Source organism: Actinosynnema sp. NPDC050801 (assembly GCF_040673975.1).
Taxonomy (GTDB): domain Bacteria; phylum Actinomycetota; class Actinomycetes; order Mycobacteriales; family Pseudonocardiaceae; genus Actinosynnema.
Window position 1 is genome coordinate 111762 of sequence record NZ_JBFAQZ010000001.1, and the last position, 57491, is coordinate 169252.

51 protein-coding genes (2 of these 51 cut by a window edge) are annotated in these 57491 nt (G+C 72.4%); 30 read left to right on the forward strand and 21 right to left on the reverse strand.

Annotated features, from left to right (window positions below):
• Together AB0K14_RS00560 and AB0K14_RS00565 are read left to right on the forward strand one after the other, a co-directional pair.
• Positions 1 to 351, forward strand: the end of a protein-coding gene (locus tag AB0K14_RS00560) for a helix-turn-helix transcriptional regulator (RefSeq protein ID WP_360448792.1). Its footprint begins 498 nt before the window's first position; 351 of the gene's 849 nt are visible here — the last part of the coding sequence; its start codon lies beyond the left edge, outside the window; it ends in the stop codon at positions 349 to 351.
• Positions 352 to 362: 11 nt separating this feature from the next.
• Positions 363 to 569 (forward strand): DUF397 domain-containing protein, encoded by a 207-nt coding sequence (locus AB0K14_RS00565; RefSeq protein ID WP_364336989.1) that lies wholly within the window; start codon positions 363 to 365, stop codon positions 567 to 569.
• Here AB0K14_RS00565 and AB0K14_RS00570 read toward each other — a convergent pair.
• From AB0K14_RS00570 to AB0K14_RS00585, 4 genes are all read right to left on the reverse strand, one after another.
• Positions 556 to 1230, reverse strand: a complete 675-nt coding sequence (locus AB0K14_RS00570) for a hypothetical protein (RefSeq protein WP_360448788.1) — start codon at positions 1228 to 1230, stop codon at positions 556 to 558. The genes AB0K14_RS00565 and AB0K14_RS00570 overlap by 14 nt on opposite strands.
• Before the next feature lie 117 nt (positions 1231 to 1347).
• Positions 1348 to 3165, reverse strand: a complete 1818-nt coding sequence (locus AB0K14_RS00575; RefSeq protein ID WP_360448786.1) for a dynamin family protein — start codon at positions 3163 to 3165, stop codon at positions 1348 to 1350.
• 13 nt (positions 3166 to 3178) lie between these two features.
• Complete coding sequence (gene grpE / locus AB0K14_RS00580; RefSeq protein WP_360448783.1) at positions 3179 to 3556, reverse strand: nucleotide exchange factor GrpE; 378 nt, start codon at positions 3554 to 3556, stop codon at positions 3179 to 3181.
• Positions 3553 to 5085, reverse strand: coding sequence for a dynamin family protein (locus AB0K14_RS00585; RefSeq protein WP_360448781.1), 1533 nt, complete (start codon positions 5083 to 5085; stop codon positions 3553 to 3555). The genes grpE and AB0K14_RS00585 overlap by 4 nt, the downstream gene beginning before the upstream one ends.
• Positions 5086 to 5171: 86 nt before the next feature.
• Between AB0K14_RS00585 and AB0K14_RS00590 the strand changes: the two genes are divergently transcribed.
• The 3 genes from AB0K14_RS00590 (at position 5172) to AB0K14_RS00600 (ending at position 7682) form a co-directional block, all read left to right on the forward strand.
• The gene (locus AB0K14_RS00590) at positions 5172 to 5711 is read left to right on the forward strand and encodes a hypothetical protein (protein WP_360448778.1); all 540 of its coding nucleotides are present in this window, start codon (positions 5172 to 5174) and stop codon (positions 5709 to 5711) included.
• 119 nt (positions 5712 to 5830) lie between these two features.
• Positions 5831 to 6994 carry a sensor histidine kinase gene (locus tag AB0K14_RS00595; protein WP_360449103.1) on the forward strand — a complete coding sequence of 388 codons (1164 nt, stop codon included), beginning with the start codon at positions 5831 to 5833 and terminating at the stop codon, positions 6992 to 6994.
• A 31-nt stretch (positions 6995 to 7025) separates the two neighbouring features.
• Positions 7026 to 7682: a response regulator transcription factor gene (locus AB0K14_RS00600; protein ID WP_053714464.1), complete on the forward strand. Its 657-nt coding sequence runs from the start codon at positions 7026 to 7028 to the stop codon at positions 7680 to 7682.
• A 61-nt stretch (positions 7683 to 7743) separates the two neighbouring features.
• Here the strand turns inward: AB0K14_RS00600 and AB0K14_RS00605 are convergent, their stop codons facing one another.
• Together AB0K14_RS00605 and AB0K14_RS00610 are read right to left on the reverse strand one after the other, a co-directional pair.
• A complete protein-coding gene (locus AB0K14_RS00605) occupies positions 7744 to 8655 on the reverse strand; it encodes an SDR family oxidoreductase (protein ID WP_360449100.1) in 912 nt (303 codons plus the stop codon).
• Positions 8652 to 9227 (reverse strand): TetR/AcrR family transcriptional regulator, encoded by a 576-nt coding sequence (locus AB0K14_RS00610; RefSeq protein ID WP_360448774.1) that lies wholly within the window; start codon positions 9225 to 9227, stop codon positions 8652 to 8654. Before AB0K14_RS00610 ends, AB0K14_RS00605 begins: the two co-directional genes overlap by 4 nt.
• 44 nt (positions 9228 to 9271) lie before the next feature.
• Between AB0K14_RS00610 and AB0K14_RS00615 the strand changes: the two genes are divergently transcribed.
• The 4 genes from AB0K14_RS00615 to AB0K14_RS00630 all read left to right on the forward strand — a co-directional run bounded on the left by AB0K14_RS00615 (position 9272) and on the right by AB0K14_RS00630 (position 13019).
• The gene (locus AB0K14_RS00615; protein ID WP_360448771.1) at positions 9272 to 10072 is read left to right on the forward strand and encodes an HAD family hydrolase; all 801 of its coding nucleotides are present in this window, start codon (positions 9272 to 9274) and stop codon (positions 10070 to 10072) included.
• Positions 10073 to 10278: 206 nt separating this feature from the next.
• The gene (locus AB0K14_RS00620; protein ID WP_360448768.1) at positions 10279 to 11199 is read left to right on the forward strand and encodes an ABC transporter ATP-binding protein; all 921 of its coding nucleotides are present in this window, start codon (positions 10279 to 10281) and stop codon (positions 11197 to 11199) included.
• Between the two features lie 6 nt (positions 11200 to 11205).
• On the forward strand, positions 11206 to 11967 hold the full coding sequence (locus AB0K14_RS00625) for a hypothetical protein (RefSeq protein ID WP_360448765.1): 762 nt from the start codon (positions 11206 to 11208) through the stop codon (positions 11965 to 11967).
• A 143-nt stretch (positions 11968 to 12110) separates the two neighbouring features.
• Positions 12111 to 13019, forward strand: a complete 909-nt coding sequence (locus AB0K14_RS00630; protein ID WP_360448763.1) for an ABC transporter ATP-binding protein — start codon at positions 12111 to 12113, stop codon at positions 13017 to 13019.
• 135 nt (positions 13020 to 13154) lie between these two features.
• Here AB0K14_RS00630 and AB0K14_RS00635 read toward each other — a convergent pair whose 3' ends face one another.
• The gene (locus AB0K14_RS00635; RefSeq protein ID WP_360448761.1) at positions 13155 to 14354 is read right to left on the reverse strand and encodes a S8 family serine peptidase; all 1200 of its coding nucleotides are present in this window, start codon (positions 14352 to 14354) and stop codon (positions 13155 to 13157) included.
• A 230-nt stretch (positions 14355 to 14584) separates the two neighbouring features.
• On the opposite strand from AB0K14_RS00635, the gene AB0K14_RS00640 reads away from it, so the two are divergent.
• The 4 genes from AB0K14_RS00640 (at position 14585) to AB0K14_RS00655 (ending at position 18636) form a co-directional block, all read left to right on the forward strand.
• Positions 14585 to 15181, forward strand: a complete 597-nt coding sequence (locus AB0K14_RS00640) for a hypothetical protein (RefSeq protein ID WP_360448759.1) — start codon at positions 14585 to 14587, stop codon at positions 15179 to 15181.
• 92 nt (positions 15182 to 15273) lie between these two features.
• A complete protein-coding gene (trmB, locus tag AB0K14_RS00645) occupies positions 15274 to 15915 on the forward strand; it encodes a tRNA (guanosine(46)-N7)-methyltransferase TrmB (protein WP_360449098.1) in 642 nt (213 codons plus the stop codon).
• A gap of 145 nt (positions 15916 to 16060) precedes the next feature.
• Entirely contained in the window at positions 16061 to 17191 is a 1131-nt protein-coding gene (locus AB0K14_RS00650; RefSeq protein WP_360448756.1) for a nitric oxide synthase oxygenase, read from the forward strand.
• Positions 17192 to 17475: 284 nt separating this feature from the next.
• Positions 17476 to 18636, forward strand: a complete 1161-nt coding sequence (locus tag AB0K14_RS00655; protein WP_360448754.1) for a histidine kinase — start codon at positions 17476 to 17478, stop codon at positions 18634 to 18636.
• A 37-nt stretch (positions 18637 to 18673) separates the two neighbouring features.
• Here AB0K14_RS00655 and AB0K14_RS00660 read toward each other — a convergent pair whose 3' ends face one another.
• Positions 18674 to 19675 (reverse strand): hypothetical protein, encoded by a 1002-nt coding sequence (locus AB0K14_RS00660; RefSeq protein ID WP_360448752.1) that lies wholly within the window; start codon positions 19673 to 19675, stop codon positions 18674 to 18676.
• Between the two features lie 189 nt (positions 19676 to 19864).
• Between AB0K14_RS00660 and AB0K14_RS00665 the strand changes: the two genes are divergently transcribed.
• Entirely contained in the window at positions 19865 to 21166 is a 1302-nt protein-coding gene (locus AB0K14_RS00665) for an amidohydrolase (RefSeq protein ID WP_360448748.1), read from the forward strand.
• Here AB0K14_RS00665 and AB0K14_RS00670 read toward each other — a convergent pair whose 3' ends face one another.
• Both AB0K14_RS00670 and AB0K14_RS00675 read right to left on the reverse strand, forming a co-directional pair.
• Positions 21167 to 21853, reverse strand: a complete 687-nt coding sequence (locus tag AB0K14_RS00670; protein WP_360448745.1) for an SDR family oxidoreductase — start codon at positions 21851 to 21853, stop codon at positions 21167 to 21169.
• Positions 21854 to 22193: 340 nt separating this feature from the next.
• Positions 22194 to 24275: a PhoX family phosphatase gene (locus tag AB0K14_RS00675; protein WP_360448743.1), complete on the reverse strand. Its 2082-nt coding sequence runs from the start codon at positions 24273 to 24275 to the stop codon at positions 22194 to 22196.
• A 199-nt stretch (positions 24276 to 24474) separates the two neighbouring features.
• Here AB0K14_RS00675 and AB0K14_RS00680 point away from each other — a divergent pair, with 199 nt between their 5' ends.
• Entirely contained in the window at positions 24475 to 25116 is a 642-nt protein-coding gene (locus AB0K14_RS00680; protein ID WP_360448740.1) for an HAD family phosphatase, read from the forward strand.
• Between the two features lie 10 nt (positions 25117 to 25126).
• Complete coding sequence (locus AB0K14_RS00685) at positions 25127 to 25855, forward strand: SDR family oxidoreductase (RefSeq protein ID WP_360448738.1); 729 nt, start codon at positions 25127 to 25129, stop codon at positions 25853 to 25855.
• A gap of 51 nt (positions 25856 to 25906) precedes the next feature.
• On the opposite strand, the gene AB0K14_RS00690 is transcribed toward AB0K14_RS00685, so the two are convergent.
• The gene (locus AB0K14_RS00690) at positions 25907 to 26998 is read right to left on the reverse strand and encodes an inositol-3-phosphate synthase (RefSeq protein ID WP_360448735.1); all 1092 of its coding nucleotides are present in this window, start codon (positions 26996 to 26998) and stop codon (positions 25907 to 25909) included.
• 41 nt (positions 26999 to 27039) lie between these two features.
• Positions 27040 to 27585, reverse strand: a complete 546-nt coding sequence (locus AB0K14_RS00695; RefSeq protein WP_360448733.1) for a PadR family transcriptional regulator — start codon at positions 27583 to 27585, stop codon at positions 27040 to 27042.
• 168 nt (positions 27586 to 27753) lie between these two features.
• On the opposite strand from AB0K14_RS00695, the gene AB0K14_RS00700 reads away from it, so the two are divergent.
• The 3 genes from AB0K14_RS00700 to AB0K14_RS00710 all read left to right on the forward strand — a co-directional run bounded on the left by AB0K14_RS00700 (position 27754) and on the right by AB0K14_RS00710 (position 32929).
• Positions 27754 to 28158, forward strand: coding sequence for a DUF5318 domain-containing protein (locus AB0K14_RS00700; protein WP_360448731.1), 405 nt, complete (start codon positions 27754 to 27756; stop codon positions 28156 to 28158).
• 94 nt (positions 28159 to 28252) lie between these two features.
• Complete coding sequence (locus AB0K14_RS00705; protein WP_360448729.1) at positions 28253 to 31165, forward strand: transglycosylase domain-containing protein; 2913 nt, start codon at positions 28253 to 28255, stop codon at positions 31163 to 31165.
• A 204-nt stretch (positions 31166 to 31369) separates the two neighbouring features.
• Positions 31370 to 32929 (forward strand): glycosyltransferase 87 family protein, encoded by a 1560-nt coding sequence (locus AB0K14_RS00710; RefSeq protein ID WP_360449095.1) that lies wholly within the window; start codon positions 31370 to 31372, stop codon positions 32927 to 32929.
• 21 nt (positions 32930 to 32950) lie between these two features.
• On the opposite strand, the gene AB0K14_RS00715 is transcribed toward AB0K14_RS00710, so the two are convergent.
• Genes AB0K14_RS00715 through AB0K14_RS00725 form a run of 3 tightly spaced genes read right to left on the reverse strand, consistent with a single transcriptional unit; the run spans position 32951 to position 36727 of the window.
• A complete protein-coding gene (locus AB0K14_RS00715) occupies positions 32951 to 34531 on the reverse strand; it encodes a hypothetical protein (RefSeq protein WP_360448726.1) in 1581 nt (526 codons plus the stop codon).
• Positions 34532 to 34550: 19 nt separating this feature from the next.
• Complete coding sequence (locus AB0K14_RS00720) at positions 34551 to 35960, reverse strand: hypothetical protein (RefSeq protein WP_360448723.1); 1410 nt, start codon at positions 35958 to 35960, stop codon at positions 34551 to 34553.
• Positions 35957 to 36727 (reverse strand): deoxyribonuclease IV, encoded by a 771-nt coding sequence (locus tag AB0K14_RS00725; protein WP_360448720.1) that lies wholly within the window; start codon positions 36725 to 36727, stop codon positions 35957 to 35959. The genes AB0K14_RS00720 and AB0K14_RS00725 overlap by 4 nt, the downstream gene beginning before the upstream one ends.
• 155 nt (positions 36728 to 36882) lie before the next feature.
• On the opposite strand from AB0K14_RS00725, the gene AB0K14_RS00730 reads away from it, so the two are divergent.
• The 6 genes from AB0K14_RS00730 (at position 36883) to dnaB (ending at position 42477) form a co-directional block, all read left to right on the forward strand.
• On the forward strand, positions 36883 to 37893 hold the full coding sequence (locus AB0K14_RS00730; protein ID WP_360448718.1) for a hypothetical protein: 1011 nt from the start codon (positions 36883 to 36885) through the stop codon (positions 37891 to 37893).
• 191 nt (positions 37894 to 38084) lie between these two features.
• On the forward strand, positions 38085 to 38438 hold the full coding sequence (rpsF, locus tag AB0K14_RS00735) for a 30S ribosomal protein S6 (RefSeq protein ID WP_360449093.1): 354 nt from the start codon (positions 38085 to 38087) through the stop codon (positions 38436 to 38438).
• A gap of 13 nt (positions 38439 to 38451) precedes the next feature.
• Complete coding sequence (locus AB0K14_RS00740; protein ID WP_360448716.1) at positions 38452 to 38952, forward strand: single-stranded DNA-binding protein; 501 nt, start codon at positions 38452 to 38454, stop codon at positions 38950 to 38952.
• 51 nt (positions 38953 to 39003) lie between these two features.
• Positions 39004 to 39243, forward strand: coding sequence for a 30S ribosomal protein S18 (rpsR, locus tag AB0K14_RS00745; RefSeq protein ID WP_015805710.1), 240 nt, complete (start codon positions 39004 to 39006; stop codon positions 39241 to 39243).
• Positions 39244 to 39256: 13 nt separating this feature from the next.
• Entirely contained in the window at positions 39257 to 39715 is a 459-nt protein-coding gene (gene rplI / locus AB0K14_RS00750) for a 50S ribosomal protein L9 (RefSeq protein ID WP_360449090.1), read from the forward strand.
• A gap of 431 nt (positions 39716 to 40146) precedes the next feature.
• Positions 40147 to 42477: a replicative DNA helicase gene (gene dnaB / locus AB0K14_RS00755; RefSeq protein WP_360449088.1), complete on the forward strand. Its 2331-nt coding sequence runs from the start codon at positions 40147 to 40149 to the stop codon at positions 42475 to 42477.
• 34 nt (positions 42478 to 42511) lie between these two features.
• Here the strand turns inward: dnaB and AB0K14_RS00760 are convergent, their stop codons facing one another.
• On the reverse strand, positions 42512 to 43486 hold the full coding sequence (locus tag AB0K14_RS00760; protein WP_360448714.1) for a WYL domain-containing protein: 975 nt from the start codon (positions 43484 to 43486) through the stop codon (positions 42512 to 42514).
• A gap of 59 nt (positions 43487 to 43545) precedes the next feature.
• Positions 43546 to 44247 (reverse strand): TioE family transcriptional regulator, encoded by a 702-nt coding sequence (locus tag AB0K14_RS00765; RefSeq protein WP_360449085.1) that lies wholly within the window; start codon positions 44245 to 44247, stop codon positions 43546 to 43548.
• 112 nt (positions 44248 to 44359) lie between these two features.
• On the opposite strand from AB0K14_RS00765, the gene AB0K14_RS00770 reads away from it, so the two are divergent.
• The 4 genes from AB0K14_RS00770 (at position 44360) to AB0K14_RS00785 (ending at position 47997) form a co-directional block, all read left to right on the forward strand.
• Positions 44360 to 45553, forward strand: a complete 1194-nt coding sequence (locus AB0K14_RS00770; protein WP_360448712.1) for an erythromycin esterase family protein — start codon at positions 44360 to 44362, stop codon at positions 45551 to 45553.
• 68 nt (positions 45554 to 45621) lie between these two features.
• Entirely contained in the window at positions 45622 to 46179 is a 558-nt protein-coding gene (locus AB0K14_RS00775; RefSeq protein ID WP_360448709.1) for a TetR/AcrR family transcriptional regulator, read from the forward strand.
• 25 nt (positions 46180 to 46204) lie between these two features.
• On the forward strand, positions 46205 to 47089 hold the full coding sequence (locus tag AB0K14_RS00780; RefSeq protein ID WP_360448707.1) for an exonuclease domain-containing protein: 885 nt from the start codon (positions 46205 to 46207) through the stop codon (positions 47087 to 47089).
• 125 nt (positions 47090 to 47214) lie between these two features.
• Entirely contained in the window at positions 47215 to 47997 is a 783-nt protein-coding gene (locus tag AB0K14_RS00785; protein ID WP_360448705.1) for a GGDEF domain-containing protein, read from the forward strand.
• A gap of 70 nt (positions 47998 to 48067) precedes the next feature.
• Here the strand turns inward: AB0K14_RS00785 and AB0K14_RS00790 are convergent, their stop codons facing one another.
• From AB0K14_RS00790 to AB0K14_RS00800, 3 genes are all read right to left on the reverse strand, one after another.
• Positions 48068 to 51583, reverse strand: a complete 3516-nt coding sequence (locus tag AB0K14_RS00790) for a hypothetical protein (RefSeq protein ID WP_360448703.1) — start codon at positions 51581 to 51583, stop codon at positions 48068 to 48070.
• Between the two features lie 200 nt (positions 51584 to 51783).
• Positions 51784 to 52596, reverse strand: coding sequence for a hypothetical protein (locus AB0K14_RS00795; protein ID WP_360448701.1), 813 nt, complete (start codon positions 52594 to 52596; stop codon positions 51784 to 51786).
• Positions 52597 to 52764: 168 nt separating this feature from the next.
• The gene (locus tag AB0K14_RS00800; protein ID WP_360448698.1) at positions 52765 to 54954 is read right to left on the reverse strand and encodes a hypothetical protein; all 2190 of its coding nucleotides are present in this window, start codon (positions 54952 to 54954) and stop codon (positions 52765 to 52767) included.
• Positions 54955 to 55094: 140 nt separating this feature from the next.
• Here AB0K14_RS00800 and AB0K14_RS00805 point away from each other — a divergent pair, with 140 nt between their 5' ends.
• The gene (locus AB0K14_RS00805; protein ID WP_360448695.1) at positions 55095 to 56288 is read left to right on the forward strand and encodes an AI-2E family transporter; all 1194 of its coding nucleotides are present in this window, start codon (positions 55095 to 55097) and stop codon (positions 56286 to 56288) included.
• A gap of 57 nt (positions 56289 to 56345) precedes the next feature.
• Here the strand turns inward: AB0K14_RS00805 and AB0K14_RS00810 are convergent, their stop codons facing one another.
• Positions 56346 to 57491: the 3' portion of a diguanylate cyclase gene (locus AB0K14_RS00810; RefSeq protein WP_360448692.1), read on the reverse strand. 84 nt of this gene lie beyond the right edge of the window; 1146 of the gene's 1230 nt are visible here — the last part of the coding sequence; its start codon lies beyond the right edge, outside the window — the gene reads right to left on this strand; it ends in the stop codon at positions 56346 to 56348.

A 57491-nucleotide genomic window follows, 5' to 3' on the forward strand; every position in this document is an offset into this window, starting at 1 on the left:
CGGACGATCAAGCTGATCTTCACCGAGGACACCTTGCACCACGTGGTCGGTGGTCCGTCGGTGATGCGGGGACAGGTGCTCCACCTGCTCCAGATGATCGAGCAACATCCCCGGATCAGCGTCCGGGTGGTGCCGAACGCGGTGCCGGACAACCCGGCGCTGGGCGGCGGTTTGATGGTCCTGGACTTCGCGGAGAGCACGCCTGTCGCCTTCGCGTCAGTGCTGCACGGGCCTTACACCTACTACGATCAGCCGGCGGACACCGATCCGATGCGGCGGATCATCGGCCGTGTCGAGGAGTTGGCGCTCAGCGCCGACGACACCCGCGCCCTGCTGATCGGGATGTTGTGAGGAGTCACGTCGTGGAGCGCGACACCGGGTGGTTCAAGAGCAGTCGGAGCACAGCGGGCAGCAACGGGTGCGTCGAGGTGCGGTTCACCGGAACCGAGGTCGGCGTGCGGGACTCGAAGAACGCCGAAGGGCCGCGGTTGGTGTTCGCGGCCCGTGGGTGGCAGTCGTTCTTGGCTCAGGTCGGTTCAGGGGTCGGTCCAGGGGTCAGTTCGGGCTGATCCACTGGCCGGTGACGGAGTCGATGCGGACCACGCCCGACACGGTCACCTTCTCGTCGGACCAGGCCTCGTCGCTGTCCGGCGTGTACTTGCCGTCCTCGCCGATGCGCCCGTGCTCGACCTCGGTCCACTCGTCGTCACCGGTGTGCTTCGACACCGTGACCTCGCCGTCCTGGGTGATCTCGGTGGCCAGGTCGGCGGTGCCGTCGCCGTCGGCGTCGGTGAACAGCCAGGTGTCGCCGTCCTCGTCCTTCACCACCGCCGTGTCGGCGCGGCCGTCACCGTCGGTGTCCTCGGTGGCGGGCCCGACGTTCTGGTCGGCGCCGTCCTCCATGTCGACCACGATGGCCTTGCCGGCGTTGGTGTTCGTCCGCTGGTCGCGGTCGTCCGTCGGCTCCGCGGCGATCCACTCGCCGGAGTCCTCGTCGAACTCGGCCTGGCCGACGAGCTCGCCGTCCGCGTCGAACGTGCTCATCAGGTCGGCCTGGCCGTCGCCGTCGGTGTCGCTGAACGCGAGGTGCCCGCCGTCGTCGGTCTCCACGACCGCGCTCTCCTCGACACCGTCCTGGTCGAGGTCGTAGGTCGCCTCGGCGGTGTACTCCTCGTCGCCGACCGTGACCTTCAGCTCGCCGTCGGCCGCGCCTGTCTCGTCGATGTACACCCGTGTCCCACCCTCCTGCGTTCCGTACCGGTAAGACTCACGTTATGCCTGTTCGGTTCCCCCGGGGAAGCTCCGACACACCGGCGGGATCGCCGGTGCCGCGCCTCGACCGCGAGGTCAGACGCGGTCGCGGACGGCCCTGATGCGGGCCAGCAGCTCGTCCACCTTCGTCCGGCCCGCGGTGAGCTCGGCCAGCCGGCGGGTCACCGACTGCAGCGCCCTGGCGCGCTCGCCGGCCTCCATCCGCAGCGCCTTGTCGACCTCGCGCAGCTCCGACTCGATCGCGTCCACCCGCTTGCCCAGCGCGTCGTCCAACGCCAGCGACAGCTGCTGCTCGGCCTCGATCAACTGCTCGGCCACCAGCTGGTCCACGGTGGACCGGGCGTCCGCGATGGCGTCCGAGAGCCACTGCTTGAGGTGCTGCTTGTCGGCCGAGTGCTTGCGCGTGCGGGCCATCCACCAGCCGGCGCCCAACCCCAGCGCGATGGTCACCGGCAGCACGATCGGGTTCAGCGCGGCCACCCCGAGCCCGGCCAGCGGCAACGCGGCCAGCCGGCCCGCGCCCAACCCGCCGGACACGCCCATGAACACCAGGAGCTTGTCCTCGGCGGTCGGCGCGCGCTTCTCCGGTGGCCGCAGCACGACCGGCGGCGTCACGCCGCGCGCGAACTGACCGCGGATCACGGCCAGCTCCTCGGGCGAGAACAGGTCCGCCAACGCCGAGTCCGCGACCCGGGACAGCCGCACGGCCAGCCCGGCGCTGATCCGACCGGACACCACCTGCAACGCCGTGTCGACCTCCTGCGGCAACGTCGCCAGCCGGTCGCGATCAGCCGCGTCGATGGCCGTGCGGAACCACGTCTGCACGTCCCGCATCTGGCGACTGACCTCGTGCGCGCCCTCCACCCGCGCGCGCTGCACCTCGCCGCGCAGCCGCACCTGCCAGCTGCGCGTGGACGAACGGCGTTGCGAGTTCAGCTCGTCCCGCCGTTCGCGCAACGTCTCGGCTTCCTCCTCGCCCGACGACAGCGCGCGCTTGTCCGCCTCGTTGCGCGCGATCAACTCGTCCAGCACGGTCGCCAGCGCCCGCAGCCCGTTGGCCTCGCCGAGCATCGCCGCCCGGCCGACCACCAGCTCCTGCACCGCCTCCTGCAACGCGCCGATCCCGGACCGCTCGCGCAGCATCGCCGCCGCGTCCGGGTTCGGCGCCTTGGCCGCCAGCTCGAACATCCGCGACGACACCGGGTGGAACACCGCGCCGCGGAACCTCGGCGCGTGCTCGGCCAGCAGCGCCTGGTCGGCCTCCAGCACCTGCCGCCAGCCCCGGTACTGGTCGACCTTGGTCAGCGCGAACACCACGGTCTCGACGCGTTCGCCGACCGTGCGCAGGAAGTCCAGCTCACCTCGGGTGAACGGGGCCGAGGCGTCGACCACGAACAGCAGCGCGGTCGCGGTCGCGGCGGCCTCGGCGGCCAGCTCGCCGTGCACGGAGTCGAGGCCGCCCACGCCCGGCGTGTCCACCACGGACAGCCGTTCCAGCAGCGGGATCGGCGCCTCGACCTCGACGTACCGCGGCGGCAGCATCCCCTCGGGCAGCTCGTGCGCCGCCGACACCCAGTTCACGATCTCGGACCGGTCGAACGGCACCGGCGACATCGACCCGGCGTAGCAGGCGCGGGCCGACCACTCCGCGCCGTGCCGGAACACCAGGTAGGTCGCGGTCGCCACCTCGGCGTCCACCGGCGAGAGGCCCGGCGTCGCCAGCAGGGCGTTGACCAGCGAGCTCTTGCCCCGGTTCGTCTCGCCGACGACCACGACGGACGCGGCACCGGCCCGGCGGGTCTCCACGAACGACGCGGCCGACGGGTCCAGCGCCCGCACCAGGTTGGTCAGCTTCTCCCTGGTCTGGCGGACCGTCTGCGGCAGGGTGCTCATCCGACCCGGTCCCTCAGCGCGCGGTGTAGACGGTGACGATCGGCGCGCGCAGCGTCCGACCGCGGTCGGTGAAGCCGACCACCTCGGTCTCGGCGACCACGCCGTCCAGCGACACGTCCGGCGTCGGCACGGTACCGCCCGCTTCGTGCCGCGACGGGTCGAACCGCTCCCCGTCGGGCCGCAACGCGGTCACGCCGATGGCCGCCAAGCCCTCTTCGAGCCGCTCCACCACCCCCGCGCTGCGGGCGCGGTCCAGCGCGTACAGGCAGAGCTGCACGAGAGCGCGCCGCTCGGCCAACGCCTGGTCGAGCAGCTCGTCGGCGATGGTGGTCTCCAGCGTCGTCTCCACAGCGTGCTCGGACGCCGCACCGCCCTGTTCCGTTCCGCTCATCGCCGTCCCCGCAGTTGTTGCCAGATCAGGAAGTACGCCCGGTGCACCACGTGCGCCACCCGGCTCTGCGCCGGCGTGGCGCCGAACGAGGCGAAGGAGCGCCACCAGCCCGCCCGTTCCAGCGCGTAGGCCATCAGCTCCTGCGGCGGCCGGCCGCGCAGGCCGAGCTGCTCGGACACGTCCGGCGAGCTGCCGAACCGCAGCACCTCTTCCACCAGGTCGTTCGGCATGGCCACGGCGCCGGACGCGACCAGGGTCAACGCCTCCAGCAGCCGCAGCTGGTGGGCCTCGGGCTTGGCCAGCAGCACCTCGATGGCGTCGTGCACGCGTTGCCGCTCGTTCGGGTCGCCCGAGGCGGCGGCCAGCGAGGTCACCGACGCCAGCCCGGCGGCGGCCTTGATGCCGTCGGCCCGCGACCGGAACACCGCGTTGAGCTTGGCCCGCACGCCGTCGAGCCCCGAGGAGTCGAGCAGCCTGCGGCGCAGCGCGCCCGCGGTGATGCCCGGTTCGGCGTCCACGGCTTCGAGCGCCTTGCGGACGCCGTAGAGGTCCAGCTTCTCCAGCAGCCGGGTGCGGGTGCCGACCGGCACGTCGCACTCCCAGCTCACGAACAGGTCGGCGGAGATCAGCATGGTCTCGCGGGTCGCGTCGTCCAGCTCCGCCAGCTTGCGCAGCGCGTCCGCGTCGGCCGAGGTGAAGCCGCCGGTCTCGGTCGACTCGGCGACCAGGCCGATCACCGGCAGCACGTCCGCGACCCGGGGCTTGAGGGTGAGCGCCTGGCGTTCGGCGAGCAGCACGGCGGCCCGCCACGTGTCGCCGTCGGAGCCCTCCACGGTCTCGGCGGCGATCGTGTCGGCCTTGTTCAGCACCGCGATCGCGTTCACCGGGCCCGCCTCGCGGCTCGCGGTGGCGGCGGTGAACGCGGCCAGCGCCTGCTGGTCGTCCGCGCGCACGCCCTGCGTGACGACGTAGAGCACGGCCTCCGCGCCGGCCACCGCGTTGCGCGAGACCGGGTCCAGGCCGTCGGCGCCGGACACCGCGCCCAGCAACGCCTCGGTGCGCGCCACCGACGCCGCGTCGAGCGACCCCAGGCCGGGGGTGTCGATCACGGTCAGGTCGCGCAGGACCGCGTTGGTGAGGTACGCCTCGATGTGCGACACCCGGTCGATGTCCACGCCCAGGTCCGGCGGGATCGAGCCGTTCGCCTCGAACGGCAGCACCTGCTTGCGGCCGTCGGTGAACACCACCTCGATCCGGTCCACCGTGCCGTACTGGAAGCGGGTCACCAGCCGGGTGCACTCGCCCACGTCGGTCGGCGCGACGCGACGCCCGATCAACGCGTTGACCAGCGTCGACTTGCCGGACTTGATCCGGCCCGCGACGGCGACCTGCAACGGCGCGGACAGCCGCCGCAGCACCTCCCGCAACCCCGCCGCGGTCGACGGTGACACCTGCGGCTGGAGGCCGACGCAGAGGTTCGCGACCGCCGCCGAGAGCGGACCGGCGAGCTGCTGGGCCTGCGTCGTCACGCCGGAGATCGTGCCACGTGGGGGTGACGCGCGGTTTGCGAACACGGCGACCGGGGTATTTCGGCGACCGACGAGGGAGGTCCGCCATGGAACAGGGATATGCGGTGTTCCTGCTGCTCGGCGTGGTGCTGGTGCTGATCGACGGCCAACTGATCTACCGCAGCGGCAAGGGGTACATGAGCCGCGCGTACGGCGACCCGGAGGCGGCCAGGTCGATGACCCGCCTGGCCACGGTGCTGTTCCACCTCGTGGTCCTCGGGCTGCTCGCCATCGTGTCGATCGTCTCGGTGAACACCGGCGACCCGGTCAAGGACGTCGTGGTGAAGCTGGGCGTCATGCTCCTGGTCCTGGCGCTGGTGCACGCGGTGACCATGATGATCCTGGGCCGCATCCGCGACCGGCAGCTCCAGCAGCAGCTGGCCGACGAGATGTCCGAGGACCACCGCCAGTACGAGCAGCAGCGGTCCGTGCCGCCGCAGACGCGCGTCGAGCCGGTGGAGTCGGTCCAGCCCACCCAGCCGGCGCCGTCGGCACACCTGGCGCAGCCGGTCCCGCCGGTGCACGGCGCGCCCGCGCCGAGGGTCGAGGACAAGGTCGACCCGACGCAGATCAAGACCACTCGGTAGGCGGTCGCGACCGGGGCGGTTCCATCCGCCTTGAGGATTAGCGGGGGTCAACCCGTGGCGCGACGCGCGGCGCTTCGACCGATATCTAACCTGGTCACGTGCGGCGACTGAGCCTGTGGATGCGAGCGCACCCGGTCTTCGGGGATTCCCTGATGGCCGGGTTGCTGCTCGTGTTCGACCTGGGCGTGCTGAGCGCCAACAACTCGGCCGTGCCGGGCTCCACGCTGCTGTTCGTCGGCGCGATGATGATCGTGCCGGTGGTGTTCCGCCGGAAGTACCCGCTCGGCTCGTCCTACGTGATCCTGTTCGGCGGGGCGGTCCAGCTGGTCACCCACGGCGACCTGGAGACCGGGTTGCCGATCCGGCTGGCGGACTTCGCGCTGGCCATCGCGCTGTACACGATCATCGCGTACGTCGGCAGGCGGCAGGCCCTGCTGTACGCGATCTGGCTGGCCGTCGGCACGTTCGTGTGGGCGCTGTGGCCCATGGGCGCGGGCGTCGAGGCCGCGTTCATCGTGTTCGTGATCGCGGTGATCTTCGGGTTCAGCTGGGCGATGGGCGAGTTCGTCGGCGCCCGCCGCGCCTACAACCGGGAGCTGGAGCAGCGGCTCAAGCTGCTGGAGACCGAACGCGACCAGCAGGCGCGGATCGCGGTGGGTGAGGAGCGGTCGCGGATCGCGCGCGAGCTGCACGACGTGGTCGCGCACGCGGTGAGCGTCATGGTGGTGCAGGCCGACGGCGCGAGCTACGCGATCAAGACCAACCCGGACCTGGCCGAGGCCGCGGTGCGGACCATCGCCGACACCGGCAGGCAGGCGTTGACCGAGCTGCGGCGGCTGCTGGGCGTGCTGCGGTCGGAGGACCAGTCCGGCACCCAGTGGGTGCCCCAGCCCGACGCCGGTGACCTGCACGAGCTGGCCGAGAACTGCCGGGCCGCCGGGTTGCCGGTGCGGCTGGAGACGCTGGGTGACCTCGACGCGCTGCCCGCGGGCCTGGGCCTGGGCGTCTACCGGATCGTGCAGGAGGCGTTGACGAACACGCTGAAGCACGCGGGGTCGGGCGCCGCGGCGACCGTCCGCGTCACCCAAGCGGGCGACCACGTGGAGGTCGAGGTGACCGACGACGGTTTCGGCACGCCGCACGACCTGGTCGCGGTGTCCGGCGGGAACGGTCTGATCGGCATGCGTGAACGCGCCGGCGTGCTCGGTGGCGCGATCGAGGCGGGCCCCAACCCCGGCGGCGGGTGGCGGGTCCGAGCCGTGCTCCCGCTCGTCCCGTCATAGGGTTCCTGTCGTCTAGGGAAAAGGTGGCAGTGTGATCCGCGTACTACTCGTGGACGACCAGGAGCTCATGCGCATGGGCTTCCGGATGGTGCTCGGCGCGCAAGAGGACGTCGACGTGGTCGGTGAGGCGGCCAACGGGCTCGACGCCGTGCAGCTGGCCGAACGGCTGCGGCCCGACGTGGTGCTGATGGACGTGCGCATGCCCGTGCTCGACGGGGTCGAGGCGACCAAGCGGATCGCCGAGGCGGGCACCGCGAAGGTGCTCGTGATGACCACGTTCGACCTGGACGAGTACGCGTTGTCGGCGTTGCGCAACGGCGCGTCCGGGTTCCTGCTGAAGGACACCCCGCCGGGTGACCTGGTGTCCGCGTTGCGGGCGGTGGCCAGCGGTGACGCGGTGGTGTCGCCTTCGGTGACCAAGCGGCTGCTGAGCCGGTTCCTCGGCGAGGGCGGCGGCGAGCTGCGGGACGCGGCGGTGCTGGAGGCGTTGACCGAGCGGGAGCGCGAGGTGCTGGTGCTGATCGCCAAGGGGCTGTCGAACACCGAGATCGCGCGGAAGCTGTTCCTGTCCGAGGCGACGGTGAAGACGCACGTGGGGCGCATCCTGGCGAAGCTGGAACTGCGCGACCGCGTGCAGGCCGTGGTGCTGGCCTACGAGACGGGGCTCGTCCGACCCGGCGACGTCTGACCCGGCGACGTCTGACCCGGCGACGTTCTCGCCGGGCGGCGCCGGGCCGGACGCCCGCGGGTCAGCGGTACCGCGACGGGTCCGCCGTGGTCGGGTCGACGCCCGGCTTGACGACCTCCTCGTACCAGCGGCCCCAGTCCGGCCGCGAACCGTCCAGGTCGGCGAAGCCGTACTCCCGCATGAGGGTCCACGACGCGAGCGCCTTGCCGGTGAACCGGTGGCGGTCCGGGTCGGCGGCCAACGCCGCCACGGCGCGCCCCACGTAGTGCGGCGTCTCCGACATCGCGAAGTGCGGCTCCTTGGCGACCGCGTCGCGCCAGCTCCCCTCGGTCACGCCGAAGTGCTCCAGCATCTGCTCCGACCGCAGGAACCCCGGCGTCACCGAGACCGACGTGCCGCCGAACGCCTCCAGCTCCTTCGCCATCACCGTGCCGATCCGGCGGATCGCGACCTTCACCGAGTCGTAGGCCAGCGACTCGCTGTAGAAGTCGTCGCTGTCGCCGTCGGTGACCTCGACCAGCAGCCCGCCCGGCGTGCGGATCAGCAGCGGCAGCAGGCGGTGCAGGGTGACGAAGTGCGCCTCCATGCTGTTGCGCCACATCCGCAGCTGCCGGTCCAGGTCCTGCTCCCAGAACACCTTGAACTCGGTGTCCGCCTCACCGCCCCACACGTCGTCCACCAGGACGTCCAACCGGCCGTCCGCCTCGGACTCGATGCGGGCGCGGAACGCGTCCACGTCCGCCGGCACGGTGAAGTCGCACCGCACCGGGATACCGCGCCCGCCCGCGGCCGTGACGAGCTCCGCCGTCTCCTCGATCGTCTCGTCCCGGCCGATCGGCGACCTCTGCCCCCTGGTCGACCGGCCGCCGACGAACACCGTCGCGCCCGCCACGCCCAACTCGACCGCGATCGCCCGTCCCGCTCCGCGCGTCGCGCCCGTGACCGCCGCGACCTTGCCGTCCAACGCCTTCATCGTCTCCCTCTCCACGCGTCCAACACCGCGTCCACGTCCTGCGCCAGCCGGTCGGCCAGCTCCCCGCGAGGCCGGATGGACCAGTCCATCGACACGCCGTAGAGCAACCCGGTGAGCACCCGCGCCGCGCGTTCCGGTGACGGACCGCGTGGGAGGTCCACCTGTCGGGTGAGCTCCAACACGGTCTGCTCGGTCGTCGCGTACAGGTCGGCGAGCAACGCCCGCAGCTGCGGGTCGATCAGGTCGACGCCGAGTTGCGCCAGGTGGTTCTGCGCCTCGGCCGGGTCGACCACGCCCTCGAACCACGTCAGCAGCGCCGCCCGCAGCCCGTCCACGGGGTCCTCCGCCGCGGCCGCCGCCGCCCGCATCCGGCGCACGTTGTCATCGCTGGTCTGCCTGGTCAGGGCTTGGAGCAGGCCGCTCTTGGAGCCGAACCGCCCCGCCACCGTGCCCACCGAGACGCCCGCCCGCTCGGCCACGTCGGCGATGGTGAACCCCGGTCCGCGCCGGGCGATCACCTCCGCCGCCGCGGTCAGCAACCGCTCGTCCGTGATCGTCTTCGGTCGTGCCACCCCGTTATTGAACCACGGTTCATTAATGGTCGCCCAGTAGGGTGATGACAGTGACCTGGAGACCGAGCCTCATCGCCCTGGACATCGACGGCACGATCACCCCCGTCGGCCGTGAGGACGTGGCGCCCGCCGTGCGCGCGGCCATCAACCGGGCCGTCGACCACGGCGCCCGCGTCGTCCTGTCCACCGGCCGCAGCCTGGTCGGCACCCGGCCGATCGTCGACGACCTCGACCTGCGCGGCACCACGGCGATCTGCTCCAACGGCGCGGTCTGGTGGGACACCACCACCCGCGAGGTCGTCCGCAAGGTCGAGTTCGACCCGGCACCCTCGGTCGACCGGTTGCGCGCCGTGCTGCCCGACGCGGTGTTCGCGGTCGAGCTGACCGGGGTGGGGAACCTGTCGTTCGGCCGGTTCCCGGACGGTGACCTGTGGGGCGAGGTGCGGGAGGTGTCGTACCGGGAGCTGGTGGACACCCCGACGTCCCGGCTGGTCGTGCGCTGGGTCGGCCGCACGCCCGAGGAGCTGGCCCTGCGGATGCTGGACGTGGAGCTGCCCGACGTGACGGCGTCGTGCGACCACACCGAGCCGTGGCTGACGCTGACGCCTCCCGGCGTGACCAAGGGGGCGGCGCTGGAGGCGTTGCGGAGCGCGCTCGGGGTGTCCGAACAGGACACGCTGGCCATCGGTGACGGCTCCAACGACGTGGAGATGCTCCGGTGGGCCGCGCACGGCGTCGCCATGGGTCAGGCGCCGGTCGCCGTGCAGCAGGTCGCGGACGCGGTCACCGGGACGGTTCTGGACGACGGCGCGGCGGCCGTGCTGGACCGGTACTTCGCCGCTTAGCCCACCTCGGGTCATCCCATCCCTGAGAACGAGCCGGCAACGGCCTAGGGGACAACTCAGGGTGAACACGGATTACTACAACCGAGGTATCGGCAACGATAAGACTGAAGTCGCACCGACGAGTCAACTACAGACCGATGTGCGAGCCCCCTGGATCGGGCAAGGTTCACCGCAGTCCGGGGGATGTGTCGTCCAGGGGAGAAACCATGATCGAGGCTATCGGCCTCACCAAGCGCTACGGGAAGACGGTGGCGGTGGACAACCTGTCCTTCACCGTCGAGCCCGGTCGGGTCACCGGATTCCTCGGTCCCAACGGCGCGGGCAAGTCCACCACCATGCGCATGATCCTCGGCCTCGACCGGCCGACCGGCGGCAAGGTGCTGATCGACGGCAAGCCGTACGCGCAGCTGGACCGCCCGCTGCGGGTCGTCGGGGCGCTGCTCGACGCCAAGTGGGTGCACCCCAACCGCTCCGCGCGGGCGCACCTGCAGTGGCTGGCCAAGTCCAACGGCCTGCCCGACCGCCGGGTGGACGAGGTGCTGGACATGGTCGGCCTGACCAAGGTCGCCAAGCGCCGCGCCGGGGGCTTCTCCCTGGGCATGTCGCAGCGCCTCGGCATCGCGGGCGCCCTGCTGGGCGACCCGAAGGTGCTGCTGTTCGACGAGCCGGTCAACGGCCTGGACCCGGAGGGCATCCTCTGGATCCGCAAGTTCATGCAGAACCTGGCCGCCGAGGGGCGCACCGTGCTGGTGTCGAGCCACCTGCTGTCGGAGATGGCGGTGACCGCCCAGGACCTCGTGGTCATCGGGCGCGGCAAGCTCATCTCGCAGTCCAGCACCACCGAGTTCGTGGAGCGGTCGACCGAGAACACCGTCCGGGTGCGCAGCCCGCACGCGGACAAGCTCGGTGCGATGCTCATCGACAAGGGCTTCACGGTCCGCGAGGACTCCGACGGCTCGCTCACCGTGTCGGGCGCGACCAGCGACGAGATCGGGGACATCGCGGCGGGCAGCGGCGTGGTGCTGCACGAGCTGAGCCCCCAGCGCGGTTCGCTCGAACAGGCATTCATGCAGCTCACCGGCGATTCTGTGGAGTACCACGCCGAACTCGCCGAGACGGGGAAGTGACCACCGATGACTCTGCTCGCCGTTGAACGGATCAAGCTCTTCACCACCCGCTCGCCGTGGTGGTGCATGTTGCTGGCGCTCGGGTTGACCGTCGGCATCACCGCGATCATCGCGGCCAACTGGAGCGACTCGCCGATGCCCGTGCTGGGCGCGGTGTTCACCCACACGTTCGGGCTCTACGTGGTCATGGTGATGGCCGCGCTCGCGGTCACCACCGAGTACCGCTTCGGCACCATCAAGTCGACGTTCCAGGCCGTGCCGGACCGCATCTCGCCGATGATCGCCAAGGCGGTCGTGGTGGTGCTGCTGTCGGCCCTGGTCGGCCTCGCCTCGGCGTTCGGGTCGTGGGGCCTGAGCTGGGTGCTCGCGGACGACAACTCGCAGCTCGCGCTGACCACCGGCAACGACTGGCGGCACGTCGCCGGCGTCGGCCTCGTCTTCGCGGCGGGCGCGCTGCTCGCCCTGGGCGTCGGCGCGCTGGTGCGGCAGACCGCGGGCGCGGTGTCGATCATCCTGGTGTTCGCGCTGGTCGTGGAGAGCGTGGTCGGGTTCATCCCGAACATCGGCGACGACATCCAGAAGTGGATGCCGTTCACCGTGGCCAGCAAGTTCATCTTCGGCGACCCGGACCCGAGCTCGATCCCGGAGGGCGCCGGGCCGCCCGCGATCGGCGAGCTGAGCCCGTGGGGTTCGTTCGCGTACTTCGCCGGCATCGCGCTGGTCATCTACATCGTCTCGCTCGTCGTGGTGAAGCGGCGGGACGCGTAGCGCCGGACGTCCGCGGCGCCGGCGTCGGGGGTCGGCGCGCGGACAACGGCGGAAGAGGGGGAGCTCGGGTCACCTTGGGGGAGGTGGCCCGAGCTCTTCTGCCCTAGGTTTCGCCAGAAGCGTGTGATCGGACGGGAGATGTCATGATCGAAGCGACCGGCCTCACCAAGCACTACGGCAAGACCGTGGCCGTGGACGACCTTTCGTTCACCGTCCAGGCGGGCCGGGTCACCGGCTTCCTCGGTCCCAACGGCGCGGGCAAGTCCACCACCATGCGCATGATCCTCGGCCTCGACTCGCCCACCCGCGGCCGGGTCACCATCGACGGCCAGGACTACCGCTCCCTGCACCAGCCGCTGCGCGTCGTCGGCGCGCTGCTGGACGCCAAGTGGGTGCACCCCAACCGCTCCGCGCGGGCGCACCTGCAGTGGCTGGCCCGGTCCAACCGGATCCCGACCAAGCGGGTCGACGAGGTGCTGGACATGGTCGGCCTCACCCAGGTCGCCAAGCGCCGCGCGGGCGGCTTCTCGCTGGGCATGTCCCAGCGCCTCGGCATCGCGGGAGCGTTGCTGGGCGACCCCAAGGTGCTGATGTTCGACGAGCCGGTCAACGGCCTCGACCCGGAGGGCATCCTCTGGATCCGCCAGTTCATGCACCGGCTGGCCGAGGACGGGCGCACCGTGTTCGTGTCCAGCCACCTGCTCTCCGAGATGGCGCAGACCGCGCAGGACCTGATCGTGATCGGGCGCGGCAGGCTGATCTCGCAGACCAGCACCGCGCAGTTCATCAAGGACGCCACGGAGGACACCGTGCGCGTCCGCTCGCCGCAGCTGGAGAAGCTGCGCGAGCTGCTGGACGGCCGCGCCCGCATCGCCGACGCGGCGGCGGCCGACGGCGCGCTGGTCGTGCACGGGGTGGAACCCGCGTTCATCGGCGAGCTGGCCGCGTCGAACGGCATCACGTTGCACGAGTTGAGCCCTCAACTGGGATCGCTGGAGGAAGCCTTCATGCAACTCACGAAGGAATCCGTGGAATACCACGCGACCGACTGACCCGACTCCCTCGGACTCGACACCGGGCCCCGCCCGGAACTCAAGGCGACGGAACTCGGCCAACCTGAACTTGGGCGACCTGAACTCGGGCGACCGGAACCCGGCGAACGGACCGGGAAACGGATCGCCGAGAGGTCAGAACCGGTCGTTGCGCCAGAAGTCGTCGGACGGTGGCGGTATTTCGGTGACGACCGGCGCGGACGCCCGGCGGATTCGGCCGCGCCGGGCCAGCAGCAGGCTCACCGCGGTCACCACGATCCCGGCCGCGGTCAGACCGCCGAACGCGACCAGCAGCCGCGTACCGCCCTCCTCGTCGGTCGGCGGGGCGGGCAGGCTCTCGGCCGACGTGGGCGGCGGCGCGGCCGACGAGGTGCGCGGCGGCGGTGCGAGCGGGTTGCGCTCCACCCGCGGCACGTCGGCGGTCAGCGCGGCGACCGGATCGACCTGGCCGAACCCGGTCGCGTCGTCGCGGCCCGGCGCCGTGAGGTCGGTCGCGGTGGTGATCAGCCGGTTCACCACGTTGCCCGCGTCCAGCTCCGGGTAGCGGGCGCGCACCAGCGCCGCCGCGCCCGAGACCAGCGCGGTCGCCGCGCTCGTGCCGTCCACCTCGGCGTAGCCGGTGTCCACGACCTTCAGCGGCACGGCGGTGACGATGCGCTGCGCGGGCGCCGCGAGCACGGTCTCCGGGCCGGTGTTGGACTCCGGCCACGGCCCGTTGCCCTGGATCGTGCCGGAGACGGCGATGACGCCCTTGATGTTGGCGGGCGCGCCCACGTGCGCCTCGCCGTCGTTGCCGGTGCCGGCGACCACCACGGCGTCGTTGTCGAACGCGTGGTTGACCGCCCGCAGCAGGTCCGGGGTGAGCGTCGCCAGCGAGGTCAGGGACAGGTTGATGACGTCGGCGCCCTGGTCGACGGCCCAGGTCACGCCCTCGGCGACGGACGCGGTGGTGAACTTGTCGCCGTCCGCGCCGACCGAGATCGGCAGGATCATCGCGCCGGGCGCCACGCCGAGGGCGCCGCCGTCCACCGCCCGACCGGCGATCAACGTGGCCATCGCGGTGCCGTGGCCGTCGTTGTCCTCGGTGCCGTCCGTGCCGCTCGCCGAGCCGAAGCCCGTGCCGGGCAGCAACGCGCCCGCGAGGTCCGGTCGGGTGTCGTCCACGCCCGAGTCGACCACCGCGACGACCACGCCGTCACCGCGACTGGTGGCGTGCGCGGCCTGGACCCCCAACGCGCCGAGGTGCCACTGCTGATCCTCGATCGTCTGCGCGCGAGCGGTGCCCGGCACGACCATCGCGATCAAGATCGCGGCGACAACCGCTCTCCCCGTCACCGAATTCCCCCTGTGTTCGGAATCACAGATATTCCAAGTCAATCATGTTTCACACTTCTCGATTCGGGCAACCGGAGTAAGCCGTTCGTTAAGACGTCGTGAACTCCGGCACAGCCCCATGACAAGCGCAACTGAACCGGGTCAGATGGAAAGCGCGAATCGTGAGGTGGGCGCCTGCCCGCACGCGAATTCGGATACCCCCCGTCAAGGAACCCCCCGGAGGTGAACCCGTGACGGTGCTTGATCCGGACCTGAACGCCGATCACACGTCGACCCGGTCCAAGGAGCTGCCCGGAAGGGCCCTGCCCAGTCAACGCGACCACGCCCTCCGCGTCGAACCGATGTTGGCGTTGGAATGGTCGCACGCGATCGAAGCCGCGGGAGGGGTCGGTGTCGCCGACTCGCCCGCGCAGACCCGTCGAGCCTGGATCCACCGGGCCGACGAACAGCAAGTGCTCGCGCTCTTCCGCGCGGTGGGCCCCGACGCACCGGCACCCTGGTGGCTGCGGGCCCTGGACCGGGGCAAGATCGCCTCGCGCGCGGCGGCGTTCGCCCTGGAGGACGAGGTGACCCGGTTGCTGGGCAGCCGACCGGGTTGGGTGTTCGTCCCGTGGGCGACCGAGGGCGAGGTCGGCTACTGGGAGTTCGTGCCGTCGGAGAGCGGCGTGTACGGCCCCGCCGAGCCGACCACCGTGCAGTTCACCGACCGGCACCCCGGTTTCGTCGACCTGCTCCCCGCGCACCGGGGCCACGGTCAGCGCCAACCGATCGAGTACACCCCGGCAGAGCTGCGTCGTCAGATCGAGGACCTGGAGAACATCGCCTAGCGCACCACCTAGGCTGTACGCCCGTGACGTCCAGCCACCAGCGACCGCCGCACCACCGATCCGTCGTCAGCTACGTCCAACGCGGCGAACGGATGACCGTGGGGCAGCAGCGCGCATGGGACCGCCACTGGGAGCGCTTGGGCCACGAGGTCAAGGCGCTCCCGGCCGGTCCCGTGCGCTTCGACGAGTGGTTCGGGCGCGACGCGCCGGTGGTGCTGGAGATCGGCTCCGGGATGGGTGAGACCACCTCCCTGCTGGTCGCCGCCGCGCCCGACGTCAACTACGTGGCCGTCGAGGTCTACAAGCCCGGCCTGGCGCAGCTGCTGCTGCGCGCCGAGGCGCTCGACGTGACCAACCTGCGGGTCCTGCGCGGTGACGCGGTCGACCTGCTCACCGAGCACGTCGAACCCGGCTCGCTGGCCGAGGTGCGGATCTACTTCCCCGACCCGTGGCCCAAGAAGAAGCACCACAAGCGCCGGCTCGTGCAGCCGGAGTTCGTGCACCTCGTGGCGACGCGGCTGCGGCCCGGCGGCACGCTGCACCTGGCCACCGACTGGGAGGAGTACGCCGAGCAGATGCTCCAGGTGTGCTCGGCCGAGCCGCTGTTGCGCAACCGGCACGACGGGTGGGCGCCCCGGCCGGACTGGCGGCCGGTGACCAAGTTCGAGCAGCGGGCGGTCGAGGAGGAGCGGATCAGCCACGACCTGATGTTCGAGCGGATCGAACTCACCTGACCGTGTCATAAAGTCACGGGGCTGAGCGGACGACGCGGCGACTGCCTGTGGTTTCGTCACCGGATCGGGTGGGATTCGTCGATCACCCCATGTGCCCCGTCTGGCAGTGACGTGTGACACGGGTTCGCAACTACGGTTGCCGCCCGTGACCGCAATAGACAACGAACCGATAACGTTCGACGTGGACGCGGCGGAGGGTTTCCTCCGCATGTTCCACATCGCCCACCCCGAGGCAGGCCCCGTCGGACCGCGCCTGGCCCAGGTCCGCGACGAGATCGCCGAGACCGGCACCTACCGCCACACCACCCACGAGCTGGCCTACGGCGCGCGGATCGCGCTGCGCGACTCGGGCTGGTGCACCAGCGGCGTGCCGTGGCGCCGGCTCAAGGTGCGCGACCTGCGCGGGTTCCGCAACGCCGCCGCCGTGGCCGGCGAGTGCGTCGAGCACCTGCGGCTGGCCACCAACGGCGGCGAGATCCGCCCGCTGGTCACGGTGTTCGCGCCGGACGCACCGGACGCGCCCGGACCGTGCATCTGGAACGAGCAGCTGGTCCGGTACGCGGGCCACGGCGACGGCACGGGCGACCGCCGCTACCGGGAGTTCACCGACGCCGTGCAGGGCATGGGCTGGCGACCGCCCGCACCGCCCGGCCGCTTCGACCTGCTGCCGCTGGTGGTGGAGACCGCGCACGAGGGCGCGCGGCTGTTCACGGTGCCACCGGACGTGGTGCACGAGGTGGTCCTCGAACACCCCGAGCTGCCCTGGTTCGGCGGCCTCGGCCTGCGCTGGCACGCGGTGCCCGTGATCACCAACATGCGGCTGGTCATCGGCGGCATCACCTATCCCGCCGCGCCGTTCAACTCGTGGTTCGTCGGCTCCGAGATCGGCGCCAGGAGCCTGGCCGACGAGAACGCCTACGGCGCCGCCCGCCCCGTCGCCGAGGCCCTCGGCCTGGACACGTCCACCGAGCGCTCGCTGTGGCGCGACCGGGCCGTGGTGGAGCTCAACCGGGCCGTGCTGCACTCCTTCGACCTCGCCGCGGTGACCATCACCGACCACCACGCCGAATCGCTGCACCGGCTGTCGTGGCTGCGCTCGCGCCAACGCCACTCCGGCAACCGACCCGCGTTCCGCCTCGACCCGTCGGCCGCCCGCCGTGCCCGCGCGGGCGGCCCGGCCCGCTTTTCCCCCGCCCCCGCGGAAACGACCCAACCCCATTCACCCGGACGACTCGCCGAACTGCTCCGGCGGCGCGTCGAAGGCGCCCGGGACTGACCCGCGGCCGACTCCGATCAGCGCTGGGAATCGACCAGCACGCCGGACAACGCCATCAGGACCAGCACCAGCAGGCCCAACAAGGCACCCGCCCAAGTAGCGACCACTCCGAACATGGTGTTCCTCCGTTCCCCGACTCACCACTCAAGAGTCACCCCGCAATTCGTCATCCGACATCGGCCACTGGTGTGTTTCGGCACGCGTTCGGGTCAGCCTCCCGGTGGATGACCCACCCGACCGGGGTCGGACGCGCCCTCCACCCCGAGGACCTACGGTGAGATCCCGTGGAGAGCACTCACCTCGGGTGGCGGACCCTGCTGCGCCGCCAGTGGCCGCTGGCGTGCGCCCTGCTCTTCTTCCTCGGCGGCGAGGTGCTCGGCGAGGCGGGCTGGTGGCAGTTGCCCGGCACGGCGGTGGTGTGCGCGCTGGCCGTGCTCGCGCCCCGGCGCCCGTTCGACGCCGCGCTGACCGCCGCCACGGCGGTGGCCGCCTCGTCGGTCGTGCTGCGGGTGCTGGACGTCGCGCCGAAGGTGCCGGCCATCAGCGGTCTGGTGGTCTCCGAGACCGCGGCGGTGATGGCGATCACCGCGGTGGTCGTGCGGCAGGCGCCGCTCGTGCGCGCGGCGGTGGCGGTGGCCGTGCTCGTCGCGGTGGCCGCGGGCACCGGGGCGGTGCGGCCGGACTACTGGTCGCGGTACTGGCCGGACGGCTACCAGGGGCCCGGCACGTGGCAGCAGGTCGTCGGCGGCGCGGTGCTGCTCGCGCTGTCGGTCGGCACCGGGTTGTACTTCCGCGCCCGCGACCGGGAACGCGCGACCGCCGTGCGGGCCGAGGTCGCGGCGGCCCAGCACGCCGAGCGGATGGCGCTGGCGCGCGAGCTGCACGACGTGGTCGCGCACTACGTGACCGGGATGGTCGTGCACGCCCAGGCGGCGCAGGCCGTGCCGGCGGCCGCGGGTGAGGCGTTGCCGATCATCGTGCGCAGCGGCAACGAGGCGTTGACCGAGATGCGCCGCCTGGTGGGGACGCTGCGCGACACCGAGGCCGACGCGCCGACCGCGTCCAGCGACCTCGCCGACGACGTGCGCGGGGTGGTGGAGCGGTCCGGTCAGCCGGTGCGGCTGCGGGTCGACCTGCCGGCGCCCGTGCCGCCGTCGTTGGGCCGCTCGGTGCTGCGGTTGGTGCAGGAGTCGTTGACCAACGCCCGCAAGCACGCCGAGGGCGTGTCCTCGGTGGACGTCTCGGTGTCGGTGTCCGACGGCGTGGTGCACGTGCTGGTGACCGACGACGGGCGGGCGCAGAAGGCGGCGCCGGTCGGCGGGTCCGGTGGCTACGGGTTGGTGGGCATGCGCGAGCGGGTCGAGCTGCTGGGCGGCGAGTTCAGCGCGGGCCGGCGCGCCGACGGCGGCTGGGAGGTGCGCGCCGCCCTGCCCGTGACGCGGTGACGCGTCGCGCCGGCCCGCGGTGGGTGTCGCGCGCCGGTCAGCCGGCGGTGGGGTGCGTCGCGGGCAGCTCCGCGGGCAGCGGGTAGGTGAAGGTCGGCCCCGGGTCCTCCAGCGAGAGGTGGCGATCGGTCACCGGCCGGCGGCCGCGCGGGCCGCGGTCCTGGTCCGGGATGCTCGGCCGGTAGTCGCCGAGCCAGGTGGTGACGTCGCCGGTGAGCCGGGCGTTCTCCTCGTGCAGCCGGCGGACCTGGTGCTCCAGCTGGGCGATCCGCGCCTCCGCGTCGCGGTGCACCCGGACCATCGCCCACAACATCTCGTACGCGCTCGACTCCCGGTCCCGCGCCGGGCTCCCGCCGGGGAGGCCCTCGTCGGCGGGTGTCGCGGGCCGCGGCACCTCGACCGTCGTGCCGGACGGCGCGATCCCGTGCGCGGGCTCCGGCGCCAGCCGCGGCACGGTCTGCGGCGCGGCCTGCGGGGCGGTCTGAGGCACGGTCTGCGGCGCGGTCTGAGGCACGGTCTGCGGCACGGGCAGGCCGTGCTTGCGCGCCCACTCCGGGCCGCCGATCAACGCGGTGGTGACGTCCTCGACGGCCGGGTCCAGCCAGCTCGGACGCGGCGCGTCGGTCGCCTCCCCGGTGACCAGGCCGTGCAGGTGGCGTGCGGTCGCGAGCACCTCCGGCACGTGCCGCACCGGCACGGCGGCGTGGACCAGGTCGGCCAGCCGCTCCCACGGCGGCACGCTGTCGGCCTTCGCGTGCACCCCGATCCAGCACGCCACCTCGGCCCGGACCGCGCCCAACGACCGGCCCTGGGCCCAGTGCCCGGGCGTGCGCGCCGCCCGCCTGAGCACCCGCCGGTACGCGGTGCCCATCCGGCCGTGCTCATCCACCAGGTGCACCAACAGGAACAACGCGAGCCAACGACGTTCCCGCGACAGGCCCGGGTCGGAGAAATCAGCCTCCGACCGCAGGACGTCCACCGCGGGCTGGCCCTTGCCGCGCCGCTCGCCGCACCGACCACTTCCACCGCCACGAGCCACTGCCACTCCTTCGCCGGATCAGGGGGACGACCACCTCTTCCAACTTTTCGGAGATTACGTCCACCTGGCGGGTGAACACCGCCCGAGAAGGTCAAACCCACTGTTCGGGTTACGACCCGACGCGTGCGCCGCCACGTTGTGTGTCGCTCGATCGGGTGCGGCAGGATCGGGTGCGGCAGGATCGGGGGCATGTCGCTGCGCCTGCACGCCCCCGTCGTCCTGCCCTGCGATCCCGCCTGCACCGTCCTGCGCGACGCCGTGGTCGACGTCGTCGACGGGCGCGTGGCGCACGTCGGCGCGGCGGCCGACGCGCCGGAGTTCACCGGCGAGGTCCGCCGGCTGAGCGGGATCCTGCTGCCCGGCCTGGTGAACACCCACGCGCACAGCCCCATGGTGCTGCTGCGCGGGATGGGCGGCGACCTGCCGCTGCTGCGCTGGCTGCGCGAGGCGATGTGGCCCGCCGAGGCGAAGATGAAGCCCGAGGACATCCGGGTCGGCATGCTGCTCGGCGCGGTGGAGATGCTCCGCAACGGCGTGACGACCAGCGCGGAGATGTACTTCCACGGCGAGCAGCTCGCGGACGCGGTGCTGGCGGCCGGGTCCCGGGTGCTGTTCGGTGCCGCGATCATGGACCTGCCCGGGATGCCGTGGCGGCCGATGACCGACGAGATCACCCGGTGGATCGACGCCGACGGGCTGCGGTTCGGGCCGGACGAGCGGATCGAGCTGAGCTACGGGCCCCACTCGGCGTACATCCTGACGCCGCAGGCCTTGGGCGAGATCGCCGGCGAGGCGCGTGACCGCGGTGCGTTGGTGCAGGTGCACGTGGCGGAGTCGGAGGAGGAGGACCTGGAGCAGCGGGCGTCGCACGGTTCCGTGCCGCGGCTGCTGGAGCAGGCCGGCGTGCTGGGCGGGCGGGTGCTGTCCGCGCACTCGGTGCACCTGTCGCCGGAGGACGTGGCCATCTACGCCAAGCACGGGGTCGGGATCGCGCACTGCCCCGGTTCGAACACCAAGCTGGCGTCCGGCATCGCGCCGCTGCGGTCCTACCTGGACGCGGGGGTCGCGGTCGGGTTGGGCACCGACGGGCCGGCGTCCAACGACGACCTGGACCTGTTCGAGGAGGCCAGGCTGGCCGCCCTGCTCGCCCGGGTGACCTCGCGGGACGCGACGGCGATGCGTGCGGCGGACGCGTTGCTGCTGGCCACGCGCGGTGGGGCGGCGGCGCTGGGTCGGGACGACCTGGGCGCGCTGGAGCCGGGTCGGTGGGGCGACGTCGTGCACGTGGACGTGGACGACCCGGCGTTCGCCACCGGGCTGGACGCGCCGGACGAGCAGGTGCTGGCGAACCTGGTGTGGGCGTCGGGCACGCGGCGGGTCAAGGACGTGTGGGTGGCGGGCAAGCAGGTGGTGGCCGACGGCGAGACCACGAACGTCGACCGGCGCGCGGCGCAGGCCGGCGTGCGCGAGGTGGCCGCCCGGCTGCGGTAGTCAGCCGGTGCGCGGCCGGGGTCGGACGACGATCTCGGTGAAGTGGGCGTCGTCGCCAGCGTGCACGGCGGTGGCGACGGCGCGGGCGACGGAGTCCGGGTGCAGGTACAGGTGCGGCTGGTAGTCGCCGTTCTCCTGGTCCCGGACGCCGCGCTGCATGTCGGTGTCGACGCGTCCCGGGTGGACGGACGTGACGCGGAGGTCCTCCTCCTCGGCGCGCAGGGCGTCACCGAAGGCGCGGAGGGCGAACTTGCTCGCCGCGTAGACGCCCCAGTCGGGGTTGACCCGCAGGCCCGCGCCGGAGTTGATCAGCACCACGTGGCCGCGTGCGGCGCGCAGGAGGGGCAGCGCCAGCCGGGTGAGCTCGGCGACGGCGACGACGTTGAGGTCGAGGGTGCGGCGCCAGACGTCCGCGGTCGCCTCGGCGAGCGGGCCGAGTTCGGCGATGCCCGCGCTGTGCACCAGGACGTCCAGGCGGGTGAGGCGGGCGACGGCGGCGGTCAGGGAGTCGGTGTCGGTCAGCTCCACCGGCCAGGGGCGGGCGGACTCCAACGACCCGGCCAGGTCGGCCAACGCGCCCTCGTCCCGACCGCCGAGCACCAGGTCGTGCGTGGGGGCGAGGGCACGGGCGACCGCCGCGCCGATACCGCGCGACGCCCCCGTGATCAGGGCAACGGGTCGACTCATGCCCAAACCCTAAACCGCGCGAGTCGAACCCCCAGCGCCCGCGAGTCGAACGCCCAGGACCCCCGAGTTCAACGCCCAGGTCGGCGATCGTCGGTCCTGAACGTTGAACTCGGGGTACGCGAAGGTTCGACACGCGGGACGCGAGCGTTCGACATGCGGGACGCGAGCGTTCGACTCGCGGGACGCGAGGGTTCGACACGCGGGACGCGAAGGTTCGACACGCGGGACGCGAAGGTTCGACACGCGGGACGCGAAGGTTCGACACGCGGGACGCGAAGGTTCGACACGCGAGGGGTGGGTGGGGGGCTCGGCGCTCGGCGCGAGCCCCCCGACCTCGGGGTCAGCCGCAGATGCGGCCCTTGTCCTTCTTCCACACCGCGACCACGGACGGGCGGGGCTGGGAGGCGCCGCCGTCCGGCCAGTGCGACAGCGGGTTGGTGGCCGACGCGCCGTCGATCTCGCCGGGGTGCTGCACGGCCACGAGCACGAAGTCGTCCTCGATCACCGGGCCGCACGTCTCGGCGCCCTTCGGCACGGTGAGGAACTGCTTCACCCGGCCCCGGTACGGACCCTCGACCGGCACCGCGAACAGGCCGTCGTTGGACTTCAGGGCGTTGCCGTCGGTGGAGATCCACAGGTTGCCCCGCGCGTCGAACGCGACGTTGTCCGGGCACGAGATCGGCGAGACCTGGGTCTTGTCGTAGCCGCCGAAGTACGTGTCGGGCGAGGTCGGGTCGCCGCACACCAGCAGCAGCTTCCAGGAGAACGACGTGGCGGTGTTGTCGCCGCGGCGCTCCTCCAGCTCCAGCACGTGCCCGTGCCGGTTGTTCAGCCGCGGGTTCGGCTCGGTCACGCCTTCCTTGCCCGCCTTGCCGCGGTCGGTGTTGTTGGTCAGCGCCGCGTACACCCGGCGGTTGCGCGGGTTCGGCTCGACGTCCTCGGGGCGGTCCATCCTGGTCGCGCCGACCGCGTCCGCGGCGAGCCGGGTGAAGACGTAGACCTCCTCGGCGGTGAAGCCCGGCACGAACGACCGGTCGCCGGCCGCCAGCCGGATCCACTCGCCCGAGCCGTCGAACTCGCCGTCGGCGGGCAGCTTGCCGGTGCCGTCGATCTCGGCGGCCGGGCTGTCGCCGGTGAAGCGGGCGACGTAGAGCGTGCCCTTGTCGAGCAGCTTCTTGTTGTGCTCACGGGCGTGCTTGCTGCTGCCCGGCTTGAACTTCTCGTCGGACACGAACTTGTACATGTAGTCGAAGCGCTCGTCGTCACCCATGTACGCGACCACGCGGCCGTCGCGGGCGATGATCACGTTCGCGCCCTCGTGCTTGAAGCGGCCCAGCGCGGTGTGCTTGACCGGGGTCGAGTCCGGGTCGAGCGGGTCGATCTCGACGACCCAGCCGAACCGGTTGACCTCGTTGGGCTCCTGGGCCACGTCGAACCGCTTGTCGAACCGCTCCCACTTGCGGGTGGACGCCGCGCCGGACAGGCCGTAGCGGGCGAGCCGCGCCTTGACCACCGGGTCGGTGACCGAGCCCGCGTTGGCGAAGTACTGGTTGAAGTTCTCCTCGCCGGACAGGATCGTGCCCCACGGCGTGACGCCGCCGGCGCAGTTGTTGAGCGTGCCCAGCACCTTCGTGCCGGTCGGGTCGGCCGAGGTCTTGAGGTGCGCCGAACCCGCCGCCGGACCGGTGACCTTGAACTCGGTGGTCGCGGTGATGCGCCGGTTGTAGCGCCGGTCCACCTTGGGCACGAGCTTGCCGCTGCGCCGGTCCCGCTCGACCAGCACGACCGACGCGCCGTGCGCGGCCCAGGCGATCTCGGTCTGCTCACGCGTGGGGTTGGCCGCGTCCCAGTTCTTGAACAGGAACTCCTCGGAGGTGTACTCGTGGTTGGCCACGAGCACCCACTGGTCGTGCCTGCCGACCGGCACCAGGCCGACGAAGTCGCAGTTGTAGCCGAACTGCTTCGCCTGCGCCGCCGGGTTCTGGCGGTCGAAGTCGAAGGCGGGCGCGCCGGGCACCACCGGGTCGCCCCAGCGCAGCACGACGCCCTGCTCGTAGCCCTCGGGCGTGACGACGCGGTCCTCGGTGTTGGGCGCGACGGCGGCGAAGTTCAGGCCGTCCTTGCGCCGCCCGCCGCCCAGGTCGAGGTCGATCTCGACATCGGGCTTCGCGGCGGCGCTGCCGGCACCGACCAGCCCGACACCCGCGCCCGCGACGGCCAGGACGGCGCCCGCCTTCAGCAGGCCACGCCGACGCACGACCTCGCCGACGACGTCACCGAAGTAGGCGTTGCCGGACGTGTTGGGCGCCTCGTGCGCGCACGCGTCGCCGCAGCGGTACTTGCAGGTGATCGCCGAACGCCCGAGGGGGTGGTTGGGCAGCAGGGGCAGCAGGCGCCGCCCCCGATCGGTGGATGAGGACACGCGGACCTCCGATATCGCTCAGTGGGAACCGGGCGACCGTAAGAGGGCAACTCCTCCGACAGCGGACTTCGAGGTGAACGCGAGGCGAACACCTCGATCGTCATTCGCGCGAAACCCCCTGGTCGCACCGCGTGTGGTCGCGCGGTCGCGGACGGCGACCGAACGGGCGCCGGCGCCGATCCGCACTACGGTCACGGGTGTGGATTCGGTGGTGTTCGACCTCGACGGCGTGCTGGTGGACTCCGAGCGGATGTGGGACGAGGTGCGGCAGGCCTTCGCGGCCCGGCACGGCGGCACGTGGCAGCCGGCCGCGACCCGGGCGATGCAGGGCATGAGCACGCCCGAGTGGGCGGCCTACCTGGTGGCCGAGGTGGGCGTGCGCCTGACCCCGGCGCAGGCCGCGGCCGGCGTGATCGGCGAGATGGCCGAGCGCTACGCCGAAGGCCCGCCCGTGCTGCCGGGCGCGGTGGACGTCGTGCGCGAGGTGGCGTCCCGCTACCCGGTGGCCATCGCCAGCTCGTCCCCGCCGGTGCTGATCAAGTCGTTCCTCGCCGCGACCGACCTGACCGACGTGGTCCGGGTGGCCGTCTCCAGCGAGCAGGCGGGAGCGGGCAAGCCCGCGCCGGACGTGTACCTGCTGGCCACCTCGAAGCTGGGCGCCGACCCCACCCGCAGCGCGGCGGTCGAGGACTCGACCAACGGCCTGCGCGCCGCCCTGGCCGCGGGCATGACCGTCTACGCCGTGCCGAACCCCCACTTCCCCCCGGACCCGGCGGTGTTGGCGCACGTCACGGTGCTGCGCGAGCTCTCGGACCTGCCCGCGGCGCTGCCCACGCCCTAGCGTTGGGCCCATGGAGCGACGAGTTGCGGTGGTCACCGGTGCGGCGCAGGGGATCGGGGCGCGGGTGGCCGAGGTGTTGCGGGAGGACGGCTACGAGGTCGTCGGGTTCGACCTCGCGGAGACCGACGGCGGGGTGGTCGGTGACGTCTCGTCGCCCGACGACGTGGCCAGGCTCGCCGAACGGGTCGGGGAGCGGGTCGACGTGCTGGTCAACAACGCCGGGATCGCGGGGATCGTGCCGTTCGAGGACACGTCACCGGAGTTGTGGCAGCGGATGCTGGCGGTCAACCTGACCGGGCCGTTCCTGCTCACGCAGGCGTTGGGCCGGTCGATGCTGGCGCGCGGCCGAGGTTCGGTGGTCAACATCGCGTCCGTGGCCGGGTTGCGCGGTGTCGCGGACCGGGCCGCCTACAACACCACCAAGCACGGGCTGATCGGGATGACGCGCACGCTCGCCGTGGAGTGGGGCGGGCGCGGGGTCCGGGTCAACGCGGTGTGCCCCGGCTGGGTGAAGACCGAGATGGACGTCGAGTCGCAGGCGGGCGGGCACTACGACGACGGCGACATCACCGACCACGTGCCGATGGGCCGGTTCGCGACGCCCGACGACATCGCCCAGGCCGTCGCCTTCCTGGCCGACCCGGCCCGCAGCGGGTTCGTCAACGGCGTCGCGCTGCCGGTGGACGGCGGGTGGACCGCCGACGGGTCGTGGCAGTCGCTGCGGCTCTCCAAGCGCTGAGCACACCCCCGCACCCGGCGCGAGCACGAGCCGGGTGCGGGGGTGCGGGTGTCAGCGCTCGACGTCGCCGCGGATGAACGCCTCGACCGCCTCGTGCGCCTCGGAGTCCGAGTACTGCACGGGCGGCGACTTCATGAAGTACGACGAAGCGGACAGGATCGGGCCGCCGATCCCCCGGTCCAGCGCGATCTTCGCCGCACGCACCGCGTCGATGATGATCCCCGCCGAGTTCGGCGAGTCCCACACCTCCAGCTTGTACTCCAGGTTCAGCGGCACGTCGCCGAACGCCCGGCCCTCCAGCCGCACGTACGCCCACTTGCGGTCGTCCAACCACGCCACGTAGTCGGACGGGCCGATGTGGACGTTGCGCTTGCCGAGGTCGCGGTCGACCTGCGAGGTCACCGCCTGCGTCTTGGAGACCTTCTTGGACTCCAGCCGCTCCAGCTCCTTCATGTTCAGGAAGTCCATGTTCCCGCCCACGTTGAGCTGCATGGTGCGGTCGAGCTGCACGCCGCGGTCCTCGAACAGCTTGGCCAGCACGCGGTGCGTGATGGTGGCGCCGACCTGCGACTTGATGTCGTCGCCGACGATCGGCACGCCCGCCGCGCGGAACTTCTCCGCCCACTCCGGGTCGGAGGCGATGAACACGGGCAGGGCGTTGACGAACGCCACACCGGCGTCGATGGCGGCCTGCGCGTAGAAGCGGTCCGCCTCCTCCGAGCCGACCGGCAGGTACGACACCAGCACGTCCGCCTCGGCGTCGCGCAGCGCCCGCACCACGTCCACCGGCTGCTCGTCGGACTCCTCGATGGTCTCCCGGTAGAACTTGCCGAGGCCGTCGAACGTGTGCCCGCGCTGCACGGTGACGCCGAGCGGCGGCACGTCGGCGATCTTGATCGTGTTGTTCTCGCTCGCCCCGATGGCCTCGGACAGGTCCGCGCCGACCTTCTTGGCGTCCACGTCGAACGCGGCGACGAACTCGATGTCGCGCACGTGGTAGTCACCGAACCGGACGTGCATCAGACCGGGCACGCGGGTGCTCGGGTCGGCATCGCGGTAGTAGTGGACGCCCTGCACCAGCGACGCCGCGCAGTTGCCGACCCCGACAATGGCCACTCGAACGGTGCGGCGGTTGTCGCCCATGCCGAGTCCTCCTTATTTCTTCCGTGCTCGTATTCGGGGGGTTATTGGTCCCGCTCGCGCTGTTCGGCCTGCTCATGGGCGATCAGCTCGTTCAACCACCGCACTTCGCGCTCGGTGCTCTCCAGCCCGAGCCGGTGCAGCTCCCGGGTGTACCGGTCGATCCGCTCGCTGGTGGCCGATAACGAGGTGCGCAGCCCTTCGCGGCGCTCCTCGACGCGCCGCCTGCGGCCTTCCAGGATGCGCATCCTGATCTCGGCCGGCGTCCGGGAGAAGAACGCCAGGTGGACGCCGAACGAGTCGTCGTCCCAGGTTTGGGGACCGGCGTTGACCAGCAGTTCGGCGAACCTCTCCTTGCCCTCGGCGGTGAGCTTGTAGACCTTGCGCGCCCGGCGACCCCAGCGGGCCGAGTCTTCCTCGGGCACTTCCTCGACGATGAGGCCGCCGCGTTGCAGCTTGCGCAACGTGGGGTACAGCGTCCCGAAGGAGAACGCGCGGAACGCCCCCAGCAACTCGTGCAAGCGCTTGCGCAGCTCGTAGCCGTGCATGGGCGCTTCGTGCAGCAGGCCGAGGACCGCGAACTCCAGCACGTAGCACCTCCTCGCTCAGGTGAGCGCCGATGGGTGCACTCAGTATATCGGTGCGATACATCTGCGCACGCCTATGCCGTGTCGCGTGGCACACAACGACCCCTGCCTTCGGCCCACTGCCCTGAACGGCCCATCGGTGGGCTTGGGGCGGCACGTACTCTGGTCGTCGTGTCGACCCAACGCCAGGTCGTGGACTACGCCTTGCAGCGCCGTGCGCTGCTGGCGGAGGTCTACGCGGGCCGAGTGGGCACGATGGAGGTCTGCGACGCGAGCCCGTACCTGCTGCGGGCCGCGAAGTTCCACGGCCGGCCGAGCGAGGTGACCTGCCCGGTCTGCCGCAAGGAACCGCTGACCCTCGTGTCCTGGGTCTACGGCGACGAGCTCAAGCACGCGGCCGGATCCGCGCGCACCGGCGACGAGCTGGCCCGCATGGCGACCCTCTTCGAGGAGTTCACCGTGTACGTGGTCGAGGTTTGCCGCACATGTAGTTGGAACCACCTGGTGCAGTCATACGTCCTGGGAACGCGTGGCCTGAACTCTCGCAAGCCGCGCAGGAGGACCGCGGCGGAGTGAACCTGCTCCGGCCACGGGCGCCGCTCCGGCGAGGAGCAGCGGCGTACGACCACCGAACCGCGTGCAAGGGCACGCCGGTCTGGGAGGCCATTTCGTGAACGACCAGCATGACGACAGGCATCGTGGCGCGGAGCCGCAGTGGCCGACCGGGGAGGACCCGGACGGCGGCGGGCACGCACCACGTCACGGCGCCGGGGATCAGCCGGAGCGTCCGAACACCCCACCAGGTGGTTTCGCGCGCTCTCCCGGCGACGGCCCCCGGCACGGCACCCCACCGGGCGGGTTCTCCCGTCCGGGGACGCCACCGGGAGGCATCCCCCAGTCCGGCGGCACCCCGCCCGGCGGCCTGCCGCGAGGCGCTCAGCCGCCACGCAGGCCGGCCGGCCCCGGTGGTCCGGGCGGACCCGCGGGTCCCGTTCCGAACGGCAGGCACGGCGGCCCGCCCCCGGCCGGTCCCGGCCCACGTCCCGGCGGTCCGGGCAGCCTCGACGGCCTCGGTGTCGCGGGCAGCGTGCCCGGCGGCCCGCCGCAGCGCCCGAACACCCCTCCAGGCACCCCTCCCGGCGGCGTGCGCCGACCAGGCGGCCCCGTGCCGCCCGGCGGCCGTCCCCCGGTCGGCGGCCCCGGCGGTCCGCGCAGGCCCGGAGGTCCCGGCGGACCCGCGGGCCCGGCCGGCGCCCCGCGGCGTCCCGGCGAGGAGCCGACCGACCTGCTGCCGCCCGTGTACCAGACCACGCCCCGCGAGCCGGAGCTGCTCACGCACCGCGAGGACGAGGTCGAGCTCGAACCGTTCTACGACGACGAGTACGACGAGGAGCTGACCGAGGAGGAGGCCCGCGCCGTGCGTCGCAAGAAGGTGTGGCGCCGCGTGCGCCGGACCACCTACGTGGCCCTCGGGCTGATGCTGCTGGCGCCCGTCGTCGCGTTCGCCATCGCCTACCAGGTGGTGGAGGTGCCGAACCCCGAGGCCGTCGCGGCCTCGCAGGGCAAGGCGATCACGATCCTCTACGCCGACGGCACCGAGATGACCAGGTACGCCCCGGGCGACGCGAACCGCAGCATGGTCAAGTACGAGGACCTGCCGGACTCGATCAAGCACGCGGTGTTCGGCGCGGAGGACCCGACGTTCATGACGAACGTCGGCTTCGACCTGACCGCCATCGCCCGCGCGGGCTGGTACCAGCTCAAGGGCGAGCAGAGCGGTGGCTCCGGCCTCACCCAGCAGTACGTCAAGGAGGCCACCGACCAGGCCGACATGACGTTGACCCGCAAGTTCACCGAAGCCGTCACCGCGTACAAGATGTCGCAGCAGCAGGACAAGGAAGACATCCTCACCGCGTACTTGAACACGGTGTACTTCGGCCGGGGCGCCTACGGCATCAAGACCGCGGCCAAGGCCTACTTCGGCGTCAACGAGCTGAAGGACCTGACCCACGCGCAGGCCGCCCTGCTCGCGGGCATGGTGCAGAACCCGAGCCGCTCGGAGCAGCAGGCGTACCGGGAAGAGCGCTGGACCTACGTGATGAACCAGATGCTCGAGTACAAGTGGATCGACCAGAGCTACCGCGAGACCACGCCGTTCCCGACGCCCGTCGAGCAGACCGACCAGTCCGGCCTGAGCGGGACCCGCCTGCACATCCGCGAGCAGGTCCTCCAGGAGATGGCCAAGGTCGAGTGGGACGTCGAGAAGGCGCAGAAGGTCGGCGTGACCGTGCACACCACCATCGAGCCGCCGAAGCAGCTCGCGGCCGAGCAGGCGGTGGACGAGGTCATGGGCCCGCAGCCCAAGGAGCTGAGGTCGTCGCTCACCGCGATCGACCCGCAGTCGGGTGCGGTGCGGGCGTACTACGCCGGCGCGGACGGCACGGGCCTGGACTACGCGACCAACACGCTCCAGGAAGCCGGGTCGTCGTTCAAGCCGTTCGACCTGGTGGCCGCGCTGAAGGCGGGCAAGGGCCTCGGCTCGACCTACGACGGCCGCTCGCCGAAGACGTTCAAGCTCGGCGGCACCAACATCACCATCCGCAACGCCTCGGACACGGGCAACACGTGCGGTGAGAAGTGCCCCATCCGCGAGGCGATGCGGATGTCGCTGAACACCGTGTTCTACGAGATGGTGATCGAGATCGGTACCAAGCCGGTCGCCGACGCCGCCATCGCCGCGGGCATCCCGGCGACGGTCGAGGTCCAGGGCGAGAAGAAGAACCTGCTGGTCGGCGAGAACGGTGGGCCGCCCAACGTCGGTATCGCGATCGGTGGTGGTGAGGCGCAGGTCCGCCCGTTCGACATGGCGTCGGCCTACGCCACGTTCGCCGCGCGCGGCACCTACCACGAGCCGTTCTTCATCTCGAAGATCACCAACGCCGAGGGCAAGGCGGTCTACCAGCACGTCGACGTGTCCCGGCCGGCGTTCGACCCGGACCCGCAGAAGAACCAGGACATCGCCGACAACGTCACCGAGTCGCTCAAGCCCGTCCTCACGTTCTCGAAGATCCCGTGCGCGGGTCGCGAGTGCGCGGGCAAGACCGGCACGCACGAGCTCCCGGACGACGCCAGCCAGAACTCGAAGGCCTGGATGGTCGGCTACACCCCGTCGCTGTCCGCGTCGGTGTGGGTGGGTCGCGACGAGGGCAACGTGGCGTTGAGGGACGCCAAGGGCAACCCGATCTTCGGTGGTGGCCTGCCCGGTCAGGTGTGGAAGCGGTTCATGGACAAGGCCTTGGCGGGCACGCCCGCCGAGCCGTTCCCGAAGGCGCGCAAGCTCAACCAGTTCGACAACCCCGCGCCGACGACCACGACGACCACGACGACGACCACGACCAAGCGGGACGAGGACAACCGGACGACGACGACCGACCCGACGACGACCCGGACCCAGCCCCCCTCGACCACTCGCTCGCCGCGGCCGTGCGTGGGCATCGCCTGCCCGCCCACGACCACCACGTCGACGGACGAGAACGCGCCCGATCCGGGCATCGGCAACGGCGGCTCGCCACCGACCGGTTAGCACCGCGCCACGCGGAGGGCCCGACCCGGCAGCACGCCGGTTCGGGCCCTCCGCCGTTCGCGGGCCCGAAGCCGGCGGCGGGACATGGGCGGACCTCACAACCGCTGTTGACCAGTGCCCGTAGCATCCGTCCCCGTGGCCAGCCCTTCGCAGCACTCGCAGGCGAACGCCGACAGCCCTCGGGCGGACGACGACGACCCGCAGGTGAACGCCGACGACACCGTCTCGCTCGGCCCCGACGAGCGGGTCAACCCGACCTGGACCGAACCGCTGGCCCGGACGGCGAGCAGGCCGCTGGGCGGTCCGGTCGGTCGGCACGCGTCGATCGGCAGGCAGTGGTTCTGGACGCCGCTGCGGGTGGTGCTGCTGTTCGCGGTCGTCACGCTGGCGCTGTCGTGGTTCCAGAAGTCGCCGTGCATCCAGCAGTACGTGGACGACAACGGCGTGGTGCAGCTCGACTGGCGCGGCAGCAAGCAGTTCACCGCGATGTGCTACTCCGACACCGTGCCGCTGTACACGGCGGAGCGGTTGGACAAGCCGGACACGTTCCCCTACAAGACGTCCTGGGTGGACGACGAGGGCAAGCCGACGGCGCACGTGCGGTACATGGAGTACCCCGTGCTGACGGGCATGTTCCAGCTGCTCAACGCCCGCATGGCGCAGGGCTGGACGGCGATCGCCGCGTCCGGGTGGCTGCCGAACCCCATGACGGTGATCGTGTACTTCAACATCACCGCGCTGTGGCTGGCGCTGGCGTGGCTGGTGACCGCGTACGCGGTGGCGCAGCTGGCCAGGCGACGACCGTACGACGCGGTGCTGGTGGCGGTGTCGCCGCTGGTGATCGTGCACGCGTTCACCAACTTCGACACGCTGGCCACGGCGTTCGCCACCGCGGGCATGCTCGCGTGGGCGCGCAAGAACCCCGTGCTGGCGGGCGTGCTGCTGGGGTTGGGCGGCGCGGCCAAGCTGTACCCGCTGTTCCTGCTGGGGCCGTTGCTGCTGCTGTGCTGGCGGTCGAACCGGCTGCGGGCCGGGTTCATCACGCTCGGCACGACGCTGGCGACGTGGGCGGTGGTGAACGCGCCGTTCGCGTGGCTGTACCCCGACGGGTGGCGCGAGTTCTTCCGGCTGAACACCGAGCGCGGGGTCGACCCGGACTCGCTCTACAACGTGGTCGCGCAGTGGACCGGGTGGCAGGGCTTCGACCCGGGGCTGCTGCACGGGCAGGCGCCCGAGGTGTTGAACACGGTCAGCGCGGCGCTGTTCCTGGTGTGCTGCGCCGCGGTCGGGTTCGTGACCATGTCCGCGCCGCGTCGGCCCCGGTTCGCGCAGCTGGCGTTCCTCGTGGTGGCCGCGTTCCTGCTGACGAACAAGGTGTGGAGCCCGCAGTACTCGCTGTGGCTCGTGCCGCTGGCGGTGCTGGCGCTGCCGCGGTGGAAGCCGCTGCTGGCGTGGATGGTGGTGGACGCGCTGGTCTGGGCGCCGCGGATGTTCTTCTACCTCGGTGAGGACAACAAGGGGCTGCCCATCGACTGGTTCCTCGGCGCGGTGGTGGCGCGGGACGTCGCGGTGATCGTGCTGTGCGCGATGATCGTGCGCGAGATCTACCGGCCGGAGCTGGACAAGGTGCGCCAGGCCGGTGACGACGACCCGTGCGGCGGTGTGGTCGACGGCGCGCCGGACCGGTTCGCGTGGCGGTTCGGCCGACGGGCGGGAGCGCTCGGCGCACCGCCGTCACCGAGCTCCGCCACGCCCGCGGGCTGATCGGCGGACCGGCGGCACGGACTACGGCCGCGCGTCCAGCCGGGCGCGGAGGCGGGCGAGCCGCTGGTCGTCCGGCACCTGGTGCACGGCGTCGAGCCGGTCGAGCACGTCCAGCAGCGACGGGCTCTCGGCCACGTGCCGACCCAGCTCGGCCGCGTCGACCACGTTGGGGAACGGTGCGAGCGCCGGGTGGTCCCGCGTCAGCGGCTCGTGGTCGGTGCGCGGCAGCAACACCTGCGTGAACGGGTCGGAGCCCGGGGCGTCGAGCACCACGAGCGCGTCCCCGGTCCGGCGTTCGGCGATCAGGCAGTCGAGTTCCCGCGCGAGGCCGGGACTCAGCTCGGCGGCCCAGACGATCACCTGGTCGGCGACCTTGATGAGCGTGGAGACGGTGTCGAACCACGTCTCGTCCGGCAGGTACAGCCTCACCGGTGCGGTGAACTGGCCGTAGGACGGGCCCAGCTCCAACTCGGCCGCGGTCGTGCCGGCCACGACGACCAGCGGCACCGCGGCGGCCAGTTCGGCCAGCGCGGGCGCGCCCGGACTGAAGTTGATCACCTGGACGTGGTCCGCGGGCACGTCGGCCCGGTCCACCGGGAACGGCTGCGCCGCGGTGGTCCCGGACCGCTCGGTCAGCTCGAAGTTGCGGAGCAGCAGCACGAACGGCTCGCCCGCGCACAACCACGACCGCACCTGGCCGACGGACTTGCGGTGCCGGTCACGGGCCTCGCGGACCAGCTGCCGCATCCGGTTGCGCGGCGCACCGGCCACCAGCCAGTGCAGGAACCCGAGGCCCTTGAACCGCCGCCGACGGTCCCAGTACCGCTGGCGCTCGAGGTAGTCGAGCTTCAGCTCGGCCTCGCCGACGTCGAACCGGTCCAGCACGTCGACGGCGTGCCGCGCGCGGCCGACCCACCGGTCCACGTCCTCCGACACCCCCGGCCCGTCCGCCCCGAACTCGGCGGTGATCTCGGCGAACCGGCGACGTGCGTCGGCTTCCCGGTCGACCTGCAACCACAGCAACGCCTCGTTCCCCAGCGCGTGGGCCCGCCACCCGCGCAGCTCGGGGTCGTCACTGCCGCGCCCCCGCCCGGCGAGTTCCCGCCACAGCGCGGCCAGGTCCGTGGCCTTGGCGTCGACGTCGGTGAACCTGCCGCTCAACCGCGCGAGGCCGGACAACGCCCGGCACACCGCCCGCTCGACCCGCACGTCGACCGGTCCGCGGACGGCGTCGACCACCTCCCGCAGCACACCGACCGCGCGGGCGTTCGACTCCCGGTCGACCGCCCGGCCCGCGCAGGTGTCGGTCAACGCCATGATGGCGCGGGCCGTCAGGTCGGCCTCGGCGCCACCGGCGACGTGCCGCCCCAACCAGCGCAGCACGAGGAAGGCGTCACCGGTGCGCCCCCGGTCGAACAGCTCGGCGGCGACCTCGAAACCCAGGAACGCGAAGGTGTCCGGATCGCCGTGCGCCGACACGGTGTCGAAGTACCAGCTCCGGAACCGCTCGTCACCGACCCGCGGCCCCGACTCGCGCCGCAGCTCGTCCCACCGCCCGAGGACCGAGCCCACGACCTCCGCCGCGGTGAACTCGTCGTCCATCGGCGGCACCCCCGGTCGGTCAGGCGGCGGGGGTGGAGGCGGGCCGCCGGCGGAGGCCGGGTTTGCGGTCGGTGAAGGTGACCTCCGACTTCAGGAACACCAGGAACAACGCCACCAGGAGCGCGGCCCGGCCCCACACGCCGATCACCACGGCCTGCGCCGAGAACCCGTCGTAGATGCCCGACGGCTCGCCGAACTCGATCGCGTAGTACCAGCGGAAGATGCCCACGCCCATGGCGAAGTCCGCCGCGAAGTAGGCCGCCACCCAACCCCAGTTCACCCGCAGCAGCACGAACATCGGCACCAGCCACAGCGTGTACTGCGGCGAGTGCACCTTGTGCAGCAGCAGGAAGCCGCACAGCATCGCGGCCGACACCGGCACCCACGGGTAGCTGCCCTCGCGCTGGAACCGCCGCCACCCGAGCCAGCACGCCAACCCGAACGACACCAGGATCCCGACCGGCGACAGCACGCCGACCAGCGACTGCATCGTGTCGTCGGACATGAACGGCCGCATCGACCAGAACCAGACCGAGTTCGTGGTGATGTCGACCCGCCGCAGGCCCTGGAACGCGAACGACGCCTTCCAGCCCTCCAACCCGGCCACCATGAACGGCAGGTTGATCAGCACCACCGTCACCACGGACGCCAGCGCGACCTTCACCGCGCCCGCGACGTCGTACCGGACACCGCGCGGCAACGACCGCCCGCCCGGACCGCCGGTCAGCACGTACAGGCACAGCGGCAGCACGAAGATCGCCGGGTAGATCTTGAACGCGAACCCGATGCCCAGCAGCACCGACGCGACCACGGCGCGGTCCACCAGGGGCCGCTCGCGCCGCCCCCAGCCCCGGTGCACCACGTACACCGCCGCCACCGCGCAGAACACGACCGGCAGGTCCCAGTTGTGGAACGCGTACAGCACCATCGGCGGGCCGAGCGCCCAGACCAGCGCGCGCCACCGGCTGAGCTTGCCGAGCAGCCACCCGGTGGCCAGCCCGAACGGCGCCATCAGCAACGCCGAGAACAGCAGGAACGCCGCGTCGGTCTGGGCGAGGAGCGCACCGGCCCAGATCATCAACCCGGTCAGCACCGGGTACTCGACCACGCCGCCGACCAGCACGCCCTTGCTGTTGATGCTGCCGTGCACGTACGGGAACACGTGCCGGTCGACGTCGCGGCCGATCCACAGGTGCTGGATGTCGGAGTAGCAGACCTCGGCCTTGTTGCGCGCCTCGTAGTCGGGCGCGCTGCGGCCCCACTGGTCGAACTCCGGCCCGGTGCAGCGGTCCTTGTTGAGGAAGCCGACGAACATCGTCAGCCCGCACAGGAGGACGACCGCGGCGAGCGCGACCCGACCGAACCGCGGCAACCGCGACCCGGCGTCCGCGCGCTCCGGCACGGCCACCACCTCCCGTGTCACGCTCATCGGCCCAAGTGCTCGCGGAGGAACGCGATGTCCTCCGCTTGACCTTCGTCCGGTGTCTCGACCAGCACCGGCGAGCCGGCGGCGGCAGCCACCGCGACCAGCTGCTCGGGGTCGATCTTGCCGGACGCGATGTTGGCGTGCCGGTCGCGCGAGGAGCCGAACTCGTCGCGCGAGCTGTTGAGGTGGACCAGGTCGACGCGCCCGGTGATGGCCTTGACCCGGTCCACGATGCCGACCAGGTCCTCGCCGGAGGCGAACGCGTGGCAGGTGTCCAGGCAGAACCCGGCGTCGAACTCGCCGACCGCGTCCCACAGCCTGCCGAGCATGTCGAACGTGCGCGCCATGGCGTTCTCGCCGCCCGCGGTGTTCTCGATCAGGATCGGGACCGCGAAGCCACCGCCGTCCGCCTGCCGCTCGAACATCTTCCGCCAGTTCGCGATGCCCTCGTTCGGGTCCTCGCCCTTGGTGACGTGCCCGCCGTGCACGATCAGGCCCTTGGCGCCGACCTTCGCCGCCGCCTCGGCGTGCTGCAGCACGATCTTGCGCGACGGGATCCGGATGCGGTTGTTGAGCGACGCGACGTTGGCCAGGTACGGCGCGTGGATGAAGACGTCCAGGTCAGAGGCCAGCAACCCGTCGGTCTGGGGGTGCGGCTTGGGCGCCTTCCACCCCTGCGGGTCGGCGAGGAAGAACTGGACCACGTCGGCACCGCGTTCGACGGCGGCGCCGAGCGGGTCGTCGTCGCGGACGTGGGCCCCGATGCGCATGACTGTGCAGGGTAGTCGGGCGGTGCAACGTCCTGCCGACGGCCGCCGATAGCAAAATTGTGATCGAGGGGGATGACTGGCGTCACCATCAGCACCTAGGCTCGTTACTTGTAAGTAGGAAACCAGAAACGCACGCCGCACGCCTGGAGGACCACATGCGGATCCGGCTCACTCGACTGGTGGGTGCGGCGGTCGTCGCGCTCGCGGTCGGCACGGCCGGCGCCGCCGCGGGCTCCGGTTCGGCGGTGGCCGCCGAACCCGTCGTGGTGGGCAGCTGCGCGACGACCGTGCAGGGCGCGCCGGGCACGCCGGTGGCGTTGAGCCCCGCCGCGGTGCTCGACCCGGTCGTGCAGCTGATCCGCGCGATCCCGCTGCTCGGACCGCCGCTCGCGGACCCGTTCCGGCAGGCGTTCTCGGCCCTGCCGCCCATCCCGATCGGCGCCATCCCCACCGGCACGGGCGTCATCACCGGCGGCGACATCGCGAACAAGGTCAACGCCGAGCTGGCCAAGCTGCCGCTGCTCGGGCCCATCATCGTCACCCTCGCCACGGGCGTGCGCACCGAGCTGACCAAGCTGTGCGGCGTCACCGTGCAGGGCGTCAACACCGTCGTCGCGCCCGTCCAGGACGGGTCGAAGGCGATCGCGGACGCCTCGCAGCAGGCGACCGGGCAGCTGCCCGGCCTGCCGGGTGGGCAGCCGTCGCCGAACCAGCCGCCGCAGACCGGCAAGCCCGGCGGCACCCCGGGCAACCCCGGCACCTCCCAGCCCGGCACCGCCCCGGCCGGTCAGGCGCCGGTCCAGCACCCCGTCGGCGGCGTCGGCGGGCTGGACGTGCCCCTGTACAGCGCGAACCCGTGGGGCGGCAACTTCGGCCGCGTGCCGCTGTTCAGCTACGGCTCCCTGCCATTCGCCGTGCCCGGCCAGTACGCGCCGTCGCCCGGCGTGCGCTACGGCGGTGGCCTGAACGGCCACCGGTCCGGTTACGGGTTGCCCGGCGCGGACGACGCCGACGGCGTGCAGACCGCGGGCCGTGCCCAGGCGCTGCCCGGCGCCGGCCGGATGGGCGGTGGCGTGGCGTTCCCGCTGCTGCTGGCCGTGCTGCTGCTGTCGTGCGTGACGGGCGCGCTCGTGCGCACCTGGGTCCTGCGCCGAGCGGTCGCCTGAGCCCGCCTCGCTGCACCCGCCTCGCTGCACCCACCGCCTGAGCCGGCCGTCACAGGCGCTCGGACCTGTGCCGACGGGCCGCCGGGGGAGGCGCTCCGCTCGCCTGTTACCCTCCACGGGTTGCTGACGCGACGACCCTCCTGCCACGGAACGTCCGTGGCCGCCGAGTCCACAGGAGGTGAGTGGTCTTCATGCGTCATTACGAAGTGATGGTCATCCTCGACCCCAGTCTCGACGAGCGCACGATTGCGCCGTCCCTTGACACGTTCCTCAACGTCATCCGCACCACGGGTGGCAACGTGGAGAAGGTCGAGGTGTGGGGCAAGCGCCGACTGAGCTTCGAGATCAACAAGAACCCCGAGGGCATCTACGCCGTCCTCGACCTGATCTCGACCCCCGACGCGGTGAAGGAACTGGACCGCCAGCTGGGCCTCCAGGAAACGGTGCTGCGGACGAAGGTCATCCGCCGCGAGCCCGCCAAGGCCGCGAAGACCGCCGCGCGCATCGCCGCCAAGGCAGCCGTCAAGGCCGCCAAGAAGGCCTAGGAGCTACCGACACATGGCCGGCGAGACGACGATCACGGTGGTCGGGAACCTGACCGCCGATCCCGAACTCCGCTTCACCCAGTCCGGCGCCGCGGTGGCGAGCTTCACCGTGGCGTCCACCCCCCGCACGTTCGACAAGGCGAGCGGTGAGTGGAAGGACGGCGAAGCGCTGTTCCTGCGGTGCAACGTGTGGCGGCAGGTCGCGGAGAACGTGGCCGAGTCCCTCACCCGCGGTTCGCGCGTACTCGTGAGCGGGCGGCTGCGCCAGCGTTCCTTCGAGACGAAGGAAGGCGAGAAGCGCACCGTCATCGAGCTTGAGGTCGACGAGATCGGCCCCTCGCTGCGCTACGCGACCGCGAAGGTCAACAAGGTGAGCCGTGGAGACGGCGGCGGCGGCTTCGGCGGCGGCGGTCAGTCTCGCGGCGGCGGCGGTGGCGCCCCGGCCGACGACCCGTGGGGCTCCGCGCCCCCGGCCGGCTCCGGTGGCGGCTTCGCCGACGAGCCACCCTTCTAGACCGGCACCGGTCCACTCCACACTTCACTGCGTAATACCAGGAGTCCACACATGGCCAAGCCGCCTGTGCGCAAGCCCAAGAAGAAGGTCTGCGCGTTCTGCAAGGACAAGAACGCCAACCTCATCGACTACAAGGACACCACCCTGCTCCGGAAGTACATCTCGGACCGGGGCAAGATCCGCGCCCGCCGGGTCACCGGCAACTGCTCCCAGCACCAGCGCGACGTCGCGGTCGCCGTCAAGAACGCCCGCGAGATGGCGCTGCTGCCCTACACCTCGACCGCTCGCTGAGAAAGGGGACGGCATCGTGAAGCTCATCCTCACCGCTGACGTGACCGGCCTCGGCGGTCCCGGCGACATCGTCGAGGTCAAGGACGGCTACGGCCGCAACTACCTGCTGCCCCGCGGCCTGGCGATCATCGCCACCAAGGGCGCGGCCAAGCAGGTCGAGGTCATCCGTCGGGCGCAGGACACCCGCCGGGTCCGCGACCTCGACCACGCCAAGGAGATCAAGGCCTCGCTGGAGGGCCTCGGCTCCGTGACGCTGAAGGCCAAGGCCGCGGCCGGCTCGAAGAAGCTCTTCGGCTCCGTCACCTCGTCCGACGTGGTGTCGGCCGTGCGTGCGGCCGGCGGCCCCACGCTGGACAAGCGGGCCGTCGAGATCGCGGGCCACATCAAGACCCTCGGCAAGCACTCGGTGAACGTCCGGCTCCACCCGGAGGTCACCGTGTCGCTGTCCGTCGAGGTCGCGAACGCGAGCTGAACCACCGGAAGCGCCGTTCGACCAGGTGTTCTGGTCGGGCGGCGCTTTCGCACGTCCGGCTGTGGACAACTCTTGTGACACGTTGTCCGCGACACGCCGTGCCGGCGGTTACACGCGACACGCCGGGGTTGTGACGCACGACTTTTCCACAAAGTTATCCACAGGCCTTGAGCTGCGGGAACTTTTGTCTGGACCCGATTTGTACCCAGGTTGTCCACAGGTTTCCCCGAGTCTGTGGTCAGCTCGGCGCGACCATCCCCAGGCTGTCCACCGGTTGTCCACAGGCGCGTTTGCCTACGCCATCCAGGTGGCTCTAGCGTCGCTGGATCGCGGGGCGTGGCTTGGCGGAAATTGTCGGACCCACGAGGTACAACATCCGCACGGCAGCAGATTGGGGTGAGCTCACGGTGGCGCTGGTGGACGACCGGGGCATGGCAGAGCCCGGCTTCGAACGGCAGCCGCCGCAGGACCTCGCCGCCGAGCAGTCGGTGCTGGGCGGGATGCTGCTGAGCAAGGACGCGATCGCCGACGTGGTCGAGGTCCTGGCGCCCAACGACTTCTACCGGCCCGCGCACCAGGCCGTGTACGACTGCGTCCTCGACCTGTACGGGCGGGGTGAGCCGGCCGACCCGATCACGGTGTCCGCCGAGCTGGAACGCCGGGGCGAGCTGCTGCGCGTCGGCGGCGCGCCGTACCTGCACACCCTGATCGCGACCGTGCCGACGGCCGCCAACGCCTCCTACTACGCCGAGATCGTGGCGGAGAAGGCGGTGCTGCGGCGGTTGGTCGAGGCCGGCACGCGGATCGTCCAGCTCGGGTACAACGGCGCCGAGGGCGCCGACGTGGACGAGGTGGTCGACCGGGCGCAGGCGGCGATCTACGAGGTCACCGAGCGCCGCACCACCGAGGACTACGTGGTGCTGGAGGAGCTGCTCCAGCCGACCATGGACGAGATCGACGCCATCGCCTCGCGCGGCGGCTCGTCGCTGGGCATCCCCACCGGCTTCGCGGACCTGGACGAGCTGACCAACGGCCTGCACCCCGGCCAGATGATCATCGTCGCGGCCCGGCCGGGTGTCGGCAAGGCGCTCGCGCTCGACACCCCCCTCGCCACGCCCACCGGGTGGACGACCATGGGGGAGGTCGCCGTCGGCGATCAGCTCATCGGCGCGGACGGCCGGCCCACGACCGTGGTGGCCGCGACCGACGTGCTGCGCGGCAGGCCCTGCTACGAGGTCGAGTTCGCCGACGGTTCGGTGCTGGTGGCCGATGCCGAGCACCAGTGGCTGACCGAGGCGCGGGCCGCGGGTCGCTCCGCGCGGGAGTCCGCGGCGGGGTCGCACCGGCGCGCCTCCACCGCCGTCCGCACCACGCGGGAGATCGCCGCGAGCCTGCGCCGCGAGACCGCCGACCGCCGCCTCGACCACTCGGTGACCAACGCCGAGCCGCTGGACCTGCCCCATGCCGACCTCCCGCTCGGTCCCTACACGCTGGGCGTGTGGCTGGGCGACGGTCACGCCGCGAGCGCCCGGACCACGACCGACCCGGAGATCGCGTGGCACGTCGAGGCCGAGGGCCACGACGACCCCGACACCGCCCCGGCGGTCCTGCGCGGCCTCGGGGTGCTCGACGACCGGCACATCCCGGCGGCCTACCTGCGGGCCTCCACCGCACAGCGGCGCGCGTTGCTGGCCGGGCTGCTCGACACCGACGGCACCGTCACCGCCGACGGGTTCGTGCGGCTCGCGGTGCCGAACCGGCGGCTGGCCGAGGACGTGCGCGATCTGGTCGTGGGCCTGGGCCACCGGTGCTCGACCGGCACCGAGCAGGTCCCCGACCGCGGCGACCGCTCGTCCGCGGCCCACACCGTTACCTTCGACACCGACGACGACGTGTTCCGGCTGGAGCGCAAGCGCCTGGTGCTGAAGGAGCGGCGGCGCACCGCGAGCACCGCACCGACGCGGTCGCGGTCCATCGTCGACGTGCGCCCGATCCCGAGCGTCCCGGTGCGCTGCGTGGAAGTGGACAACCACGACCACCTCTACCTGGCGGGCCGGTCGATGATCCCGACCCACAACTCCACCCTGGGACTGGACTTCGCCAGGTCGTGCTCGGTGAAGCACGGGTTGACCAGCGCCATCTTCTCGCTGGAGATGTCGCGCACCGAGATCGTGATGCGCATGCTGTCGGCCGAGGCGCGGATCCGGCTCGGCGACATGCGCGGTGGGCGGATGAGCGACGACGACTGGACCCGGCTGGCGCGGCGGATGAGCGAGATCAGCGAGGCGCCGCTGTTCGTGGACGACTCGCCGAACCTGACCATGATGGAGATCCGGGCCAAGGCGAGGCGGTTGAAGCAGCGCCACGACCTGCGGCTGGTGGTGGTCGACTACCTCCAGCTGATGTCGTCGGGCAAGCGCACCGAGTCCCGCCAGCAGGAGGTCTCGGAGTTCTCCCGGAACCTGAAGCTGATCGCCAAGGAACTCGAAGTGCCCGTGATCGCGATCAGCCAGCTCAACCGAGGCCCTGAACAGCGCACCGACAAGCGCCCGCAGCTGTCCGACCTGCGTGAGTCCGGCTCCCTGGAGCAGGACGCCGACATGGTGATCCTGATCAACCGCCCGGACGCGTGGGAACGCGACGACCCGCGGGCGGGTGAGGCGGACCTGATCATCGCCAAGCACCGCGCCGGTCCGACGGCCACCATCACCGTCGCCCACCAACTCCACTACAGCCGCTTCGCCGACCTCGCCCAGGGCTGACCGGGCCGAGCCCCGCGTGGCGGAGTTCCGCCGCTCAGGACGGCACTTCGTAGCGGGTGGCTACGGCGGCGGCGCGGGTGTGCAGGGCGGTGCGCAGCCACTGCGGGGCCAGGGCTTCCGCGTTCGTGGAGAGCTGCCACAGCGCCCACTCGGCGTGTCTCGAGTCCTGGAAGGTCACCTCCAGCCGCAGGCGGCCGTCCGCGTCGGCCTCCTCGGCGAGGACGGCCACGGCGGTGCCCACCAGGTCCTCGCGCCGCGCCGGGTGCACCCGGACCAGCACGGTGACCTGGTCGTCGCCGGCGCGGAACCGCGTGGCGCGTTCCTGCCAGGCCCGGTCCAGGTCGACCCGGTCCGGTCGCTGCGCGGGTTCGGCGAGCTCCTCGGCGGCCACGATCCGGGACAGCCGGTAGGTGCGGTCCGCACCGGACCTCGTGGCCAGCAGGTAACCCTGCTCGCGGACGGTGACCAGGCCGATCGGGTCGACCGTGCGCCACTTCGGCGGCTGGTCCACCGCCGCGTAGTGGATGCGCAGCTTGTGCCCGGCGAACACCGCGCGCCGGACCTCGGCCGCCACCGGGTCGGGTACCTCGTCGGCGACCGGCCGACGCGAGAGGAGGTCGGTCTCCGGGTCGATGAGCAACCGCTCGGCCACGCCGGCCGCGGTGTCCCGATGGCTCTCCGGTAGCGCGTCGACCACCTTGAGCATGGCCGAGGCGAGCGCCGAGCCGAGGCCGAACGCCTGCGCGCCGCGCCGTGAGCCGGCGACCAGCAGGGCGAGGGCCTCGTCGTGGTTCAGCCCCGTGAGCTCGGTCCGGAAACCGGGCTGCAACGCGAAACCGCCGTGCCGGCCGCGTTCGGCGTAGACCGGGACGCCGGCCGCGGACAGCGCCTCGATGTCGCGCAGCACGGTGCGGGTCGACACCTCCAGCTCGCGGGCCAGCGCGGTCGCGGACAGCCGGCCGCGCTGGCGCAGCAGCAGAACCAGTGAGACCAACCGGTCGGCGCGCATGCGGAGACCTTAGGAGGGACCGGCGGCACAGGACGTCGTGGCGGGAGCAGCCGGCGCCGTCACCGGCGGCCCTGGTCGAGCAGGGTGAGGTAGCCGTCGAGCTGGGCCGCGCCGGCGAGGAGGGCGCGGCTGCGCGTGGTCAGCCGGTCCTGCCACGAGTCGAGAAGGACGCTCAACGCGTCCGCCCCGCCCGCCTCGCGCAACGCCTCCACGAACCGCGCGACCTGGTGCAACGGGTAACCGCCGCGGCGCAGCTGCCGGGCGATCTCGGCGTCGCGCACGCAAGCGGGTCCGTAGTGGCGGTAACCGGTCGCCCGGTCGCGGTCGGGGTGCAGGATGCCCTCGGTCTCCCAGGTGCGCAGCGTCGCCGGGTGCACGCCGACCCGGCGCGCGAGCTCGCCCACGGTCAGCGGTCGACCGGGCACGGGGGTGGGCGCGGTGGTGGACAGGCCGCCGAGGGCCGTCGCGACCTCGGCGCGGGTGTCGCGTTCGGCGAGCAGGGCGACGTGCGCGGCGTCGACGAGCCGGTAGGCGGACTCGGTGTCGCCCCGGTTGATCGCACGCATGATCTCCGTCGCCGGCTGGTGCCCGTGCCCGGCGCGCAACGCGAGGAAGGCACGCAGGGCTTGCGCGTGCAGGGGCGTGTAGTTCCGGTAGCCGGTCCGGCCGCGCTCGGTCGGCGGGAAGACGCCGGCGTCGTCGTAGTTGCGGATCGCCTGGGCGGACAACCCGTGCTCACGGGCGAGGTCGACGGGCCGCAGGGCGCACCTCCGATTGAGGCTTCGACCGGGAAGACCCAGGTGGTCGCCGCAGAAGTCTCACACGAACCTTCAACGATAGCGTCGAGTGCACGTTCATCCGGAAGGGGTGCTTGTGTCCACTGTCGCATCACTGCGCGGGCTCGGCCGCGAACTCGACGGCCCGGCCGGCCTGGGCCGGGCGTTCGACGAGCTGCTCGCCGCGCGGTCCGAGCCTGCCCTGCTCGCCCTGGGCGAACCGGCGCACGGGGTCGAGGCGTTCCCGTTGCTGCGCAACGAACTGCTCGGCCACCTGGTCGACCGGGGGTACCGGTCGATCGCGCTGGAGATCGACTTCTTCGCCGCGGCCGCGGTCGACGACTACGTCAACGGTGCGACGGCGGAGCTCGACGCGGTGCTCGCCACCGGTTTCAGCCACGGGTTCGGCGCCGTGCCGGGCAACCGCGAGCTCGTCGAGTGGCTCCGCGAGCACAACGCCGGCCGCCCGCCGCACGACCGGGTCCGCTTCTACGGCTTCGACGCGCCGGTGGAGTACTCCGGTGCGCCGAGCCCGCGACGCGCCCTGTTCTCGGTCGTCGACCACCTGCCCGCCGCGCTGCGACCGGCCTCGGTCCGCGACCTCGACGCGCTGCTCGGCGAGGAGGCGGACTGGACGAACCCGGCGGCCATGTACGACCCGGCCGCGTCCATCGGCGACTCCGACCGCGCTCGGGCCCTGCGTATCGTCGCGGACGACCTGACGAGCGCGCTCCACCGCGCCGCACCCGGCCTGCGCCCCACCGACCCGACCGGTCACGCCCACGCCGCCGCGCACGCGCGTACCGCCCGGGGCCTGTTGCGCTACCACGCGGCCATGGCCGGCACCGGGACCGATCGCATCCCGACGCTGTCCAGCGTGCGCAGCGAGATGATGGCGGAGAACCTGCTCGCGATCGTCGACCGGGAGCAGCGACGCGGTCCTTGCCTGGTGTTCGCGCACAACAACCACCTGCGGCCCGGCGCGGACGACGTGGCGTGGGGCAGCGCCGGCGCGATGGTCGGGCTCACCCTCGGCGAGCGCTACCTGTTCCTGGCGACCGACGCCTGCCTCGACCGCGAGCCGGGCACCCTCCAGCACGTGCTGGCCGAGGCGACCACCCGACGCGCCCTGTTCCCGGCACCGGCCCTGCGCGCCGCGCTTCCCCCGTCACTCGGCACGGGCCGGCCGATGGTGCGCGGCCACCTCCCGCTGACCCGAGCCGACCTGAGCGGCGCCGACGCGGTCGTCTTCATCACCGACACCGACGGGAAGCAGCACCGGTACTGGTGACGGCGGGCCACCTGTTCGTCCGGTTGTGGGTCATTCCCGCACCGCAGAAGTGCGCATACCATCGAAAGATGCCACCCGACGCGGCGCGGCGCAGCGACCGTTCGAGGCGGGCGATCCTCATGGCCGCGATGGAGTTGGTCGAGGCGCTCGGCTACTCGCGGTTGACCATCGAGGCGGTCGCGACCCGGGCCGGCGTGGGCAAGCAGACGATCTACCGGTGGTGGCCGTCGAAGGGGCCGCTGCTGTTCGACGCCTTCGTGGAGTTCGGGCCGGCCGAGCCGGACGCGTTGCCCAGCGGTGTGCTGGCGGTCGACCTCAAGCGCGAGCTGCGGGCCGCGGCCGACGAGCTGGCGGAACGGCGGTTCGACCAGGTGTGCCGGGTGCTGGTGCACGAGGCGCGCACGGACCTGGTGACGTTGCTGCTGATGCCGCGCCGGGTGGCGTTGGAGGAGCGGTTGCGGTCCGCGCAGCGGTTGGGGGACGTGCGGGCCGATGTCGACGTGCCGGCGGCGGTGGAGTTGTTGCTGGGGCCGGTCTACCAGCGGTGGTTCCTTCGGACGGCGCCGTTGACGGGTGAGTTCACCGACGTGCTCGTGGATCTGGTGCTCCGGGCGCTGCGGACCTGACCATGATCGGTAAGGTTCGTCGATCATGGGGTACGCCGTGGTCGACGTGGAGACGACCGGGTTCGCCGCGCGCGGTTCGGACCGGATCGTCGAGGTGGCCGTCGTCGGCTTGGACGCCGCGGGCCGGGTGACCGACGAGTGGTGCACGCTGCTCAACCCCGGCCGCGACCTCGGGCCGCAGCACGTGCACCGGATCCGCGCGGCCGACGTGTGGGACGCGCCCACGTTCGCGCAGGCCGCGGGCGCGGTGGCGGCACGGCTGGCCGACCGGGTGGTCGTCGCGCACAACCTGTCGTTCGACGCCCGGTTCCTCACCGCCGAGTTCGCCCGCGCCGGGGTGGACCTGCCGCTGACGGGGCTGTGCACGATGCGGCTCGCCGACCGGTACCTGCCCGACCGCACCGGGCGGTCGTTGCGGGCGTGCTGCGAGGCCGCCGGGGTGGTGCCCGAGTCGGCGCACTCCGCGTTGCACGACGCCCGCGCCACGGCCCGGTTGTTCGCCCACTACCTGGGTTCCGGCGTGCCGCGGGCCGACCCCGTGCCGCGGCTGTCGCTGGACGGCGACGTGGCCGAGGTGCGGCGCGGTGCGGCCACGCCGGTGCGGCGGCGGCCGGATCCGGTGGCGTTGGTGCGCGGTGACCGGGTGGTGTTCACCGGCCGGATGGACTCGCCGCGCGAGGAGTGGGTCGACCGGGCCGCGTCGGTCGGGTTGGTCAGCCAGGGGTACGTGACCAGGGCGACCCGGGTCGTCGTCGCCGCCGACCCGTTCACGCTGTCGGTCAAGGCACGGCGGGCGCGGGCCTACCGGGTGCCGATCGTGTCCGAGGAGGACTTCGCCGGGATGCTCGCCGGGCTGGGCGTTACACCGCCGGCCAAAGATCACCGGACCGGGTGGCGTCAGTCCTATTGAAATGCCCGCTACCCGCGGGGAGGCTTTCACGGACAGGCCTCGCCTCAGCGGAAGGCACGAGTCCCATGAGCACCCGTCCGATGACTGCCCGCCCGATGACTGCCCGCCCGATGACTGCCCGCCCGATGACTGCCGCACAGACGACGGCTTCCCGTGCGGTGTGGGACGAGCTCGTCTCGGAACTGCCGGTCGGCGTCGTGCTCCAGGACGGGCGCGGTGTGGTGCTCGCGGCGAACCCGATGGCGTCGTCGCTGCTCGGTGACGCCGGGGCCCGCGACGATTCCGGTGCGCCGCTGCCCGGTTGCGCGGAGCTGGCCGGGCAGGTGCTGCGCACCGGGTCACCGCTGACCATCCCGGTGGTGTTGCCGCACGCCAGGGTGTGGGCCGAGTACTACCCGATCGCGGAGCGCGGTCAGGTGCTGGTGCTGCTGCGGCCCGTGCAGGACGACGTGCCGCACAGCGCCGGGCTGCTCGACGCGCTGACCGGGCTGCCGGGGCGGGCGCTGGTGCTGGACCGCCTCGACCAGGCGTTGATCCGGGCACGCACCCGGGGCACGTTGGCGTCGCTGGTGCTGGCGGACGTGCACCGGATGGCGGCGGTGAACGCGGCCCACGGCTTCCAGCGCGGCGACGAACTGCTGACCGTGCTGGCGCAGCGGCTGCGGCAGGGTTTACGGGCGGACTACACGGTGGCGCGGTACGGCGGCGATTCGTTCGCCGTGGTCGCGGAGCACCCGGACGGCAGCGGCGAGGCGGTCGCGGCACGGGTGCGCGAGCTGGCCGGGCGGGCGGTGCGGCTCGGTGGCGAACGGGTGCGCACCGGGGTGCGGGTGTGCTGGGTGACCAGTGACGGTGAGGCACCGCTGCACTCGGTGATCGCCCACGTGGAGGAGCGCCTGCGCCGTTGACCGGCGAACGGGACCGGGCCCCTGCACTGGTGTGCAGGGGCCCGGTCGCGGGGGGGTGTGTACCGGTGGATCAGATGCGGGGCATCACGGTGGTGTCTTCGAGCGCGTTGAACATGCTGCGCGCGTCCATGTCCGCCAGGGCGGGCGCCTGGTCCTCGGTGAACCGGGCCGGGCCGACGCCACCCTGCACGGGGTTGACGTTCATCCCGCTCAGCGACAGCGGCGGCACCATCGAGGACTGGCTGCGGGGCTGGGCCACGCCGGGCACCGGCAGGACGAACGGCAACGCCGCCGGTGCCGCGACGGGCAGGCTGCGACCGGCCGGGGTGACGTCGGTCGGCAGGCTGGGCAGGCCGGGCAGCGGCAGGGTGTCCACCGGGAGGCCCTGCGTGGTGACGAGGTCACCGGTCAGCGGCAGGGTGCCGCCGAACGAGCGCTCCTCGGACGCGCCGCGCCGCACCGTGCGGGACAGCGGCGTCACCAGCGGCAACGACTTGTTGGCGGCGCGGACCGAGTCGGCCAGCTGGCGGGGCAGCCGGTGCCGGGCCTGCCCGAGGGCCTCCAGCTTCTCCTGGCCGACGCGGGGCAGGTGCTCGGCGAGGTACGGCAGCGCCGCGAGGACGGGGAGCACCGGCAGCTGCTCGGTCGGCAACTGGCTCGCCGGCAACGCGATCGGCAGCTGCTCGGTCGGCAGCTCCGCCCTGGGGTAGTCGGGCTTCGCCGCGCCCAGGTCCGGGGCGTCGAGGTCCGGCGCGTCCAGGTCCGGGGCGTTCGGAGAGTCCGGGGCGTCCAGGTCCGGGGCGTCGAGGTCCGGCGCGTCGAGGTCCGGCGCGTCCAGGTCGGGCGCGGCCAGCTTCGGGGCGGCGAGCTTCGGGGCGGGCAGGTTCGACACCGGCGTCTTCGCCAGCAGGTCACCGGCCGGCGTCCGGACCTGGCGGAGGCCGTGGATCGGCAGACCGCGCAGCTCGTCGAGACCCGGCATGCCCACCGGCACAGTGGCGTTGCGCAGCAGGGCCAGGACGTCCATGTTCGGCAGGTCCGTCGCCCGCATCAGGCTGTCCACACCGGCCGGCAGCTGGATGCCGCGGCCGCCTTCGGGGACCTTCGTGCCCTCGCCCTTGTCCTCGCCGGTCCGCACGTCGTTGCGGTCCTGCGCGGTCGCGGTGGCGGTGCCCAGCACGTCGATCGGGATGCCGAACACGCGGGCGAACGCCTCGGTCGGCACTTCCAGGTCGTACGCGGTCACCGGGCCGCGGCCCGAGGAGGTGGTCACGCCACCGGACTGGCTCTGCGACCGGCTGGCGGTCGCCGCGTCCGCGAGGCCGCCGACGGTGGCGGCGTCACCGTGCACCGACGGCGTGACGCCGGCGGGCGCGGTGAGCAGGTTGCCCGACCACGAGCTGTCCTCGGCCGACGTCAGGTGCTCGCCACCGGCGATCAGGCCGGTCTTGTTGTCGGTCTGGGACTGGCCGTTGCCGGCCGCGGTGACGGCGTCGCCGAACACCTGCAGCGGGATCGACGGCTGGGCGCCGATGCCGTTGCCCGAGAACGACGCGTCGTCACCGGAGGTCTGCACGTCGCCGCCGGAGTGCGAGCCGAACTGGTTGCGGCTCTCCGACTCGACGTTGCTGCCGGCGCCGATCGCGCTGCCGAACACCTGCGGCGAGGACGCCTCGGGCACCGACAGCACGTTGCCCGACAGCGAACCCTCGTCGCCGGTGGTGATGGCCGAGCCGCCGGAGCGGGAGTCGAGCTTGCTGGTGGTGTCCGACGAGCCGTTGCCGACCGCGACGACGGAGTCGCCGAAGACCTGCGCCGGGTTCGAGGTGGGGAGGTGCACGATGTTGCCCGAGACGGAGCCGTGCTTGCCGTTGGCGCGCGGCGGGTTGCCGAGGTCGATCTCGGTGTCGCTGTCGGTCTGCGAGGTCGGGTTGGCGACCGCGCCGCCCGAGTTGCCGAACACCTGGCCGCCCAGGGCGGTCGGTGCGGACACGACGTTGCTGGACACGGTGCCGTTGTCGTCGACGCTGGTCGCGACCCGGCCCGAGCGGACCGTCTTGTTCTCGGTGGCCCGGCCGGTGGGGGTGCCCGCCGCGCCGACGCCGTTGCCGAACGCCTCGGCGGGCGCGCCGAGCGGGACCTGCCCGACGTTGCCGGAGCCGACCGCGTCGTTGCCGGTCGTGCCGTTGTAGCCACCGGAGTCCGCGGTGACGTCGTTGTGGCAGTCGGCCTCGGCGATGCCGCCGCCGGTGAGGCCGTTGCCGCACAGGTCGGCCGCGCCGGCGGGCGGCAGGTTCGCCGAGTTCGCCGACAGCACGGAGCGGTCGCCGTTGGTGAACGTGTCGCCGCCCGCGACCGCGCCGGCCCTGTTCACGTGCGCGGCGGAGGTGTTGCCCACGCCGGAGAGCGAGTTGCCCGCGCCGGACACCGGCAGGGCGAGCGGGGTGTCGGCGTAGTTGCCGGACAGCACCGAGTCCTGGCCGGAGGTGAAGCTGTTGCCCCCGGCCTCGGCGTCGTGGGCCATCGCGTTGGCGACGCGCGAGTTGCCGCCGCCCGCCAGGGCGTTGTCGCCCGCGGCGACGGGGCCGGCGAACGCCGGCTGCACGACGTTGCCCGCGAGGGTGCCGTCGTTGCCGGAGGTGGCCGACCACATCGGGAGGTCGGTCCGGTCGCGGTGGGTGGTGCCCGCGTCGGAGGACGCCCGGTTCTCGGTGGCCGTGTCCGCGTTGCCCACCGCGCCGACGCCGTTGCCGGTGACCGCGACGATCGGGGCGACCGGCGCGCCGAGGACGTTGCCGCCCGCGGTGCTGCGGTCGCCGGTGGTGTCCAGCGAACCGGCGGCCTGCGCGTCGTTGGACGACCTGGCGTCGCTGTAGGAGTTGCCGCCCGCGGCGACCGCGTTGTTGGTCACCTGGACCGGCAGGGCGCCCTGCACGGCGGCGATGTTGCCCGAGAGCGAGCCGTCACGGCCCGAGGTCTTGACGTTGTCGCCCGCGACCGCGCGCTGCCGGGAGGTGGTGCGGGTCTCGGCGTTGGCCAGGGCGGCGATCGCGTTGCCGTTGACCTGGGGCGAGATGGCGGCGGCGCCGTGCGCGACGTTGCCGGCCAACGGGCCGTACGAGCCGTCGGTCTTGATGGTGCCCGCGCTGGTGGCGGAGTGGGTGCAGACGCCGTCGCTGTAGGCGTCGCCGCCCGCCGCGACCGCGTTGCCGCAGACGCTGACCGGCACGACGACGTCGGCGTCGGCGGTGTTGCCGCGGGTGGCGCTGGTGGCGTCGACGCCGGTCAGCCGCTCGTGGGCGGTGCGCACCAGCGGGTTGGCCGGGACGGCGACGTCGCGGACGGGGAGGTCCGCCGCGCTGGGCGTGCCGATCTCCTGGTTGATCGCCGGCAGCTGGTGGTTGCCGGCGAGGGTGCCCAGGTTGTTGTGGTCGACGGCGACCGGGACGCGCACCTTCGCGTCGAGCGGGTTCGGTTTCGCGTCGGGGTTGACGTTCTCCTGGGCTGAAGCGATGCCCGTACCGAGCATCAGCAAACCACCCGTGACAAGTGCGGTCTGGAGACCGCGCTTGGCCCAGGTTTGCATGGGTTCTCCTTCTTTTGGTTTCCCTTGCGGGAGGTGAAGGGTGGTCGGACGCGGCAACCCGCGTCGGAGACGACGACCACCCGGGTGAGAGGGGTGGGGTAGCGCGGCATCTCGACCGGTGGGAGAGCGCACGCGAAGCGGCGCGACGGTCGATTACCGGGTCAGCTCACCGATGAGCTGCCGCGGACCGCGCGCTGTGGTCAGTCGGGCGTGATGCCGGGCTGCTTGCCCGGCGTGACGACGTTCCGCTCGGTGGTGGCGAACAGCGCACGGGCCACCGCGGCGTCGATGTGGTCGGCGGTGACGGCCGTGAACGGGCCGTTGCCGCCGCCGGAGGAACCGGAGCCGTCGCCACCGCAGGAGCAGTGGGCCGGCGCGCCGAGCGGCGCGAACGGCATCGACGGAAGTCCGGACGGGTCTCCCGGCAGGGAGCGACCGCCGGTGCCGGGCAGCGCGGTGATCGGCTGCCCCGGCGCGTCCAGCCACATCCGGCTGAGCTTGCCGAACACCCCTTGCACCACCGGGGTACCGGCGGTGACCGGCACGGCGGTGGCGGCCGGGGTGGTCTCGGTGGCGCGCTGCGCCACGACGCCGCCGACGGTCACGTCGACGGGCGCCTGCTCGGACGAGCGGTGCTGGAACCAGGTGCGCACGCCCCCGACGGTGCCGCGGATGTCGTCCGCGACCCGGCGCAGGTCGGGCGGGCTCGGCTCGGGCACCCGCGGGGTGCGCAGCGCCGAGTCGAGGTCTTGCACGGCCCGGGCGACCGGGGCCAACGCGCCGTCGACCGGATCGCCCGTCGCGCGCTGGGCGAGGGAGCCCTGCGGCACACCTCGCGTGACCTCGGTGACCGCGTCGCGGTCGCTCGGGGCCTGCGCGGACGCGGCGGCGGTGGACAGCGCCCAGGCCGCGGCGGTGCCGGCCAGCGTGCCGCCGACGACCAGCAGGGCACGGGAGAGCAGCCGCCGAACGCGGCTCGCCCCCGTTCCCACCCGCTGGTCAACGCACGACATCGCTGCTACCTCCGCCGAAAGCACTGGGATCCGCCGGCGAGGTGATCGAAGTGATCAAGCCGACGACGTGAGAGTGCCAGCAGGCGAGGCGGGTGCGCACTCGTTCCACACCTGGTTCGCCGGATCGTGTGACGAACACTCTGTGTTTTCGGGCATGACTGCGGGTAATCAAACCCGCTTGAGCACGCGGGCCGCGCCGGCGGCGGCCGTGGACGCCAGGATCCAGCCGACCGCGATCAGCGTGCTGGAAATCCACTGCGAGGCGCCGCCGAACCGCCACTTGCCGTCCTGGCCGAGGTCCACGATCGGGATCAGCAGGTCCATCGACAGCAGCCACGCGTTCCAGGACGGCGACTCGTCCTCGTTGAGCTTCGGCATCTCGTGGCCGAGGAACCAGATCGCGCCGACCAGCCAGAACGCGGTGAGCCAGGCGATCGCGAGCCACGGCCGGTACCCGTAGCCGACCGTCCAGCGCTGGAGGAACCCCCACACCCGGCCCGCGACCCCGAGCTCCGAGTAGCGCCGGCGCTGCTTCTCCAGCTGCACGCGCTGCGCCAGCTCCTCCTCGCCGCCGTCGCGGTACACCGCGGCCAGCTGCTCGTACGGCCCGGGCGCGAAGTCCGGCTGCACCTCGCGCAGCCAGCGCAGCCGGGTCCGCACGTCGACGTGCGGCGTGGACGCGATCGAGCGGAACGTGAAGTCCTCGACGTCCACCCCGCCGGTGGCGGCCCACAGCCCCGGCCCGTCCATCACGGTCGCCGCGCTGACCCTGGTGAGGACGACCCGGCCGACCGGGATCCGGTCCTCGGACAGCCGCAGCACGAGCTGGCTCACGGTGAGCCCGTAGGCGTTCAGCGCGATGTCGCTGCCCGGGCCGCCCAGCCGGGCGCCGGCGAACGTGGCCATCTTGCCGACCTCGGCCAGCCGGATCCGCACGCCGCCCTCGGCGGTGAAGCCGTGGCTGCACAGGAGGTCCTTGCCGACCCCCGCCACGCGGGCGTCCAGCGACGGCTTCACCGTGCCGTCCGGGCGGCGGCGCGGGGCGAGCAGGGACGCGCCGGAGCAGTCGAGGGTCGAGCCGATCTCGGCGTTCTGCAGGCGCAGCGAGCCGTGGGCGCGCAGGTCGCGGAGGAACAACGTGCCGCCGACCCGCAGCCGGTCGGCGAACAGCACGTCGATGCCGGGACCGTGCAGGCGGACGCCGGACAGGGACGCGCTCCCCCGCACGTGCGCGTCCACCAGGCGCACCTGACCGTAGGCCGTCAACGCGGCGCCACGAGAGCCGTCGTCGTGGGGGCCGCCGTTGACCGCGCCGCGGGCTTCGAGGTCGCCGCGCACCTGGATGCCGTCCGCGTGCAGGGCGACCGGGATGCGCGGGACGGCCTCGCCGGCCTGGTCCGCGGACTCCCGCACCGCGTCGCGGCGGCCGATCACCGCGCCGGACAGCCGCAGGTAGCCGCCGACCTCGGCGTTGGGCAGGCGCACCGTGCCGGAGGAGGTGAAGCCGTCGTCCAGCTCCACGTTGCCCTCCACCCGCATGCGGTCGGCCACGAGCGCGGCGGCCTCGTCGGCGGTGCCGCGCGGGATCACCAGGACCGGGCGGTCGACCACGCTGGCGTGCAGGCGGGCGCCGGAGAACACCACGCTGCCGCCGACCCGCGCGCCGTCGAGCAGGATGCGGCCCTCGGCGGTGAACCGGCCGCCTTCGGCGTCGCAGAACAGGGTGCCCGCGATGGTGGCGCCGGTGGCGTCGAGCGCGTTCTGGCCCGCGTTGAGCAGTCGCGCGCCGCCGAGGTGCACGTTGCCGCCGACGTTCGCGCCGCGCAGCCGCACCTCGCCGCCCGCGCGCACCGCGATGGCCTGGAGGGAGCCCGACAGGCGGATGCGGGCGGCGAGCAGGGCGTGGTCGCCGCCCTTGCTCCGCAGCACCGCGCCCGCCAGCCGGAACGTGCCGTCGACCGAGGCGTCGGTCAGGTCGACCACGCCGTCGCTGGTGAAACCGGCCTCCAGCACCAGGTCGCTGCCGACGCGCAGGTTGCGGCCCCACAGGCCGGGCACCTTGCAGCCGCGCATCCGCAGGCCGACCAGGCGGGCCATGCGCAGGTCCGGCGGCCGTTCGAAGGCGCAGTCCAGGAAGTCGACGACGTGCTCGACCTGTGCGCCTTCGAGCGCGAACGAGCCGACGACGTTCGCGCCGACCAGCCGCAACGCGCCGGTCCGCGCGCCGCCGGTGAGCAACGACGACAGCAGTTCGCCGCGGACCGTGCGCTCCCGCTTGGGCGCCCTCGGGTCGAACCGCAGCGGGCGTCCCGCGGCGAACGCGGCGCGGACGGCGTCCTCGACGGTCTCGGCGGTCACCCACCGATCCGATCACCCGCGGCCCCGGGTGCGCCAGGGTTTGCCGGGATCCGAAACGTGGGGTTCGACATGCCCGGACCGGGTGCCGGGCCGGTCCGACCCGCCCACCCGCGCGGCCGGGGCGGACTACCGTGATCGGCGTGACGGGGACGGAATCGAAGATCGGCGACCGGGTACCGGGACTGCTGCGCGTGTCGGCGGCGTTGAGCTGGCGGTTCGTGGCCGTGGTGGCCGCCCTCTACGTGGTGTTCCAGGTGGTCGGGTTCCTGGCCACCATCGTCATCCCGGCCGGGGTGGCGCTGCTGCTGGCCGCGCTGCTGTCGCCCGCGGTGTCGCAGCTGACCAGGGCGGGCATCCCGCGCGGGCTGGCCACGGGCGTGGTGCTGGTCGGCGGCATCGCGATCGTCGGCGGCGTGCTCACGTTCGTGATCACCGAGTTCTCCAAGGGCCTGCCGCAGTTGCAGGAGCAGGTCAGCGCGAGCCTGGACACGATCCAGGACTGGCTCAAGGACGGGCCGCTGCACCTGAGCGACCTCCAGCTCCAGCAGTACCTCGACCGGGTGTTGGAGACGGTCAAGGAGAACCAGGCCGAGATCACCTCGGGCGCGCTCACCACGGCGGCCACCGTCGGCGAGCTGCTGACCGGGCTGATCCTCGCGCTGTTCACGCTCATCTTCTTCCTGCACGACGGCGACGCGATCTGGCGGTTCGTGATCCGGATCGTGCCGCACGACGTGCGCGGCCGGGCCGACGTCGCGGGACGGCGCGGGTTCGCCTCGCTCGTGTCGTACGTGCGGGCGACCGCGCTGGTGGCCGTGGTGGACGCGGTCGGCGTCGGCATCGGCCTGTGGATCGTGGACGTGCCGCTGGTGGTGCCGCTGTCGGCGTTGGTGTTCCTCGGCGCGTTCATCCCGATCGTGGGCGCGGTGATCACCGGCGCGGTGGCGGTGCTGGTGGCGCTGGTGGCCAACGGGCCGGTGGAGGCGCTGATCATCCTGGCCGTGCTCATCGGCGTGATGCAGCTGGAGAGCCACGTGCTCCAGCCGCTGCTGCTGGGGCGCGCGGTGAAGCTGCACCCGTTGGCTGTGGTGCTGGCGATCACCACCGGCCTGGTCGTCGCCGGCATCGCGGGCGCGCTGCTGTCCGTGCCGCTGCTGGCGGTGCTGAACTCGGGGATCAGGTCGTTGCTGTCGGAGTCCGACAAGGGCGTGGAGGCACGCGACGTCGACGTGCTGGAGCCGCAGGAGAGCGGTCCCATCGACACGGGCGGGGACCGGGTGGAGGACATCGACGACACCGAGGGGCCGACCGCGGAGCACAGCGGCCGGCAGTAGGGCAGGCGACAGAGGTCGGGCGGCGCAGGTCAGGGCGGCAGGGTCGGGCGGCGCGGGTCAGGCCATCTCGACCAGGTTGCGGCCGTAGCCCTTGGCCGCGAGGAGCGCCGAGTCGGCCGCCACCAGCAGGTCGGGCAGCTCGTAGCCGAACCTGCTGGTGGTCGCCACGCCGATGCTCACGGTGAGGCCGGTGAGCAGGTGCTCGCGACCGTCCGTGCCGACGGTGGGCACGGCCAGGTCGGCCACCGCGTGCCGGACGCGTTGCGCCACCGCGCGGGCGATGGCCGGTTCGGCGTCGGGCAGGAGCACGACGAACTCCTCGCCGCCGAAGCGGCCGACCAGGTCGCCGCGCCGGACCGTGCTGGTCAGCAGCAGGGCGACCGCGCTCAGCGCCGAGTCACCGGCCAGGTGGCCGACCTCGTCGTTGACCCGCTTGAAGTGGTCGAGGTCGAGCAGCAGCACGGCCACCGGCCGGTCGCGCACCCGCGCCTTCGACAGCTCGTAGCGCGCACGGCCGTCCCAGTGCACCGCGTTGGCCAGCCCGGTCTTGGCGTCGCGCTGCGCGGAACGCCGCCACTGCGGCAGCTGGGCGGCGCGCTCCAGCAGCGCCAGCGGCGGTCCGGCCATCAACGCGTGCACCGGGGTGGTGACGGCGACGAAGCCCATGAGGCCACCGATGCTCACCGCGACGACGCCCAGCACCACGTCGATCGGCTCGCCGACGACCTCCTCGCCCGGCGCGCGCGGGCTGCGCAGCTTCAGGCCGAGCGCGATCAGGGCCGCCCGGAGCACCAGCAGCACGGTCGCGCCGACCACCATGACCGCCAGGTCGGTGCTCGGCTCGGCCCAGCCGATGGCGAAGCGGGTGGCGAACACCGCCAACGTCGTCGCGGACAGGGTGAACACCCAGCGGTGCGACTCGGGCCGCTGGGTCAGCACGCCGTGCAGCGCGGGGCCGAAGAGCAGCAGCACGAGCAGGTTGCAGGGCAGGCCGACCAGGCCCGCGGTGAGGTAGCACAGGTGGGCGGCCCACGGGTTGCGCGCGGCCTCGCCCACCCGGTGGCTGTAGATCGAGCTGCCGATGATCACGGCACCCGCGGTGCCCGCGATGGCCGCGAACCGGCCGATCTGACCCGGTGTGGGCTGCGGCGACGTCACGATCGCGTAGACGACGACGCCCAGTGCGAGCACCTCGACGAGCAG

Bases quoted from the DNA above. Each gene is read 5' to 3' on its own strand.
- AB0K14_RS00575 (WP_360448786.1), bottom strand. From the start codon at position 3,165: ATGAGCACCCTGCCGCAGACGGTCCGCCAGACCAGGGAGAAGCTGACC.
- grpE (WP_360448783.1), bottom strand. From the start codon at position 3,556: ATGAGCGGAACGGAACAGGGCGGTGCGGCGTCCGAGCACGCTGTGGAG.
- AB0K14_RS00590 (WP_360448778.1), top strand. From the start codon at position 5,172: ATGGAACAGGGATATGCGGTGTTCCTGCTGCTCGGCGTGGTGCTGGTG.
- AB0K14_RS00595 (WP_360449103.1), top strand. From the start codon at position 5,831: ATGCGAGCGCACCCGGTCTTCGGGGATTCCCTGATGGCCGGGTTGCTG.
- AB0K14_RS00605 (WP_360449100.1), bottom strand. From the start codon at position 8,655: ATGAAGGCGTTGGACGGCAAGGTCGCGGCGGTCACGGGCGCGACGCGC.
- AB0K14_RS00615 (WP_360448771.1), top strand. From the start codon at position 9,272: ATGACAGTGACCTGGAGACCGAGCCTCATCGCCCTGGACATCGACGGC.
- AB0K14_RS00620 (WP_360448768.1), top strand. From the start codon at position 10,279: ATGATCGAGGCTATCGGCCTCACCAAGCGCTACGGGAAGACGGTGGCG.
- AB0K14_RS00625 (WP_360448765.1), top strand. From the start codon at position 11,206: ATGACTCTGCTCGCCGTTGAACGGATCAAGCTCTTCACCACCCGCTCG.
- AB0K14_RS00630 (WP_360448763.1), top strand. From the start codon at position 12,111: ATGATCGAAGCGACCGGCCTCACCAAGCACTACGGCAAGACCGTGGCC.
- trmB (WP_360449098.1), top strand. From the start codon at position 15,274: ATGACCGTGGGGCAGCAGCGCGCATGGGACCGCCACTGGGAGCGCTTG.
- AB0K14_RS00665 (WP_360448748.1), top strand. From the start codon at position 19,865: ATGTCGCTGCGCCTGCACGCCCCCGTCGTCCTGCCCTGCGATCCCGCC.
- AB0K14_RS00670 (WP_360448745.1), bottom strand. From the start codon at position 21,853: ATGAGTCGACCCGTTGCCCTGATCACGGGGGCGTCGCGCGGTATCGGC.
- AB0K14_RS00685 (WP_360448738.1), top strand. From the start codon at position 25,127: ATGGAGCGACGAGTTGCGGTGGTCACCGGTGCGGCGCAGGGGATCGGG.
- AB0K14_RS00690 (WP_360448735.1), bottom strand. From the start codon at position 26,998: ATGGGCGACAACCGCCGCACCGTTCGAGTGGCCATTGTCGGGGTCGGC.
- AB0K14_RS00715 (WP_360448726.1), bottom strand. From the start codon at position 34,531: ATGGACGACGAGTTCACCGCGGCGGAGGTCGTGGGCTCGGTCCTCGGG.
- AB0K14_RS00720 (WP_360448723.1), bottom strand. From the start codon at position 35,960: ATGAGCGTGACACGGGAGGTGGTGGCCGTGCCGGAGCGCGCGGACGCC.
- AB0K14_RS00725 (WP_360448720.1), bottom strand. From the start codon at position 36,727: ATGCGCATCGGGGCCCACGTCCGCGACGACGACCCGCTCGGCGCCGCC.
- AB0K14_RS00730 (WP_360448718.1), top strand. From the start codon at position 36,883: ATGCGGATCCGGCTCACTCGACTGGTGGGTGCGGCGGTCGTCGCGCTC.
- rpsF (WP_360449093.1), top strand. From the start codon at position 38,085: ATGCGTCATTACGAAGTGATGGTCATCCTCGACCCCAGTCTCGACGAG.
- AB0K14_RS00740 (WP_360448716.1), top strand. From the start codon at position 38,452: ATGGCCGGCGAGACGACGATCACGGTGGTCGGGAACCTGACCGCCGAT.
- rpsR (WP_015805710.1), top strand. From the start codon at position 39,004: ATGGCCAAGCCGCCTGTGCGCAAGCCCAAGAAGAAGGTCTGCGCGTTC.
- dnaB (WP_360449088.1), top strand. From the start codon at position 40,147: ATGGCAGAGCCCGGCTTCGAACGGCAGCCGCCGCAGGACCTCGCCGCC.
- AB0K14_RS00760 (WP_360448714.1), bottom strand. From the start codon at position 43,486: ATGCGCGCCGACCGGTTGGTCTCACTGGTTCTGCTGCTGCGCCAGCGC.
- AB0K14_RS00775 (WP_360448709.1), top strand. From the start codon at position 45,622: ATGCCACCCGACGCGGCGCGGCGCAGCGACCGTTCGAGGCGGGCGATC.
- AB0K14_RS00780 (WP_360448707.1), top strand. From the start codon at position 46,205: ATGGGGTACGCCGTGGTCGACGTGGAGACGACCGGGTTCGCCGCGCGC.
- AB0K14_RS00785 (WP_360448705.1), top strand. From the start codon at position 47,215: ATGACTGCCGCACAGACGACGGCTTCCCGTGCGGTGTGGGACGAGCTC.
- AB0K14_RS00790 (WP_360448703.1), bottom strand. From the start codon at position 51,583: ATGCAAACCTGGGCCAAGCGCGGTCTCCAGACCGCACTTGTCACGGGT.
- AB0K14_RS00795 (WP_360448701.1), bottom strand. From the start codon at position 52,596: ATGTCGTGCGTTGACCAGCGGGTGGGAACGGGGGCGAGCCGCGTTCGG.